Source organism: Caulobacter sp. GW821-FHT11E10, assembly GCF_058808375.1.
The window spans coordinates 1-55,879 of sequence record NZ_JBXARP010000009.1; the positions used below are offsets into that span (position 1 = coordinate 1).

At 67.8% G+C, this 55,879-nt stretch carries 54 protein-coding genes (1 of these 54 cut by a window edge); 30 read left to right on the plus strand and 24 right to left on the minus strand.

Features of this window, described 5'->3' with window-relative positions:
* Positions 1 to 7,179, minus strand: a 7,179-nt coding sequence (locus AC1RRV_RS18625) for an Ig-like domain-containing protein (RefSeq protein ID WP_492861141.1), incomplete at its 3' end; no start/stop codon positions are given.
* Between the two features lie 930 nt (positions 7,180 to 8,109).
* Between AC1RRV_RS18625 and AC1RRV_RS18630 the strand changes: the two genes are divergently transcribed.
* From AC1RRV_RS18630 to AC1RRV_RS18640, 3 genes are all read left to right on the plus strand, one after another.
* On the plus strand, positions 8,110 to 8,577 hold the full coding sequence (locus AC1RRV_RS18630) for a DUF2147 domain-containing protein (protein ID WP_492861142.1): 468 nt from the start codon (positions 8,110 to 8,112) through the stop codon (positions 8,575 to 8,577).
* Positions 8,578 to 8,584: 7 nt separating this feature from the next.
* Positions 8,585 to 9,421 carry a helix-turn-helix transcriptional regulator gene (locus AC1RRV_RS18635; RefSeq protein ID WP_492861143.1) on the plus strand — a complete coding sequence of 279 codons (837 nt, stop codon included), beginning with the start codon at positions 8,585 to 8,587 and terminating at the stop codon, positions 9,419 to 9,421.
* Between the two features lie 96 nt (positions 9,422 to 9,517).
* Entirely contained in the window at positions 9,518 to 10,300 is a 783-nt protein-coding gene (locus AC1RRV_RS18640; protein ID WP_492861144.1) for a DoxX family protein, read from the plus strand.
* Between the two features lie 5 nt (positions 10,301 to 10,305).
* Here the strand turns inward: AC1RRV_RS18640 and AC1RRV_RS18645 are convergent, their stop codons facing one another.
* From AC1RRV_RS18645 to AC1RRV_RS18660, 4 genes are all read right to left on the minus strand, one after another.
* Complete coding sequence (locus AC1RRV_RS18645) at positions 10,306 to 10,641, minus strand: hypothetical protein (protein ID WP_492861145.1); 336 nt, start codon at positions 10,639 to 10,641, stop codon at positions 10,306 to 10,308.
* Positions 10,641 to 12,182, minus strand: coding sequence for a GMC oxidoreductase (locus tag AC1RRV_RS18650; RefSeq protein WP_492861146.1), 1,542 nt, complete (start codon positions 12,180 to 12,182; stop codon positions 10,641 to 10,643). Before AC1RRV_RS18650 ends, AC1RRV_RS18645 begins: the two co-directional genes overlap by 1 nt.
* A 76-nt stretch (positions 12,183 to 12,258) precedes the next feature.
* Complete coding sequence (locus tag AC1RRV_RS18655) at positions 12,259 to 13,746, minus strand: M56 family metallopeptidase (protein ID WP_492861147.1); 1,488 nt, start codon at positions 13,744 to 13,746, stop codon at positions 12,259 to 12,261.
* Positions 13,736 to 14,119 (minus strand): BlaI/MecI/CopY family transcriptional regulator, encoded by a 384-nt coding sequence (locus tag AC1RRV_RS18660; protein WP_492861148.1) that lies wholly within the window; start codon positions 14,117 to 14,119, stop codon positions 13,736 to 13,738. The genes AC1RRV_RS18655 and AC1RRV_RS18660 overlap by 11 nt, the downstream gene beginning before the upstream one ends.
* Before the next feature lie 140 nt (positions 14,120 to 14,259).
* On the opposite strand from AC1RRV_RS18660, the gene AC1RRV_RS18665 reads away from it, so the two are divergent.
* Both AC1RRV_RS18665 and AC1RRV_RS18670 read left to right on the plus strand, forming a co-directional pair.
* A complete protein-coding gene (locus AC1RRV_RS18665; RefSeq protein ID WP_492861149.1) occupies positions 14,260 to 14,841 on the plus strand; it encodes a 2'-5' RNA ligase family protein in 582 nt (193 codons plus the stop codon).
* Positions 14,841 to 15,521 (plus strand): DNA alkylation repair protein, encoded by a 681-nt coding sequence (locus tag AC1RRV_RS18670; protein ID WP_492861150.1) that lies wholly within the window; start codon positions 14,841 to 14,843, stop codon positions 15,519 to 15,521. The genes AC1RRV_RS18665 and AC1RRV_RS18670 overlap by 1 nt, the downstream gene beginning before the upstream one ends.
* Here the strand turns inward: AC1RRV_RS18670 and AC1RRV_RS18675 are convergent.
* A complete protein-coding gene (locus AC1RRV_RS18675; protein WP_492861151.1) occupies positions 15,509 to 15,994 on the minus strand; it encodes an SRPBCC family protein in 486 nt (161 codons plus the stop codon). The two genes, AC1RRV_RS18670 and AC1RRV_RS18675, sit on opposite strands and share 13 nt — an antisense overlap.
* Positions 15,995 to 16,013: 19 nt before the next feature.
* A complete protein-coding gene (locus tag AC1RRV_RS18680; RefSeq protein ID WP_492861152.1) occupies positions 16,014 to 16,361 on the minus strand; it encodes an ArsR/SmtB family transcription factor in 348 nt (115 codons plus the stop codon).
* Between the two features lie 150 nt (positions 16,362 to 16,511).
* On the opposite strand from AC1RRV_RS18680, the gene AC1RRV_RS18685 reads away from it, so the two are divergent.
* From AC1RRV_RS18685 to AC1RRV_RS18750, 14 genes are all read left to right on the plus strand, one after another.
* A complete protein-coding gene (locus tag AC1RRV_RS18685) occupies positions 16,512 to 16,859 on the plus strand; it encodes an ArsC family reductase (protein WP_492861153.1) in 348 nt (115 codons plus the stop codon).
* 119 nt (positions 16,860 to 16,978) lie between these two features.
* Positions 16,979 to 17,650, plus strand: a complete 672-nt coding sequence (locus AC1RRV_RS18690) for an HAD family hydrolase (RefSeq protein ID WP_492861154.1) — start codon at positions 16,979 to 16,981, stop codon at positions 17,648 to 17,650.
* A 46-nt stretch (positions 17,651 to 17,696) separates the two neighbouring features.
* Positions 17,697 to 17,879, plus strand: a complete 183-nt coding sequence (locus tag AC1RRV_RS18695; RefSeq protein ID WP_492861155.1) for a hypothetical protein — start codon at positions 17,697 to 17,699, stop codon at positions 17,877 to 17,879.
* Between the two features lie 11 nt (positions 17,880 to 17,890).
* On the plus strand, positions 17,891 to 18,304 hold the full coding sequence (locus AC1RRV_RS18700; RefSeq protein WP_492861156.1) for a hypothetical protein: 414 nt from the start codon (positions 17,891 to 17,893) through the stop codon (positions 18,302 to 18,304).
* Complete coding sequence (locus tag AC1RRV_RS18705; RefSeq protein ID WP_492861157.1) at positions 18,304 to 18,819, plus strand: RNA polymerase sigma factor; 516 nt, start codon at positions 18,304 to 18,306, stop codon at positions 18,817 to 18,819. Before AC1RRV_RS18700 ends, AC1RRV_RS18705 begins: the two co-directional genes overlap by 1 nt.
* A complete protein-coding gene (locus AC1RRV_RS18710; RefSeq protein ID WP_492861158.1) occupies positions 18,816 to 19,124 on the plus strand; it encodes a hypothetical protein in 309 nt (102 codons plus the stop codon). The genes AC1RRV_RS18705 and AC1RRV_RS18710 overlap by 4 nt, the downstream gene beginning before the upstream one ends.
* A gap of 113 nt (positions 19,125 to 19,237) precedes the next feature.
* Complete coding sequence (locus tag AC1RRV_RS18715) at positions 19,238 to 19,624, plus strand: DUF6249 domain-containing protein (protein WP_492861159.1); 387 nt, start codon at positions 19,238 to 19,240, stop codon at positions 19,622 to 19,624.
* A gap of 31 nt (positions 19,625 to 19,655) precedes the next feature.
* On the plus strand, positions 19,656 to 20,231 hold the full coding sequence (locus AC1RRV_RS18720) for an RNA polymerase sigma factor (protein WP_492861160.1): 576 nt from the start codon (positions 19,656 to 19,658) through the stop codon (positions 20,229 to 20,231).
* Positions 20,224 to 20,604 carry a hypothetical protein gene (locus AC1RRV_RS18725; RefSeq protein ID WP_492861161.1) on the plus strand — a complete coding sequence of 127 codons (381 nt, stop codon included), beginning with the start codon at positions 20,224 to 20,226 and terminating at the stop codon, positions 20,602 to 20,604. Before AC1RRV_RS18720 ends, AC1RRV_RS18725 begins: the two co-directional genes overlap by 8 nt.
* A 122-nt stretch (positions 20,605 to 20,726) precedes the next feature.
* Positions 20,727 to 21,554, plus strand: a complete 828-nt coding sequence (panB, locus tag AC1RRV_RS18730) for a 3-methyl-2-oxobutanoate hydroxymethyltransferase (protein ID WP_492861423.1) — start codon at positions 20,727 to 20,729, stop codon at positions 21,552 to 21,554.
* Between the two features lie 152 nt (positions 21,555 to 21,706).
* Positions 21,707 to 22,471 carry a tetratricopeptide repeat protein gene (locus tag AC1RRV_RS18735; protein WP_492861162.1) on the plus strand — a complete coding sequence of 255 codons (765 nt, stop codon included), beginning with the start codon at positions 21,707 to 21,709 and terminating at the stop codon, positions 22,469 to 22,471.
* Entirely contained in the window at positions 22,468 to 23,901 is a 1,434-nt protein-coding gene (locus tag AC1RRV_RS18740) for a PQQ-binding-like beta-propeller repeat protein (protein ID WP_492861163.1), read from the plus strand. Before AC1RRV_RS18735 ends, AC1RRV_RS18740 begins: the two co-directional genes overlap by 4 nt.
* Positions 23,902 to 24,032: 131 nt before the next feature.
* A complete protein-coding gene (gene der, locus AC1RRV_RS18745) occupies positions 24,033 to 25,793 on the plus strand; it encodes a ribosome biogenesis GTPase Der (RefSeq protein ID WP_492861164.1) in 1,761 nt (586 codons plus the stop codon).
* A gap of 55 nt (positions 25,794 to 25,848) precedes the next feature.
* Positions 25,849 to 26,988 (plus strand): serine hydrolase domain-containing protein, encoded by a 1,140-nt coding sequence (locus AC1RRV_RS18750; protein ID WP_492861165.1) that lies wholly within the window; start codon positions 25,849 to 25,851, stop codon positions 26,986 to 26,988.
* Here the strand turns inward: AC1RRV_RS18750 and AC1RRV_RS18755 are convergent.
* The 6 genes from AC1RRV_RS18755 to radA form a co-directional block, all read right to left on the minus strand.
* Entirely contained in the window at positions 26,985 to 28,469 is a 1,485-nt protein-coding gene (locus tag AC1RRV_RS18755; protein ID WP_492861166.1) for a methyl-accepting chemotaxis protein, read from the minus strand. The two genes, AC1RRV_RS18750 and AC1RRV_RS18755, sit on opposite strands and share 4 nt — an antisense overlap.
* 188 nt (positions 28,470 to 28,657) lie before the next feature.
* Complete coding sequence (locus AC1RRV_RS18760; protein ID WP_492861167.1) at positions 28,658 to 29,413, minus strand: SDR family NAD(P)-dependent oxidoreductase; 756 nt, start codon at positions 29,411 to 29,413, stop codon at positions 28,658 to 28,660.
* Between the two features lie 49 nt (positions 29,414 to 29,462).
* Entirely contained in the window at positions 29,463 to 30,452 is a 990-nt protein-coding gene (locus AC1RRV_RS18765; RefSeq protein ID WP_492861168.1) for a bile acid:sodium symporter family protein, read from the minus strand.
* 60 nt (positions 30,453 to 30,512) lie between these two features.
* Complete coding sequence (gene purF, locus AC1RRV_RS18770) at positions 30,513 to 32,030, minus strand: amidophosphoribosyltransferase (RefSeq protein ID WP_492861169.1); 1,518 nt, start codon at positions 32,028 to 32,030, stop codon at positions 30,513 to 30,515.
* Complete coding sequence (locus AC1RRV_RS18775; protein ID WP_492861170.1) at positions 32,027 to 32,644, minus strand: CvpA family protein; 618 nt, start codon at positions 32,642 to 32,644, stop codon at positions 32,027 to 32,029. Before AC1RRV_RS18775 ends, purF begins: the two co-directional genes overlap by 4 nt.
* Entirely contained in the window at positions 32,641 to 34,023 is a 1,383-nt protein-coding gene (gene radA, locus AC1RRV_RS18780) for a DNA repair protein RadA (RefSeq protein ID WP_492861171.1), read from the minus strand. The genes AC1RRV_RS18775 and radA overlap by 4 nt, the downstream gene beginning before the upstream one ends.
* A 119-nt stretch (positions 34,024 to 34,142) precedes the next feature.
* Here radA and AC1RRV_RS18785 point away from each other — a divergent pair, with 119 nt between their 5' ends.
* Entirely contained in the window at positions 34,143 to 34,763 is a 621-nt protein-coding gene (locus AC1RRV_RS18785) for a hypothetical protein (RefSeq protein WP_492861172.1), read from the plus strand.
* Positions 34,764 to 34,767: 4 nt separating this feature from the next.
* Here AC1RRV_RS18785 and AC1RRV_RS18790 read toward each other — a convergent pair whose 3' ends face one another.
* The 8 genes from AC1RRV_RS18790 to rpsF form a co-directional block, all read right to left on the minus strand.
* On the minus strand, positions 34,768 to 36,942 hold the full coding sequence (locus tag AC1RRV_RS18790; protein ID WP_492861173.1) for a DUF6311 domain-containing protein: 2,175 nt from the start codon (positions 36,940 to 36,942) through the stop codon (positions 34,768 to 34,770).
* A 54-nt stretch (positions 36,943 to 36,996) separates the two neighbouring features.
* Positions 36,997 to 38,085 carry an alanine racemase gene (alr, locus tag AC1RRV_RS18795; RefSeq protein ID WP_492861174.1) on the minus strand — a complete coding sequence of 363 codons (1,089 nt, stop codon included), beginning with the start codon at positions 38,083 to 38,085 and terminating at the stop codon, positions 36,997 to 36,999.
* 124 nt (positions 38,086 to 38,209) lie between these two features.
* Positions 38,210 to 38,911, minus strand: coding sequence for a MarC family protein (locus AC1RRV_RS18800; RefSeq protein ID WP_492861175.1), 702 nt, complete (start codon positions 38,909 to 38,911; stop codon positions 38,210 to 38,212).
* A gap of 68 nt (positions 38,912 to 38,979) precedes the next feature.
* Positions 38,980 to 40,500: a replicative DNA helicase gene (locus AC1RRV_RS18805; protein ID WP_492861424.1), complete on the minus strand. Its 1,521-nt coding sequence runs from the start codon at positions 40,498 to 40,500 to the stop codon at positions 38,980 to 38,982.
* 198 nt (positions 40,501 to 40,698) lie between these two features.
* Entirely contained in the window at positions 40,699 to 43,128 is a 2,430-nt protein-coding gene (locus tag AC1RRV_RS18810) for a TonB-dependent receptor plug domain-containing protein (protein ID WP_492861176.1), read from the minus strand.
* Between the two features lie 200 nt (positions 43,129 to 43,328).
* Positions 43,329 to 43,913, minus strand: coding sequence for a 50S ribosomal protein L9 (gene rplI / locus AC1RRV_RS18815; protein ID WP_492861177.1), 585 nt, complete (start codon positions 43,911 to 43,913; stop codon positions 43,329 to 43,331).
* Positions 43,914 to 43,926: 13 nt separating this feature from the next.
* Entirely contained in the window at positions 43,927 to 44,205 is a 279-nt protein-coding gene (gene rpsR / locus AC1RRV_RS18820; RefSeq protein WP_004615089.1) for a 30S ribosomal protein S18, read from the minus strand.
* Between the two features lie 14 nt (positions 44,206 to 44,219).
* Positions 44,220 to 44,600, minus strand: coding sequence for a 30S ribosomal protein S6 (gene rpsF, locus AC1RRV_RS18825; protein WP_492861178.1), 381 nt, complete (start codon positions 44,598 to 44,600; stop codon positions 44,220 to 44,222).
* Between the two features lie 268 nt (positions 44,601 to 44,868).
* Between rpsF and AC1RRV_RS18830 the strand changes: the two genes are divergently transcribed.
* The gene (locus tag AC1RRV_RS18830) at positions 44,869 to 45,531 is read left to right on the plus strand and encodes a hypothetical protein (protein WP_492861179.1); all 663 of its coding nucleotides are present in this window, start codon (positions 44,869 to 44,871) and stop codon (positions 45,529 to 45,531) included.
* Here the strand turns inward: AC1RRV_RS18830 and AC1RRV_RS18835 are convergent.
* The 3 genes from AC1RRV_RS18835 to AC1RRV_RS18845 form a co-directional block, all read right to left on the minus strand.
* The gene (locus tag AC1RRV_RS18835) at positions 45,506 to 46,315 is read right to left on the minus strand and encodes a sterol desaturase family protein (protein ID WP_492861180.1); all 810 of its coding nucleotides are present in this window, start codon (positions 46,313 to 46,315) and stop codon (positions 45,506 to 45,508) included. The genes AC1RRV_RS18830 and AC1RRV_RS18835 overlap by 26 nt on opposite strands.
* A 73-nt stretch (positions 46,316 to 46,388) precedes the next feature.
* Positions 46,389 to 47,492, minus strand: a complete 1,104-nt coding sequence (locus tag AC1RRV_RS18840) for a helix-turn-helix domain-containing protein (protein WP_492861181.1) — start codon at positions 47,490 to 47,492, stop codon at positions 46,389 to 46,391.
* A gap of 68 nt (positions 47,493 to 47,560) precedes the next feature.
* Positions 47,561 to 48,124 (minus strand): peroxiredoxin, encoded by a 564-nt coding sequence (locus tag AC1RRV_RS18845; protein ID WP_492861182.1) that lies wholly within the window; start codon positions 48,122 to 48,124, stop codon positions 47,561 to 47,563.
* 116 nt (positions 48,125 to 48,240) lie between these two features.
* On the opposite strand from AC1RRV_RS18845, the gene AC1RRV_RS18850 reads away from it, so the two are divergent.
* The 9 genes from AC1RRV_RS18850 to gmk all read left to right on the plus strand — a co-directional run.
* Positions 48,241 to 48,720, plus strand: a complete 480-nt coding sequence (locus AC1RRV_RS18850) for a group II truncated hemoglobin (protein WP_492861183.1) — start codon at positions 48,241 to 48,243, stop codon at positions 48,718 to 48,720.
* A gap of 82 nt (positions 48,721 to 48,802) precedes the next feature.
* Positions 48,803 to 49,747 carry an ACP S-malonyltransferase gene (gene fabD / locus AC1RRV_RS18855; RefSeq protein WP_492861184.1) on the plus strand — a complete coding sequence of 315 codons (945 nt, stop codon included), beginning with the start codon at positions 48,803 to 48,805 and terminating at the stop codon, positions 49,745 to 49,747.
* A gap of 18 nt (positions 49,748 to 49,765) precedes the next feature.
* Entirely contained in the window at positions 49,766 to 50,506 is a 741-nt protein-coding gene (fabG, locus tag AC1RRV_RS18860) for a 3-oxoacyl-[acyl-carrier-protein] reductase (RefSeq protein WP_492861185.1), read from the plus strand.
* A 21-nt stretch (positions 50,507 to 50,527) separates the two neighbouring features.
* Positions 50,528 to 51,436: a class I SAM-dependent methyltransferase gene (locus tag AC1RRV_RS18865; protein ID WP_492861186.1), complete on the plus strand. Its 909-nt coding sequence runs from the start codon at positions 50,528 to 50,530 to the stop codon at positions 51,434 to 51,436.
* A 160-nt stretch (positions 51,437 to 51,596) separates the two neighbouring features.
* Entirely contained in the window at positions 51,597 to 51,833 is a 237-nt protein-coding gene (locus AC1RRV_RS18870) for an acyl carrier protein (protein WP_004615098.1), read from the plus strand.
* A 165-nt stretch (positions 51,834 to 51,998) separates the two neighbouring features.
* Complete coding sequence (gene fabF, locus AC1RRV_RS18875; protein WP_492861187.1) at positions 51,999 to 53,279, plus strand: beta-ketoacyl-ACP synthase II; 1,281 nt, start codon at positions 51,999 to 52,001, stop codon at positions 53,277 to 53,279.
* Entirely contained in the window at positions 53,276 to 54,370 is a 1,095-nt protein-coding gene (gene mltG / locus AC1RRV_RS18880) for an endolytic transglycosylase MltG (RefSeq protein ID WP_492861188.1), read from the plus strand. Before fabF ends, mltG begins: the two co-directional genes overlap by 4 nt.
* A 3-nt stretch (positions 54,371 to 54,373) precedes the next feature.
* A complete protein-coding gene (locus AC1RRV_RS18885) occupies positions 54,374 to 55,255 on the plus strand; it encodes a YicC/YloC family endoribonuclease (protein ID WP_492861189.1) in 882 nt (293 codons plus the stop codon).
* Positions 55,248 to 55,879 carry the 5' portion of a guanylate kinase gene (gene gmk, locus AC1RRV_RS18890; RefSeq protein WP_492861190.1) on the plus strand. Its footprint extends 10 nt past the window's final position, so the window shows 632 of its 642 coding nt (coding positions 1-632); its start codon is at positions 55,248 to 55,250; its stop codon lies beyond the right edge, outside the window. The genes AC1RRV_RS18885 and gmk overlap by 8 nt, the downstream gene beginning before the upstream one ends.

A 55,879-nucleotide genomic window follows, 5' to 3' on the forward strand; every position in this document is an offset into this window, starting at 1 on the left:
CGCGCCGTCATAGATGTCGACGGTCGAGTTGGCCTCGGCGGTCCCGCTCAGGGTCGGGGTGGTGTCGTTGGTCCAGCCGTTGTTGGCGACCGCGCCGGTCACCGGAGCGAAGTCGTCCTGGGCGCCCGTGATCACCGGCGCGTTCGGCGCAACGGTGTCGACCGTGATCGTCCCGTTGGCGGTCGTGCCGGCGTTGCTGGCCAGGTCGTCATAGCCCGTGCCCAGCGTCACCTTGCCGGTGGCCGTGGTGTTGTTCGCGGCCGTGAAGGTGACGGTGTAGGTGTTGGCGTCGACCTTGGTGAAGCCCGACAGCGTGCCGCCGTCGGCGTTCAGGTCGCCCAGGGTCAGGTTCTGGACGTCTTCCGAGGTCTGGATCGTGACCACGGAGGTCTTGTCCGTCGCGTTCACGACCGTCTTGTCGAAGGTGACCGTCGCCGTCGGCGCGGTCGTATCCACCTTTACGGAATAGGTCGACGAAGCCGTGCCGGTGTTGCCGGCGGCGTCCGTGGCCGTGGCCTTGTAGGTGTGCGTGCCCTCGCTCTGGGCGGCGGTCGTGAAGGACCAGTTGCCACCGTTGTTGGCCGTGGCGGTGCCGAGCAGGGTCGCGCCGTCGTAGATGGTGACGGTCGAGTTCTTCTCGGCCGTGCCGCTGAGGGTCGGCGTCGTGTCGTTGGTCGAACCGCCGCTGTTCACCGAACCCTTGTCCGGGTTGACGTTGTCGTCCACGTCGTTGATCGACGGCGCGTTCGGGGCCTTGGTGTCGATGCTGACGGTGTCGGACGCGCTGCCGCCGTCGTTGTCCTTCAGGTCCTGATAGCTGTTGTTGTTCAGCGTGACCTTGCCCGTGGTCTCGGTGTTGCTCGAGGCCGTGAAGGTGACAGTGTAGGTGTTGGCGTCGACCTTGACGAAGTTCGACAGCGTGCCGCCGTCCGCGTCCAGGTCGCCGATGGTCAGGTTCTTGACGTCTTCCGAGGTCTGGATGGTGACCGTGGAGGTGGTGTCGGCGTTGTTCAGGCTGTTGTCAGCGAACGTCACCGTCGCCGTCGGGGCCTTCATGTCGGCGGTCAGGGTCGGACCCGTCACCGCCAGGCCGAGGTTGCCCGCCGCGTCATCGTAGCCGCCGGCCTTCAGCGAGATGCTGGCCGTGCCTTCGAAGCCGGCCGTGGCCGTGAACTGGGCGGTGTACTTGTTGCTGCCTTGGTACGACAGGCCGCTGAGCGATCCACCAACCACGGTGAAGTCGCCGGTGGTCAGGCCCGAGATCGCTTCCGAGAAGGTGACCGTCAGCGTGGTGTCGGGATCGTCAAGGTTCAGCAGGCCGTCACCGTCGCCGACCGACAGGGTCGCCGTCGGGGCCGTGGTGTCGACCTTGATGTCATAAGAGGACGAGGTCCCGCTGACGTTGGTGGCGGCGTCGGTGGCCGTGACCTTGAAGCCGTGCGCGCCTTCGGTCAGGGCGCCGGTCGTGAAGGACCAGTTGCCCGAGCCATCGGCCACGGTCGTGCCCAGGTTGCTGGCGCCGTCATAGATGGTGACGGTCGAGCCGGCTTCGGCCTTGCCGCTCAGGGTCGGGGTCGTGTCGTTGGTCGGGTCGCCGTCGTCGATCGAGCCCGTGTCGGGGCTGACGTTATCCTGGACGTTGCTGATCGTCGGCGTGTTCGGCGCCGTGGTGTCGACGGTGACGACGTAGTTGGCCGAGTTGCCGCTGGCGTTGCCGGCCGCGTCGGTGGCGAGCGCCTTGAAGGTGTGGGTGGACTGGCTCAGGCCGCTGGTCTGATAGGTCCAGTTGCCCGAACCGTCGGCGACGACATCGGCCAGCTTGGTGGCGCCGTCATAGACGGACACCTTCGAACCGACCTCGGCCGTACCGCTCAGCAGCAGGCTGCTGTCGTTGCTCGAGCCGCCGCTGGCCACATTGCCTTGCGTCGGGTTCACATTGTCGCCGGCGCCGGTGATGGCCGGGGCGTTCGGGGCCGTGGTGTCGACCGTGACCGTGTGGCTCGCCGAGGCGACGCTGACATTGCCGGCCGCGTCGGTGGACTTGACCGTGAAGGCGTGCGCCGTCTGGGTCAGACCCGTGGCGTTGAACGTCCAACCCGTGCCGGTGACCGTGGCCGAGCCCAGCAGGGTGGCGCCGTCATAGACCTGAACGGTCGAGCCGGCCTCGGTCGTGCCGCTCAGGGCCAGCGAGGTGTCGTTGCTCGCGCCGTTGTTCGGAACCGGGCCGGTCAGCGGCGAGGCGTCGTCGACGACGCTGCTGATCGCCGGAGCGTTCGGGGCCGTGGTGTCGACGGTGACGTTGTACGCCGCCGAGGCCGCGCTGACATTGCCGGCGGCGTCGGTGGCCTTGACCGTGAAGCCATGGGCCGCCTGGGACAGACCCGCGGTGTCGAAGGTCCAGGTCGTGCCGGTGACCGTGGCCGAGCCGATCTTGGTGGGGCCGTCATAGACGTCGACCGTCGAGCCGGCTTCGGTCGTGCCGTTCAGCGTCAGGGTGGTGTCGTTGGTGTAGCCGCCGCTGGCGACGGGGCCGGTCTGCGGGGTTTGATCGTCCGTGGCGCCGGTGATGGCCGGAGCGTTCGGAGCCGTGGTGTCGACGGTGACCGTGTGGGTCGTCGAGGCGGCGCTGACATTGCCGGCGGCGTCGGTGGACTTGGCCGAGAAGCCGTGCACGGCTTGGCTCAGGCTGGCGGCGGTGTAGGTCCAGGTCGTGCCGGTGACGACGGCTGAGCCGAGCAGGGTGGCGCCATCATAGATGTCGACGGTCGAGCCGGCTTCGGTCGTGCCGCTGAGCACCAGGGCGGTGTCGTTGGTGTAGCCGTTGTTGGCGACCGAACCGGTGACCGGAGCGAAATCGTCGGCCACGTTGGTGATCGCCGGCGCGTCCGGCGCCGTGGTGTCGACGGTGACCGTGTGGGCGTTCGAAGCCACGCTGGTGTTGCCGGCGGCGTCGGTGGCCTTGACCGTGAAGGCGTGGGCCGTCTGGCTCAGGCCCGTGGCGGTGTAGGTCCAGGTCGTGCCCGTGACGACGGCCGTGCCCAGCAGGGTGAGGCCGTCATAGACCTTGACGGTCGAGCCGGCTTCGGTCGTGCCGCTGAGCACCAGGTCGGTGTCATTGGTCGAGCCGCCATCGGCGACGGGACCGGTGACCGGCGCGACGTCGTCGGTCACGGCGGCGATGGTCGGGGCGGCCGGAGGCGTGACGTCGACGGTCACCACATAGTCGGTGGAGTCGGGGCTGACGTTGCCCGCGGCGTCCTCGGCGTGGGCCTTGAAGCTGTGTTGGGCTTCGGTCAGGCCGGTGGCCGAGAAGCTCCAGTTGCCCGAGGCGTCGGCGAAGACGCTGCCCAGCGCCGTGGGGCCGTCATAGAGATAGACCTTCGAGCCGGCTTCCGCCGTGCCGCTGAGCGCCACGGTGGTGTTGTTGTAGGCGCCGTTGTTGCTCACCGGGCCGGTGACGACCGGGGCGGCCGGGGCCAGGGTGTCGACATTGACCGTGTGGGTCGCCGCGTTGCTGACATTGCCGGCGAGGTCGGTGGACGTGACGGTGAAGACGTGCGGGGCGTCGCTCAGGGCGCCGGCCGTGAACGACCAGGCGCCGCCGGTGGCCACGACCGTGCCGATCTGCGAGCCGTTGTCATAGACGGTGACGGTCGAGCCGATTTCGGCCAGGCCGTTGAGCACCAGGGCGGTGTCGTTGGTGTAGCCGTTGTTCGCGACCGGGCCGGTCACCGGGCCGACGTCGTCGTCGACGCTGGTGAAGGACGGCACGCTCGGCGCCGAGGTGTCGACCGTGATGGTGTAGGGGGGCGACGAGGTGTTGTTGCCGGCGGCGTCGATGGACTTGGCCGTGAAGTTGTGGACCGCTTCGGTCAGACCCGTGGTGTCGAACGTCCAGGTCGTGCCGGTGACGGTGGCCGCGCCGAGCAGGGTGGCGCCGTCATAGATCTCGACGGTCGCGCCGGCTTCGGTGGTGCCGCTCAGCGCAACGCTGGTGTCGTTGGTCGCGCCGCCGCTGGCGACGGGGCCGGTCTGCGGGTTTTGGTTGTCGACGGCGCCGGTGATCACCGGAGCGACCGGCGCCGTGGTGTCGACGGTGACCGTGTGGGTCGTCGAGGCGGCGCTGGTGTTGCCGGCGGCGTCGACGGCCTTGGCCGAGAAGCCATGGGCCGTCTGGCTCAGACCGCTGGTCGTGAACGTCCAGGTCGTGCCGGTGACGACGGCCGAGCCGATCTTGGTGGCGCCGTCATAGATGTCGACGGCCGTGTCCGCCGTGGTCGTGCCGCTGATCACCAGGTCGGTGTCGTTGGTCGAGCCGCCGTTGGCGACCGGGGCGGTGATCGGCGCGACATCGTCGGCGACGCTGGTGATCGCCGGGGCGCTGGGCGCCGCGGTGTCGACGGTGACGGTGTAGGTCGAGGAAGCGACGGTGGTGTTGCCGGCGGCGTCGGTCGCCTTGGCCGTGAAGCCGTGGACGGCGTCCGACAGGCCGGCGGTCTGGAAGGTCCAGGTCGTGCCGGTGACGGTGGCGAAGCCCAGCGAGGCGGCGCCTTCGAAGATCTCGACGGTCGAGCCGGCGTCGGTCGTGCCGCTGAGCAGCAGCGAGGCGTCGTTGCTCAGGCCGCCGCTGGCGACATTGCCCGTGTTCAGGTCGACATTGTCGTCGGCGCCGCTGATCGCCGGAACGGCCGGAGGCGTGGTGTCGACGGTGACGGTGTGGCCGCCGGATGCGCCGCTGGTGTTGCCGGCGGTGTCGATGGCCTTGGCGGTGAAGGTGTGCGGGGTCTCCGACAGGGCGCCGGTCGTGTAGGTCCAGGTCGTGCCGGTGACGGTGGCCGAGCCGATCTTGGTGGCGCCGTCATAGATGTCGACGGCCGTGCCCGAGGTGGTCGTGCCGTTCAAGGTCAGCGTGGCGTCGTTGGTCAGACCGCCGTCGGCGATCGCGCCCGTGGCCTGCAGCACGTTGTCGTTGACGCTGGTGATGGCCGGGGCGTTGGGCGCCGTGGTGTCGACGGTGACGGTGTAGGCGACCGAGGTCGTGTTGTTGCCGGCGAGGTCGGTGGCCTTGGCGGTGAAGGCGTGGGCGGTCTGCGAAAGGCCCGAGGTCTGGAACGACCACGTGGTGCCGGTGACGGTGGCGAAGCCCAGCGAGGTGGCGCCGTCGAAGATCTCGATGGTCGAGCCGGTCTCGACCGTGCCGCTCAGCAGCAGCGAGGCGTCGTTGCTCAGGCCGCCGCTGGCGATGTTGCCCTGGGTGCCGTCGACATTGTCGTCGGCGCCGCTGATGGTCGGCGTGGTCGGGGCCGTGGTGTCGACGGTGACGCTGTAGGTGGCCGAGTCGCCGCTGGTGTTGTTGGCGGCGTCGGTGGCCGTGGCCTTGAAGCTGTGGGTGGTCTGCGACAGGCTCGAGGTCAGGTAGGTCCAGTCGCCCGAGGCGTTGGCGTTGGCGGTGCCCAGCTTGGTGGCGCCGTCATAGACGCTGACGGTCGAGTTGGCCTCGGCCTTGCCGCTCAGCAGCAGCGAGGTGTCGTTGCTGTAGCCGCCGCTGGAGACATTGCCCGTGGTCGGGCTGGCGTTGTCGTCCGCGCCGGTGATCGTCGGGGCGTCCGGAGCCGTGCTGTCGCCGGCGATCGTGATGTTGCGGGTGGCGCTCGAATTGCCGACGTTGCCGGCGTCATCGATCACCTTGGCGGTGAAGGCGTAGGCGCCGTTGCCCAGCGCGGCCGGCGTGTAGGTCCAGTTGTCCGAAGTGGTCGTGAACGACGCGACGAGGTTCGAGCCGTTGAACAGCCCGATCGTGCGCTGGCCATTGCCGCTGATCGTGCCGACGAAGGTCGGCGTGGTGTCCGGCGTCGATCCGCTGGTCTTGCCGTCGACGGAGGTCAGGGTGATCGTGTTGCTTGGCGCGCTCGTGTCGAGATCGAAGTCGTAGCTGCCGCCCGACCAGGAACTGGTGTTGACGTTGCCGGCCGCATCGACCGAGTAGGCCCGGAAACCATATGTCCCGTCCCCGCTGGTCGGGGACGTGAACGACCAATTGCCACCGGCCGTCGTGGTCGTGAAGCCGCGGAAGGTGCCGCCGTCGGCGCTGTAGATCGCCACCAGTTGGCCGGCGACGCTGCCGCTCTTGCCGCTCAGCGTCGGGCTGGTGTCGTCCGACGCACCGCCGTTGGCGATGTTGCCCTGGAAGACGCCGACATTGTCTTCGATGCCGGTGATCGTGGTGGCCACGGCGGCGTCGTCCGACGTGTCGATCGTCACGGTGAGCGTGTTGGAGGCCGTAGCGCCGGCATTGCCGGCGAGGTCGGTCTGCTTGGCCGTGAAGTTGTAGGTGCTGCCGTTGGTCAGCGCGCTGCTGGTGTAGGACCAGTTGCCCGAACCGTCCGCGGTGACGTTGGTGACGAAGCTGCCGTTACGCGAGATCGCGACCGTGGCGTTGGCTTCGGCGGTGCCGTTGATCGTCGGCGTGGTGTCGTCGGTCGTCTTGCCGCTAGCGAAGTCGCCCTGGAAGATGCCAGCGTTGTCGGTGAAGTCGGTGATCGACGGCGCGCCGGGGGCGCTGGTGTCCAGGTTCACGGCGCGTCCCGCCGAAAGGCTGCTGACATTGCCGGCGGCGTCCGTGGCCGTGGCGGTCAGCGTATGAGTTCCGTCACCGGCGTTGAGCGTGACGCTCGTGGACCAGTTACCCCCGCCGTTGGCCGTGGTAGTGCCCACAAGCGTGGCGCCGTCGTAGATCTTCACGACGGTATTGGCGGTGGCGGTGCCGCCCACGGTCGGCGTGGTGTCGTTGGTCGCGCCGCCGTCGGAGACCGAACCGGTCTGCGGGTTGGCGTCATCGGTCACGGTGGTGATGGAAGGCGCGCCTGGCGCCGTCGTATCGACGGTAAGGCTATCGCTATCCGTCCGTGTAGCTGTGGTGCCGCCAGCGGCGTTGATCGTAACGGTGAAGTTCTCAGTGCCGGTCATCGACGCGGCCTGCGCCGCCGTCACGAAGTAGGACCAGGCGCCGCCTGCCGTGGTGGTGAAGTTGTAGTTATTGCCGTTGATCGACAGCGTCCCGCTGCTGCCCGAAGCCGCGGTGGAGGTGCCGGAGATGGTGAAGCCGCTAGCCTTCTCGGCAGTGTTCACATAGGCGCTGCCAGGAGCGTCGCCGGCAATGTTGGTGATCGTAACGGTCATCTCAAATCCCCCAGATCGGTTCGCCGCGGTGGGCGCTAGTCCCGCGCCCCACCGGCGCCGTTGAATTTCGTCGCCCCTCGGTTCCCGTCCCAGAAGGGAACAGTGAGGCTTGTGATTGGCGATCCGAAGCAACACACGTGCCCCACATCGCCTTCGCCGCGCGTCGCCCGGATAAGTTGAGGCTGGATTGGCGAAGTGTGATCACACTTCGCTTCGAGGCGACGCCACCAGGCGGGCGTGAAACACACGCTCCGCGTTTGGTTTGGCGATCGCCGTGACCCCGCACCCCAACGACCGTTAAACACGATCGACGAGCGGTGTTCTTTATGCGCGCGTTAGCAACTAGGCAAGGATAAATTTTTACTCAGCATTAACCATACTCGTAATTGTGCAAATATGCACATACCGACTGGACACTATCTCTAGGTACTTCATCCATCTGAACGGGCGTGGTCCTAGAGTATTTGGATTTCAGTACGGAAATATGTTTGCTGATGGACTGACTAAGTGCTCGTAGTCTTGATTGGCAAATCAGAACAAGTCGTACTGTGACAGTTTATTGATGCGGGTAAGCTCTGCTATACTCGTAGGATTTCGTGTGTCGCAGGGTTGGTGACGTAAGTCTTCAGGTGATGCACGTTTGGGTGGTGCGGGGGTGCCGCACCCAAGTGCAGTCAAAAACAACTATCAGGCGTATTTGGGTGGCTGTTTCGCGCGGTCGTCGAGCGTCGGGTGGCCGACTGTTCTGTGATCGGTAAGACCGCAGTTCAAAGGGAGGTTGCGAAAAGACCTGCTTGTGATCGCTTGCGCCGGAACGCGCCGCCTCAATTTCGACGGCTTCACCTTGTCTTCCCGAACGTCTAGCCTCGCGCTCCTGCGAGCGTGGGCCGCACCCGATCAGGGAGGGCCACGATGAGGGAAGGACTGCGGATGAGCCGATGGATGTCGAACGGACCGCGACTGGCGGTGGCGGCCCTGGCGCTCTGCGGCCTCGCGGGAGCAGCCCTGGCCGCGCCCGCGCCAGCCGCGCGCTCCGACATCTACGGCGTCTGGCGCAATCCCAAGGGCAGCGTCCATATCGAGATCAAGCCGTGCGAGACGCGCACCTGCGGCTATGTCGTGTGGGCCAATCCCGACGCCCGCGCCGACGTGAAGAAGAAGAGCAACCAGGACCTGGTCGGCATGCAGCTGCTGCGCGACTTCTCCGCCGACGGCGCCGACGAGTGGAAGGGCAAGGTCTTCGTGCCCGACCTGGACATGACCTTCTCGGGCCAGGTGCGGCTTCTGGATCGCACCTCGCTGCGGGCCAAGGGCTGCTTGCTGCCGAACTTCCTCTGCAAGTCACAGGTCTGGACGCGGATCGACACGGCTTCAGCGCCGGTCGGTCGAGCGCTCTGAGGCGCCGATGAGCCGGACGACGGACGAACGGGAGTTCCGGGTCGAGGTCGGCGGTCCTCTGCTGGCCAGCCGGGCCGGGCTCTACGGCGTGGGCGACGTCCGCTGCGCCGCGCCCGCCCAGACCCTGGCGCATCATCGCTACGCCCGCTCGGCGATTGGGGCCGTGGTGTCGGGCCAATTCGGCTACACGACCCCGACGGGCTCCTCGACCGTGTCGGAAGGCGCGATCGTGCTGGGCAACGCCGACGAGAGCTTCGGCTGTCTTCATCTGGACGCCATGGGCAACCGGCGGGCCGTGCTGGCGCTGGACGATGTCCTGTTGAACGAACTGGCCGAGGATCTGCGCTGCTCTGACGGCCGTTTCGCGATCGCCGCCGTCGCGGCGGGCCGCGCTTCGGCGCCGCTGTACGGCGCGATCCGCCGACTGGCCCGCGATCCCCGCGCGCAGGAAGAGGATGTCGTGGCCGTCACGGCCGCCGCCCTGGCCCTGGGACGGCGTGTGCGCCGACGTGACGCCAGCCGGACGGACCATCGACGGGTCCGCGAGGTGGCGAATGAGATCCATCGCCGCTATGCCGAACCCTTGCCCCTGGCCGAGCTGGCGGCTGGCGCGGGCCTGTCGCGCTTCCACTTCATCCGCGCCTTCCGCGAGGTGACCGGCGAGACGCCCCGCCAGTATCAGATCGGCGCTCGGCTGAAGGCCGCCGCCGACCAGCTTCTGGACACCAAGGCGCCGATCACGGTCATCGCCCTGAACGTCGGCTTCAACGACCTCTCGTACTTCAACCACACCTTCCGGGACGCCTTCGGCCAGTCGCCGCGCGCCTGGCGCAAGGCCGCCTGAGGCGCGCCTGAAAAGCCTACCGCAACAAAACCCAAGTTCGCCATCGCCGCGCCTGCCACCTTGGCCGCACCGAGGTTCCAGGGAGCTGGTGAGACGATGGTGGCGGGCAGGGCGGTTCCGTATGCGCTAGGCGCATTCGTGCTGGGCGTATTGGGGCTGATCTCCCGCGACTTCGCTTTCCAGTGGCAGCCCGTGCCGGAAACCGTTCCTCTTCGGTCCGGGCTGGCCTGCATCTGCGCCGCCGTGATGCTGCTGGCCGCCCTGGCGGCCGTGTGGCCCCGGCTGGCGCGGGAGGGGCGGCTAGTCCTGGCCGCGTCCTTCGGTCTCTGGGCCGTGCTGCTCCACGGCCTTCGCCTAGCCGCGCACCCCTCCGTCGTCGTCGAATGGTTGGGACTTGCCGAAAGCGCGACAATGGCGGCAGGCGGCGTCGCTCTCTACGCTCAAACCCTCGAGATTGGAGACCGGCGACGTCGCCTGACCTTTTCGACCCGGATCGTCTTTGGCGTCAGCCTGCTGATCTTCGGGCTGTCGCACTTCGTCTATCTGGCCTTCACGGCCAAGATGGTGCCGGCCTGGCTGCCTTGGCCCACGGGCTGGGCGGCCGCGACCGGGGCGGGGCACGTGCTGGCGGGCCTGGCCTTCCTGTCGAACCGAGGGCTGAAGGCGGCGGGCCCGGCGATCACCGGCATGATGGGCAGCTTCGTTCTGCTCCTGCACATCCCACGCGTGATCGCCACGCCAGCCAGCCGCATGGAGTGGACCATGACGGCGGTGGCCCTGACCCTGACCGGCGCGGCCTTCGCCCTCTGGCGGTTGAACGTCGAGGCGGACAAGTCCGCTCCGACGCCCGCCCTTCTTCCGGCCCAGGCCAACCCTTGACCGGGCTAAGGCTGGCCTTCCAACGACAGGAGCGCCAGCAGAGCGCCCTCGGTGTCCGACAGTCGCCAGCCGCGATAGGTGAACACCGCGCCCTTCCGGAAGTCGGCGGCGGTCTGGGTCCGCAGGCGGAGCAGGGCTTCCGGACCGCGTCCGCCCGGGAACAGGCGGGAGGTCAGCTCCTTGGCGCTGGCCTTCGGATGCTGCTCGAGCCACGCCTTGCCGATGCGCTGGACGGCGGCGCGATCGAGGCCGGCGAAGACATCGGGCGCGGCGGCGCGGGCGAGGGTGGGGGTGGCGGCCAGGGCGACGAGGGCGGCCAGGAGATCGCGACGGCTGGTCATCAGGCGGCTCCGCCAAGGGCTTTCAAGTCGGATTTCAGGTGATCGGCCAGGCGCATGACCAGGGCCAGGATCGTCAGGGTCGGATTGGCGATGCCGGAGGTCGGGAAGACCGAGCTGCCGGCGACGTAGAGATTTCGGGCCTCGTGCAGCCGTAAATCCGGATCGACCACGCCCTTCTTCGGATCGGCGTGCATCCGGGTCGTGCCCATGTGGTGGCGCGAGGCGCTGGAGAGGCCGAGCAATTTGCTCCGCTCGATGGACCAGCACATGCGGCCTTCGCCAGACGCCCCGAGGGCGTCGGCCAGGCCCGCGACCGAACGCTCCAGGTCGGCATAGTCCTTGTCGCCATAGACCCAGGTCAGGCGCACCCGTGGCACGCCCAACGGGTCCTTGTTGTCGGGATCCAGGGTCACCCGACTGTCGGGATTGGGGAAATGCTCGGTCATGGCGAAATAGCCGAGCAGCTGCGGCTCGTCCTGGCCCTTGCCGACCCGGGCGCTGGCCTTGCCGATCGTGAGGGTGTCCGCGCCCACCGCCGCGGCCGCTCCGGAGAAGTTGGCGCGGAACAGGGTGGCGGTGAAGTTGCCGGTCTTCATCCGCTTCTGGGCGGGAAGGCCCGAGCCGATCACGCAGTGGGCGGCCATGCGCTTGGTCGGGGCGTAGAGATCCATCGGCGCGGCGCGCGCGATCGCCATGGCCGTGCCCTCGGACTGGCTGTCGCCGTCGTTCGAATAGGTGACGTGGCCCTGGAAGAAGCGGCCGACCAGATCCTCGCGGTTGCCGAGGTTGTCGGAGGCCAATAGCAGCCGGACGTTCTCGATGCCGCCGACGGCGAGCACGTAGCGCTTGGCCTTGGCGGTGTGCCGCTTGCCGTCCAGGCAGGCCACGTCGAGGCCGGTGATCTGGTCGCCCTCGCGCCGGATCTTCACGACATTGGCGTACAGGTAGACGGTGATGTTGGCGGCTTGCGCGAACTTGGTGCGGAAGTCGTCGAACGCGGCCTTGTTCGAGCCGCCCGAGAACTTCGAGAACTCGCGCGGGGCCGGGAAGAAGCCGTCAGCCGGATCCAGCGCCAGGGGCTGGCGCTCCGGTTCGGTGGGGGCGGGGCGGTTCAGCGGAAAGCGCGGGATCTCCAGCACGTCGCAGGCCCGATCGTAATAGGGCTGCATCTGCTCGCGGGTGACCGGCCAGCCGCTGTGGGGGATCCAGGCGCGCTCGGCGAAGTCGGCGGGGTCGAGCGGCGCGCACTTGCCGCCCCAGACCATGCCCGAGCCGCCCAGCGCCCGGACCCGCGACTGGACCGGATAGTCGTTGAACGGACGATCCGGATTGCCCGGAGCCTTCTGGACGCCGGAGCCGGCGTAGAGCGCCTGGTTCTCCATGTCGATTTCCAGGCCGCCGCTCTCGAGGATCGCGACCTTCAGCGGACCGCCGGCCAGCTCCTTGGCCAGGGTGATGCCGGCCAAGCCGCCGCCGATGATCAGAAGATCAGCGTCTATCGGGCTGGCGTCAGGCAAGGTTCGGGCGTCGATGATCGCCATCGTTGAAAATCTCGCTGATTTTTAAAGGGAAAATGCGGGGTGGAGCGCGACGGTCTCGCCGCGCTCCCGGACGGCCTTAGCCGCGCGCGCCCCGGCTCTTCAGATAGTTCGCGACCGCGCCGTGGCCGTTCTTCTGGGCCATGCCCAGGGGCGAGCGCATCTCACCGGGATTGGCCAGGACGGCGCGGTTCACGTCGGCGCCGCGCTCGACCAGATAGGTGACGACCGCCAGGTTCCCGCCGCGCGCGGCGTTGATCAGCGGGGTCTCGTCGCCGGGCACGAAGGCCTCGACGTCGGCGCCACGTTCGACCAGGGCTCGGACGATGTCGAGACGACCGGCCAGGGCGGCCTGGATCAGCGGGTCGCCATCGCCGCGCACCGCCAGGCTGGGATTGGCGCCGGCGGCCAGCAGGGCCTGGACCATCTCGGCCTGGCCCGTGCGGGCGGCCTCGATCAGGGGCGCGCCATCGCCGGGGGCGACGTAGTTCACATTGGCCCCCAGGGTGATCAGTTCACGGACGGCGCCCAGGTCGTGCGAGCGGACCGCGTCGAACAGCGGGCGACCCAGATGGCGGGCGACGGCCCGCCGGCTGTCTTCCTGGGACTGCTGGACGACCTGGGCGGGCTGGGCGGCCCAGGCGGCGACGCCGGAGCCGAGGCCCAGGACCGCGACGGCGACGGCGCCGGCCAGATGACGTCGACGGTTGGCATGGTGATGACCGAGCATGCTGAAGCGCTCCTTCAGTTGTTTGTTGGCCGAGGCTGGCCAGTGGCAGCCCAGCGGCGGGGCGCAGGCGGCCAGCTGGGTCTTCAGCATGGCTTCGCCATAGGCGCGGCGGGTCTTGGGGTGGCGGGCCAGGACGGCGGCGTCACAGGCGATCTCCTGGTCGACGCGCAGGGCGGCCGCGCCCAGGTGGATCATCGGGTTGAACCAGAAGAGACACTGCAGGGCGGTGACGACCGCGTTGATCTGGGCGTCGCCGACGGCGAGGTGGTTCTTCTCATGGGCCAGGATCAGGGCCTGTTCCTGGGCCGTGAACTGTTGGGCGAAGTCGGCCGGCAACACCACGCGCGGAGCCAGGGCGCCGATCACGGCCGGGCCGACGCCCGGACGCTCGGACCAGAGCAACCCCTTCTCGGTCGAGGCGCTGAGCTTGCCCAGCGAGCGGACGAACCGGCGCTGGCGTTCGGCCTGGACGATCAGTCCCCCGAGGGCGACGACGACCCAGAGCGCCAGGGCGATCTCGGCGATAGGCAGGATCCGCAACTGGCGCGGAATGGGCTTGATCATCGACGGCGGCTGGACCGGCGCGGGCGCCTGGGTCGTCGCGATGACGGTCGATGGGTTGGCCGAAGCCGGAGCGGGCAGGGTAATGGTCCGCGCCGGGATCAGCAGGGCCAGGATCGCCAGCGGCACGACCAGCCACAGGGCGTAGGCGGTGCGAGCGCCGAACGCGAGGCGGACCGGCTTGCGCAGGACCAGCACCAGCAGGACGGCGACGGCCAGAGCCAAGTTGGCTTCCAGCAGGAAGAGGATCAGATTACTCGCCACGTTATTGGCCATCGTCGATCTTCTCCAACAGGCGGCGCAGTTCGGCGACATCCTCGGGGGCCAGCTTCTCGCGCTTGGAGAAGTGGCTGACCAAGGGGGCGAGGCGGCCGTCGAACAGTCGGTCCAGCAGGCCTTGGCTCTCGGAGTCGACATAGTCCTCGCGGCCGATCAGCGGCCGGTAGAGGAAGCGGCGACCGTCCTTGTCGGCGGCGATCGCGCCCTTGTTCAGGAGGCGGTTGAGCAGGGTCTTCACCGTGCCCTCGGCCCAGCCCTGTTCCTTGGCCAGGATGGCGAGCACGTCGTCGGCGGCCTTGGGGCTTTGCGCCCACAGGACCTTCATGACTTCGCTCTCGGCGGCGCTGATGCGTTGTGGGGTCGTTTCCATGCTTAGACGATTACGCACGTAAACGATCGCGTCAAGCCAACGATTACGCACGTAAACGAAATGTAATTCGGCAACAGGCGGAGCCGGTTGGAGGGAAGACCGAAGCGGCGTAATTCTGGCGACGAGGATGGAGGAGCCGGATGGCCGAAACACTGCAGATGGGCCTGCCGGGCTTCGATCCGCCCACGCCGACCGACCGGCTGATGTTCCTGCTGTATCCGGATCCTGAAACGGCCGAGCGCATCGCCCACGAGGCGCGCCGACTGAAGGACGCGCTGAACCTGCGCGGCGCGCCGCTGCTGACCGACCGCTTCCACATCACCCTGCATCATCTGGGCGACTATGTGGGTCTGCCGGCCGACATGGTCCGCAAGGGCCAGTTGGCGGGCGGGGCCTTGGAGATCGCGCCCTTCGAGGTGACGTTCGACCAGGCGGTCAGCTTCGCCAACCGACCAGGCAACAACCCCTTCACCCTGCAAGGCGGGGAGGGCGTGCAAGAGCTCATCGGCTTCCAGAAGGCTCTGGGCTTGAAGATGGCGGGCGCGGGTCTGAAGCCGGACAAGAGCTTCACCCCGCACATCACGCTGCTCTACGACGGCCAGGTGATCCCGGCCCAGGCGATCGCGCCGATCCGCTGGACCGTCGACCGTTTCGTGCTCGTGCGGAGCAAGCTGGGCCAGACCCAGCACATCGTGCTCGACAGCTGGGAGCTGCGAGGCTGATGGCGAGCGCGGCCGAGGTCCTGGCGGAACTGGAGGCGCTCGGCTCGGAGAGCCACCGCGAGGGCATGGCGCGCTACGCGATCACCTACGAGAAGGCGTTCGGCGTGCCTGTGGGCCAGTTGCGCGCCATGGCCAAGCGGCTTGGCCGCGACCACGCCCTGGCGCAGGAGCTCTGGGATACCGGCTGGTACGAGGCGCGGCTTCTGGCCGGCATGGTCGATGATCCGAAGCTGGTCACGCCCGAGCAGATGGACGCCTGGCGGGTCGATTTCGACAGTTGGGCGGTCACCGACACCCTCTGCTTCGACCTGTTCGACCGCACGCCGCACGCTTTGGCCAAGATCGACCAATGGGCGCGGCTGAACGACGAGTTCGGCAAGCGCGCGGCCTTCGCCCTGCTGGCCTGTGTGGCCTTGCATCGCAAGGAGCTGCCGGACGACGTGTTCCTGGCGCGCCTGCCGCTGATCGAGGGCGCGGCCACGGACTCCCGCAACTTCGTCAAGAAGGGCGTGAACTGGGCGCTGCGGGCGATCGGAACGCGCAAGAGTCCGGTCCTCAAGGCCGCGGTCCTGGACGTCGCCGCGCGACTGGCGGCGACGTCGGACCCCACGGCCCGCTGGAACGGCAAGGACGCCCTGCGTCAGCTGACCAAGGCCAAGAAGACCTCTCAGGCCGGCTGAGTCGTCTCCGCCAGCAGGGTTTCGAGACTGCTGTAGGCGGCTTCCATGCCGTCCAGCATCGGCGTGGCCAGGGCCTGGGCGCGGCCTTGCGGGGAAGCGTACTGGATCGTCATGGTCATGGTGGTGACGCCGGCGCTCTCGGTCAGCAAGGTCGTGACCCGGGTGCGGCCGTCGGTCCAGTCCTCGTCGAAGAGTTCCTCGTGGACAGTGCGCTCAGGGGCCTCGATCTCAAGATAAAGGCCGCTCATGCCCATCTCGACGCCGCTTTCGTTGCGCCAGACGTAGCGGAACTTGCCGCCGGGACGCAGGTCGATCTCGCAGACCGGCATGGTCCAGCCGGGCGGGCCCAGCAGCCAGCGTTGCACCAGGGCGGGCTCGCCGAAGGCCTGGAAGACCAGGTCGCGCGGTGCGTTGAAGGTGCGGGTGACGATCAGGTCCGTATCGCCGGACTGGGCGACGGTCAGTTTGGTCACGGGTGTCTCCTTGATCTCTTCAGGGGTTCTTGGGGCGTTGGGACTTCAGGTCCTCGAGAACCTGGTCGAGTTCGGTGAAACGGGTCTCCCAGAAGGCGCGATAGGCCTCCAGGAAGGCGGCGGCTTCCGCCATCGGTTGGGCCTCCAGCTTGCGGGGGCGCCGCTGAGCCTCCTTGCCGCCCGAAATCAGGCCGGCGCTCTCCAGCACCTTCAGGTGACGGGAGATGGCCGGCTGGCTCATGGCGAACGGCTGGGCCAGTTCGCTGACCGAAGCCGGCCCCTGGGCCAATCGGGCGATGATCGCGCGACGGGTCGGGTCGGCCAGGGCGGCGAAGGTGGTGTCGAGGCTGGCGGCGGCGAGGGTCATATATAATCTACTTGTTATGTAATGATATGGTTATGGATTGGATCGCGCCGGTCGTCAAGCGGTTGGCGCGGACCTGGGGCTCGGCTAGGGCAGGGGTGACGGTGCGCCGCGGATTCGCTCGCGCCCGACAAGTCTTTTGGGAGCCTGGCCATGACCGCCACGATGTACGGCATCAAGAACTGCGACACGGTCGCCAAGGCTCGGAAGTGGCTGGAAGAGCGCGGCCAGGCCTATGCCTTCCACGACTACAAGGCCGTCGGGATCGATCGCGCCCGCCTGGAGGGCTGGGTCAAGGAGCACGGCTGGGAAACGATCCTGAACCGCGCGGGCACGACCTTCCGCAAGCTGGATGAAGCCGACAGGCAGGACCTGAACGCGGAGAAGGCCATCGCCTTGATGCTGGCCCAGCCGTCGATGATCAAGCGCCCGGTCCTGGACCTCGGCGACCGCCGCCTAGTCGGCTTCAAGCCCGACGCCTACGACGCGGCCCTGAGCTAAGTGGCGAAATTATCCACGCTTTCGGGCCCGGCGTGAGCGAAGTTTAAGACGACAATACTCGGGGGATCGGTCTATCACTGGACCAATCGTCCGCTTCGGGCGGACAAAAAGGGGCATGGGTGCGCGTGGGGGACGCCGTCTCGCGGTACGAGTTGGTCATCTTCGACTTCGACGGCACGCTGGCTGACAGCGCGGCGTGGATGATGCGGGCCGTCAATCCGATGGCGCGCCGGTACGGCTTCAAGACCGTCACCGACGAGGAGATCGAGATGCTGCGCGGCCGCAGCACCCGCGAGGTCATCCGCTATCTCGGCGTCTCGCCCTGGAAGCTGCCGCTGATCGCACGGGCCGGCAAGAAGCTGATGGCCGCCGACGCCCACACCATCCCGCTGTTCCCCGAGACCGCCAGGATGCTGAGCGCCCTGCACCAGGCCGGCGTGAAGATCGCGGTGGTCAGCTCCAACAGCGAGCAGGTGATCCGCCGCGTGCTGGGCGAGGACCTGGCGAACCTGATCAGCCTCTACGCTTGCGGCGCGTCGCTGTTCGGCAAGGCCCGCAAGTTCAAGCAGGTCACGCGCCGGGGCGTCTCGCGCGACAAGATCATCTGCATCGGCGACGAGACCCGCGACATCGAGGCCGCGCGCGCCGTGGGCCTGGATTGCGGGGCTGTCGGCTGGGGCTACGCCAAGCCCTCGATCCTGGCCGAGCACCGTCCGACCGTGTCGTTCAGTTCGATGTCCGAAATTATTTCGTACGTCTCTGCATCCAGCGCGGTGGTCGGCGGCGACTAACCTTCGAAAGCGCGAATGATCGCGCCCTGATCGAAGGGACTAACCGATGACCGACCTGTTCCGTGACTTCTGGTGGCTGCTGTTCCCCATGGGCTTCATGCTGCTCGGCGCCTTCCGCGCGTGGCTGGACGACCGCGCCCGCCGCGAAGTGGTCGAAACCCTGCGCGACCTGGCCAGCGCCGGCCACGAGCCGCCCGCCGCGCTCGTCGCTCAACTCAACGCTCGATAAGGGAGGATACGATGTCCGAAGACCTGTTCCGTCATTTCTGGTGGCTTATCTTCCCGATGAGTTGGTTCGTGTTCGGCGCCTGGCAGAGCTGGCTGTCGTACCGCGCCAATCGCGAGACGCTGGACCTGATCAAGACCTACGCCGCCGCTGGCCGCGAGCCGCCGCCCGAGCTGCTGGGCAAGCTCAACAAGCGCTGGCACGGCGAGGCCGACGACGATGATCGTCCGCGCTACCGCCGCCGCCGCGAGCGCACCTGGTACCAGGTGGTGCTGTTCGGCCTGCTGGCCTGCGGCTTCACCGTCGCCGCGGCGACCGACATGTACGGCGCCGGCGAGGCCTTCGTGATCGCGGCCTTCGTACTGGGCTCGCTGTGCGCGGCGACCCTGGTGCAGGTGGTGCTCGACCAGAAAGGCCCGACCATCTGATGGAAGCCGCGCTCGTCAGACAGGCGCGCGCGGGCTCCCAGGCCGCCTTCGCGCGGCTGGTGGCGATCCACGAGAAGCCGCTGCGGGGTTTCCTGCGCAAGAGCGGCTGGATCGACGCCGACGACATCGCCCAGGAAGCCTTCGTGGCCGCCTGGGCGGGTCTTCCCAAGCTGCGCGAGGACGAGGGCTTCCGGGCCTGGCTCTATGGCGTGGCCTGGAAGAAGGCTCTCTCGCAACGGCGCGGCGCCCAGCGCGCGGCCGCTCGCGACGAAGCCTGGCGGGGGGAGCAGGAACTGGAAGCCGCCGCGGAGGTCGGGGCCGAGGATCGCATGGCGCTCGAAAAGGCCCTGGCGACCCTTCCGGAAGACCAGCGCGCCTGCGTTACGCTTAGTCTCGGCCAGGGCTGGTCCCACGCCGAAGTGGCCGACGCGCTCGGACTTCCTTTGGGCACCGTCAAATCGCATGTTACCCGTGGTCGCGAGCGACTGCTGGCCGTTCTAGGAGAAGCCCGATGAACCTGGACGATCAACTCTCGGCTTTCCTGGGCGAGACGCCCAAGCAAAGCCGCGCCGACATCTTCACCGCCGAGGTGATGAAGCGGATCGAGCGTCAGGCCTTCCTGGACGGCTTGACCACGGCCGCCGCCGGGGCGGTGGTCCTGGCCCTGGTCCTCTGGGTCTGCTCGCCGGTGCTGAACCTGGCCGTGTCGACGCTGGCGCCCGCCTTGGCGCCGATCGCCGCGATCTTGTTCCTGGCGATGACGGTCTTGGCGGCTGGCGGTCCTTCGGTCTGGCGCCGCCTGGGGCTGTCTGTCGGCTGATTTCCAGTCTTACGAAAGTTTCATCCCGGCGGGCGCCTCCAAACAGAGCCATGGACGCCTCTTACTAGTGAAGGCGGCGCGGGGGCGTCGTCCAACGAACTGGAGGAAGACTTATGGAAATGCTCGTTCCGCTGGGTGCGTTCGCGATGGTCGCGGCGATTGTCTGTCTGCCCATCCTGGGCCTCTTCAAGCATCTGGAGCGTCGGCGCATGCACGACGTGGTCCGCACCGCGATCGAAAAGGGCCAAGCCCTGCCGGCCGAGGTCGTGGAAACCCTGACCCGCGATGTCCGTCCGGCCTCGTCGGCGGTTCGCGACATCCGCACCGGTGTCATCATGATCGCCGTCGGCATCGGCTTCGCCATCTTCGGCGTCTGCGTGGGGCTCGACGAGCACGACGTGGTGTCGCCGGCGCTGGGTGTCGCCAGCATCCCGACCGTGATCGGCATCGCCTATATCATCCTGAGCTTCTTCAACCCCAACAAGGACCAGCGGGCTTAAGCCGCCGGGAGCCTGGGGAGGGCTTGACCCAATGGGCATGGAACGCCCGCCAACCGGTCACGACGTTGAACTCGCCGCCCTTGCGGCGGCGGGCGACCGAAGGGCCTACGGGGAGCTGGTGCGTCGGCACGGCTCGGCCGTCCGGGGTCTCTTGAGACGCATGGGCGCCGATCCGTCCACGGCCGACGACCTGGCCCAAGATGCGTTCATGGCTGGTTTCGAACAGGTGGCCGAGTATCGGGGGGATGGAACCTTCGGCGCCTGGATCAAGAAGATCGCCGCTCGGCTCTATCTGAAGAAGGTCAAGCGGGAAGCGCGACTGATCTTCTCGGACAACGTCGAGCCGGTCGAGGACGTTATGGTGCGCGACGCCTCGAGAGACGCCGCCAGCCGCATCGATCTCGACGAGGCGTTGAAGGTTCTGTCACGGGGCGAGCGCCTATGCGTTTCGCTCTGCTACGGAGCCGATTGGTCTCACGCGGAAGCGTCCGAGGCCTTGAACATCCCGATCGGCACGGTCAAATCCCATGTCAAACGTGGTTTGGACAAACTTCGGGCGAAACTCGCCCGACCCGAGGAAGGCGCGAGGAGGGAGGCTCATGGCTGAACCCGATTTCGAAGCGCAGTTGAGCCGCATGTTCGCCGAAGCGCCATCGTTTCCGGACTCGGCGCTGTTCAACGCGCAGATGGCGGCCAAGCTGGACCGTGGCTGGGCGATGCGACGGGTCTTTATCGCTGGGGCCGGCACCGCCGCCGGCCTGTTCGCGGCGTTCCAGATCCTGAGCAGCCGCTTCTCCAACGAGGTCTCTCAGTTGTCCCGCAACAGCGGCCACAACCTGCAGACCGAGATCGACGCGAGCATCGCCAAGTTCAATGCGGTGCTGACCACGCCGGCCAGCGCCGAGGCGCTGTGGCTGGCGGCGGGTCTGGCGGTGGTGGCCCTGGCCTTCGCCGTGACGCGAGCGGTCGAGGAACTTTAATCGGCGCCGCTCGCCGGGCTCGATCAGGGCGCGGCGGGCGGCGTTATCACTGTTCATGTTGCGGTGCGGCGCAATCCGGCCCACAAACGGCGCCCAAAGTATAGCCGTAGGGAGGGTTCGCCCTGTCCGCTCACCGTGAAGAGACGGTCCGCCGTCTGGCCGCCCCCGACATCACCGCGCGCAAGGGCGGCGAGCCGATCGTCTGCCTGACCGCCTATTCCGCCCCCGTCGCCGCCGCGTTGGACGACGCCTGCGACCTGTTGCTGGTGGGGGATTCGGTCGGCATGGTGGTTCATGGCCTGCCCAACACCGTCGGCGTGACCATGGAGATGATGATCCTGCACGGTCAGGCGGTCATGCGCGGTTCGAGGAAGGCCATGGTCGTGGTCGACATGCCGTTCGGCTCGTACGAGGCCTCGCACGAGGAAGCCTACGCCAACGCCGTACGGATCATGAAGGAGACCGGCGCCCAAGCGGTGAAGGTCGAGAGCGGTCCCACCGTACCCGCGACCATCGCCTATCTCACCCAGCGCGGCGTGCCGGTGATGGGCCATGTCGGCCTGCGCCCCCAGGCGGTGTTGCTGGAAGGCGGCTTCAAGGCCAAGGGCAAGGACGAGGCCGGCCGCGCCAAGGTGCTGGAGGAAGCCCGCCAGACCGCCGAGGCCGGGGCCTTCGCCATCGTCGTCGAGGGCGTGGCCGAGAGCCTGGCGCGCGAAGTCACCGAGGCCGTGTCGGTCCCGACCATCGGAATCGGCGCCTCGGCTGGGTGCGACGGCCAGGTCCTGGTGGTCGACGATATGCTGGGTCTGTTCGACTGGACGCCGAAATTCGTTCGTCGCTACGCCGATTTGAAGAACGAAATCGAGCGCGCGGCGGCGGAATACGCCCGCGACGTGAAGAACCGCAGCTTCCCCGGCGAGGCCGAGACCTACTACGCCAAGAAGACCTGAAACGGCGCGTTGCGGCACGGCGCGGCACGCTATAGGTTCCCCGCCTCGACGGGCGGCCCTTCGCCCGCCACAATCTGTCTTAAACCAGCGATGTCGGCCAAGTTCGGGCGCGACGTCCAAGGGCGGCACCGCCCGTTTCGGAGCCTCGTTTCGTGGTCGATGTTTTTGACGAAGTCGAAGAGCAGCTTCGGTCGGAGCGTTATCGCACCCTCGTGGTGAAGTCGCTGCCCTGGGTGGCGGCGGCGACGGCGGCCGTCGTTATCGGCGTCGGCGGCTACTGGGGCTGGAATTCGTACCAGGCCAACCAGGCCAACAAGGCCTCGGAAAGCTACCAGGCGGCCCTCGAGACCGCGCAGAAGCAAGGTCCGACCAAGGCCTTCGGCCAGTTCAAGGCCGTCGCCGACGGGGGCGCCAAGGGCTATAAGGCCCTGGCCCTGCTGCAGATGGGCGACATCCGCATCGAAGAGAACAAGACCAAGGAAGCCGTCACCTATTTCGACGAGGCCGCGAAGGCCGCGCCGAGCCCGCTGCTGGGCGACCTGGCGCGCCTCAAATCCGCCTTCGCGCTGATGGACACCGCCTCGTACAAAGACATCGAGACGAGGTTGACGCCTTTGGCGGGGGAAAAGAGTCCGTACCGCGTGTACGCCAAGGAGGCCCTGGCCTTCGCCAAGCTGCAGGCCGGTGATACGGCCGGCGCCCGCGCGGGTTTCGTGATCCTGGCCAATTCGCTCGACGCCAGCACGTCCGAAGAGGTGCGCCAGCGCGCTCAGGCGGCCATGCAACTGATCGACTCGGGCTCGGCCAAGGACTTGGCCGCCGCCGTGAAGGCCGCCGCCAGCCTGCCGCCCATGCCGCCTATGAGCCAACTGCCTCCCGTCGCCGGCCCGCAAGCCGCCCCCAACGCCGCCCAATGAGCCGTCTGATGATCTCCAAGCGTTCCGTCGCCCTGGTCGCGCTGATGTCGGCGACCGTGGCCGTCTCCGGCTGCTCGACGGTTTCGAAGCTCAACCCGTTTGGCGGGAAGGGCGACAAGAACAAATCCACGGCCAGCCAAGGCCAGCGCATCTCGATCATCGCCTTCGACCAGAAGGTCGAGGCCAGCGAGTCGCTGAAGGGCGCCGACTTCTTCCTGCCCGAAGCGGTCGCCCAGACCGAGTGGCGCCTGCCGGGCGGTAACCCCGAGCAGTCGATCGAGCATGTCGACGCGGGCAAGGCCTTCGAGATCGCCTGGAAGAAGGGCTTCGGCAAGAAGGGCGGCCGCCAGTTCCACGTCACCGCCCCGCCGGTTTCGGCCGACGGTCGCGTCTACGTGATGGACGGCGTCGCCGACGTCGTGGCCCTGGACGCCAGGACCGGCTCGACGATCTGGCGCAAGGATCTCCGTCCCGCGGCCGGCCCGAGCATCAAGGGCGGCTTCCTGGGCCTGATCCCCAAGAAGAATGACCGCCTGGGCTTCGGCGGCGGCGTCGCCGTCGGCGCGGGCAACAAGCTTTATGTCTCTTCCGGCTTCCGTTTCGTGGCCCAGCTGGACGCCACGACGGGCGATCTGGGTTGGACGCAACCGACCTCGACCCCGATCCATGGCGCGCCGACCGTCGTCGACGGCCGCGTCTTCGTCGTGTCGACCGATAACGAGCTGCTGACCTACAACGCCGAAACCGGCGCGCCCGGCTGGACCTATCAGGCGCTGAGCGAGCCGGCCCGTATCCTGGGCTCCTCGACCCCGGCCGTCAGTGGCGACACGGTCGTCTCGGGCTTCGCTTCGGGTGAACTGGTGGCCCTGCGCGCCGCCAACGGCAACGACCTGTGGAGCGAGGCCCTGTCGCGCGCCAGCCGCACCAACGCGCTGTCGGAAATCCGCGACATCCCGGGCCGCCCGGTGATCTACAAGGGCGACGTCTTCGCCGTCAGCCATTCAGGCGTCTTCGCCGCCACCGACCTGCGCACCGGCCAGGCCCGCTGGAGCCTGCCCGTCACGGCCATCACCACCCCCTGGGCCGCCGGCGATGTCGTCTATGTCGTCGACAAGGCCGGCCAGGTTATCTGCGTCTCGCGCGAAAACGGCTCGGTCTACTGGCTGCAGGACCTCAACAACACCGAGGCCCTCTCCAAGAAGCAGAAGAAGAAGCGCGCCAAGCACCCGATCCTGTGGTCGACCCCGATCCTGGCCAATGGTCGCCTGATCACGGTGTCCAGCGCCGGCGAGGCCGTGGCCCTGAACGCCAAGACCGGCGCCAAGGAAAAGACTCTGAAGATCGGCGCGGCGGTTCTGCTGAACCCGATCGCGGTCGGCGACATGATCTACCTGGTCACGGACGAGGCCGAACTGGTCGCCATCCGCTAGCCGAAAGGGCTCTTTCGAGCCCGGACGACAACTGAATGCTCTTGAAGCCCGGGTCGGCGAAAGCTGGCCCGGGCCTTCGCTTTTTCCGAGCCGCTTTTGCGACTTGGCCGAAAATCGACTACTGGACGCCTATGCCTTTGAAACTCGCCATCGTCGGCCGCCCGAATGTGGGCAAGTCCACGCTGTTCAACCGTCTGGCCGGCAAGAAGCTGGCCATCGTCGACGATCAGCCGGGGGTCACCCGTGACCGCCGCTATGCCTCGGGACGCCTCGGCGACCTGGACCTGGAACTGATCGACACCGCCGGCTTCGAGGACGTCTCCGACGAGAGCCTCGAGGCGCGCATGCGCCACCAGACCGAACTGGCCGTCGAGGAGGCCGACCTCTCGCTGTTCATCTATGACGCCCGCGAGGGCGTCACCCCGCTGGACGAGGTGTTCGCCACCTTGCTGCGCCGTCGCGGCAAGCCGGTGATCATCGCCGCCAACAAGGCCGAGGGCAAAGCCGGCCAGTCGGGTATCGGCGAAGCGTACAAGCTGGGTCTTGGCGAGCCGATCCCGATCTCGGGCGAGCACGGGGAGGGCATGGCCGAGCTCTATGCCGCCATGCTGGAAGCTGTTCCCGAGGACCAATATTCCGGCGACGAGGACGACGAGGACAAGCCGATCCGCCTGGCCATCGTCGGCCGCCCGAACGCCGGCAAGTCCACCCTGATCAACCGCCTGATCGGCGAGCAGCGCCTGCTGACGGGTCCCGAGGCCGGCATCACCCGCGACTCCATCTCGGTCGACTGGGTCTGGGGCGACAAGAAGGTCCGCCTGGTCGACACCGCCGGTCTGCGCAAGAAGGCCAAGGTGCAGGAGAAGCTGGAGAAGCTCTCCACCCAGGACACCATCCGCGCCATCACCTTCGCCGAGGTCGTGGTGCTGGTGATGGACGCTACCCATCCGTTCGAGATCCAGGACCTGCAGATCGCCGACCTGACCGAGCGCGAAGGCCGCGCCCTGGTCTTCGTGCTGGCCAAGTGGGACCTGATCGAGGACCAGGCCGCGACCCTGGCCGCCTTCCGCGAACACGCCGAGCGCATGCTGCCCCAGGTGCGCGGCGCGCCGGTGGTGGCGCTGTCGGGCGAGACCGGCAGCGGCGTCAACAAGCTGATGCCGGCCGTGCTGAAGATCCACAAGGACTGGTCGACCAAGGTCAAGACGCGCGACCTGAACGACTGGCTGCAGATGGCCATGCAGCGCCACCCGCCGCCCGCCGTCAGCGGTCGCCGCGTGAAGCCCAAGTACATGGCCCAGACCAAGGCCCGTCCGCCGACCTTCGTGCTGTTCTCCAGCCGCGCCGACCAGATGCCCGATCACTATCGGCGCTATCTGATCAACAGCCTGCGCGAGAGCTTCGACCTGCCGGGGGTGCCGCTGCGCATCACCATCAAGTCGGGCGCCAACCCCTATGCCGACGGCGAGGCCAAGGGCCACAGCGGCCGGGGCAAGCGCGAGTTCGAACGCCGGGAACGCGAGGAAGAACGCATCCGGGCCTCGCGCAACACGGTCAAGAAGTCCAAGCGCCTGGCCGACGAAGCCGCCGCCAAGGCCGCGATCGAGGCGGGCTTGCCCGATCCGCGCGAGGCTAAGCCGGTCAAGAAGAAGGCCCCCGCCGCCAAGGCTGCTCCGGCGGTCGAGAGCGCTGTCGCCGCCGAGCCCGGCAAGGCCGCGGTCAAGTCGGTCAAGAAGCTGGGCCCCAAGGTCCAGAAGAAGGTCTCGACCGCGCCCAGCTACAAGGTCGGCGCCAAGTCGGCCGGCGGCAAGGCGGCCGGGCCCAAGCGTCCGGTCTCCGGGGCGCGCACGGTGCGGGGCAATACCGGTCCGGGTCGTCCGAAGGGGCGGTGAGCCTAAACTTCGCCATACGCGTTTAGCCTCCTGAGGCCAGACGCGGAGAATGGCGATGCGAGCGATCGGGCTGAGCTTGGTCTTGGCGGTTCTGCCGGCGATCGCGGCGGCCGCCGATTACAAGCCCGTGGTCTGCAAGAGCGCGCTGACCTATGCCGGCCCGCCGCCGCATGCGCCGGTCGCGCCGCCGCTCGTGCCCGAAATCCCCAAGGCCGCGCTCGACCCCGTGACGGTCGCGCGGCTGGAGGCGGCTTTCGACCAGGCCAAGGCGGCGACCAAGGCTCCGGCCGCGACCGCCGCCGTACTCGTTCCCGGCAAGGGCGCTTGGGAGCGCACGGACAGCGGTGAGCAGCCGCCGATGCTGTTCTGGGCGAGCGCCGGCAAGACCTTGATCGCGGTCGTCGTCCTGCAGCTGGTCGAGGCCGGCAAATTGAAGCTGGAAGACCCCATCGGCAAGTATGTGGCCGGGGTTCCGAATGGCGACGTGGTCACGATCCGGGACCTCCTGGCCCATACAGGCGGCCTGTTCAGCGCCAACGAGGACCTGAAGGCGAGGGCGGAGCATCGCGCCCACACCCTGGACGAGGACCTGAAGATCATCGCCCGCCACGGCGCCATGTCATGCCCTGGCGAGCGCTGGCGCTACTCGAACACCGGCTACGCCTTGCTGGGCAAGGTCATCGAGACGGTCGACGGCCAGTCCTGGCAGACGTCGGTGGAGGCCCGGATCGTCAAGCCCCTGGGGCTCAAGGCCCTGAGGATGCTGTCGATCGTCGACAAGGCCGAGGACGTCGCCAAGCTGGTCTCGGCCAAGGAGGCGCCGATCGAGCCGGCCTGGGCTGGGCCAGCGGGGCCCGCCGTCGGCTCGGCCGGCGACATGGCGCGGGTCTGGGGCGCGCTGCTGGGCGGCCAGCTGCTGAAGCAGGAGACCGTCCAGGCGATGTTCGGCAAGCTCTATCCGATGTTCGATGCCGGGAGCTTCTACGGGTTGGGCGTGATGGTGACCGAGGTTCCAGAGGCCGACGGCTCGAAAAGCCTGTGGCTCGGCCATCTCGGCGGAACCCCGGGCGGCAATGCGGTCGTGGCCTATTCGGTCAAGGATGGTGTGATCGTGGCCGCCGCCTTGACCGGTGACGGCTCGGCGGCGGCCACGGCGAACCTGCTGCTTCGGCAGGTTCGCTCTCCCACACCCTAGAATTCTTCCCAGTTGGCCGCCGCCGCCGCCGCGCCTGGGCGCGCCAGGCCCTGGGCCCGGACGCGTTGTTCGTGAACGGCCTTGCGAGCGGGCGCAGGCGCGGCGCGGCGTTCGGGCGGCCTGCCGGTCTGGAAGCGCGACACCTGGTGGGCCAGGTCATGGGCCTCGCCGCGCAGCGACGCGGCGGCGCTATTGGCCTGCTCGACCATGGCGGCGTTCTGCTGGGTGACCTGGTCCATCTGGTTCACCGCGGCGTTGACCTCGTTGAGACCCGTGGCTTGCTCCTGCGAGGAGTCGGCGATCTCGCGGATCAGGCTGTTGATCTCGCCGACCTTGGCGACGATGCCGGACAGGGCCTGACCGGTGTCGCCCACCAAGCGTACGCCGCGCTCGACCTGCGAGGTGCTGCTGGCGATCAGGGTCTTGATCTCCTTGGCCGCGTCGGCCGAGCGTTGAGCCAGGGCGCGAACTTCCTGAGCCACGACGGCGAAGCCTCGGCCGGCGTCACCCGCGCGCGCGGCCTCGACCCCAGCGTTCAAGGCCAGCAGGTTGGTCTGGAAGGCGATTTCGTCGATCACGCCGATGATCTGAGTGATCTGGCCCGAGGACTTTTCAATCTCACCCATGGCGGCGACGGCCTCGCGGACGACCTCGCCCGAGCGATCGGCGTCGGTGCTGGCGGCCGAAGCGGCGGCCGAGGCCTGTTTGGCGCCATCGGCGCTGCGGCGGACCGTGGCGGTGATCTCGTCGAGGGCCGCGGCGGTCTCTTCCAGGCTGGCGGCCTGTTGCTCGGTGCGCTTGGAAAGGTCGCTGGAGGCGCCCGCGATTTCGTTTGCGCCGGCTTCCATGCCGCTGGCCGCCTCGGCGATCGAGCCCATGGCGTCCTTCAGGCTGTCGATGGCGGCGTTGAAGTCTTCCTTCAGTTGGGCGTAGCGGCCGTCGAAGCGCGCCTCGATACGGGCGGTCAGGTCGCCCCGCGCCATTCGGCCCAGGCTCTCGGCCAAGGCGGACACCACGTGGTCCTGCTCCCGCGCGGTTTGCTCGCGCTCGGCTTCGATGCGGCGACGCTCGACCTCGCCGCCCGTGACATCGGCGGCGAACTTGATGACCTTGAACGGACGACCCTGCTTGTCCATCACCGGGTTGTACGAGGCCCGGATCCAGATCTCCTTGCCGCCTTTGCCGATGCGCTTGAACTTGTCGACGACGTACTCGCCGGCGCTCAGCTTGCGCCAGAACTCGCGATAGGCGGCGCTGTCGGCTTCGTCGGCCCCCACGAACAGGCTGTGATTGCGGCCCTGGATCTCGGAAAGGGCGTAGCCCATCGTCCGCAGGAAGTTGTCGTTGGCCGTGATGATCGTGCCGTCGAGATTGAACTCGATCACCGCCTGGGAGCGTTGGATGGCGGCGACGACAGCCTCCAAGTCAGTGATGCGGGCGGCTTGATCACCGGTGTCGCGGCCGCGAGAAAACAACGCCATTGCAGAGCCTCAAAACGCGACGCCGTTGTCGCGAAAGAAGCTCTTGGGGTGGTGTGGTTAATGACTCGCTAATCTGCGAAGAAGTCGCAAAACAGCGTTCGTCAATCATGCGTCAGGGTGGCATTCAGCGACCGCGAACAACCCAGGCGTCTATCGAAAGGTCCGCGACCGCCGTGAGCGATTCGCGGTCAGGCGTCGACGGAGGGGGACTCCTGGCCGCGATCCTTGAAGCGCAAGACGCCCTTGGGCGGCTCGCGGTCGGGGCGGACCAGGTCGATGACGAACGGGACGATCGTCTCGGGCGCCGGCACGGTCTTGGGATCTTCGCCGGGGAAGGCGCCGGACCGCATGCGCGTGCGCATGGCCCCGGGATCGACGCAGAGAGCGCGGATCGGGGTGTTCTCGGTCTCGTCGGCATAGACGTCGACCAAGGCCTCCAGCGCCGCCTTGGTCGCCGCATAGGCGCCCCAGAAGGCCGGGCGGGTCTTGGCGACGCTGCTGGTGAAGAACAGGGCCCGGCCGGCGTCCGAGGCGCGCAGCAGCGGGTCCATGGCCCGGATCAGGCGCCAGTTGGCCGTCAGGTTGGTGGACAGGATCATGTCCCAGCCCTTGGGCTCCAGATGGCTGACCGGGGTGAGGGGGCCCAGCAGGCCGGCCGCGCCGACCAGAATGTCGAGCTTGCCCCAGCGCTGGTGGATGGCCGCGCCCAGGTGGTCCAGGCCGTCGGGTTCACGCAGGTCCAGCGGGACCAGGGTGGCGCGCTCGCCAGTGGCCTGCAGGATCGCATCGTCGAGAGCCTCGAGCGCGCCCTGGGTGCGGCCCGTGGCGATGACATGGGCGCCGGCCTTGGCCAGGCCCAGAGCCACAGCTTCGCCGATGCCGCGCGTGGCGCCGGTGACGAGAGCGATGCGGCCGGCCAGCGGCGTTTGGGAGTCGGAAGTCATGGCGCGGGTTCTAGAGCATGGGGAGGACAACGGAAACGGCCAGGAGCCCTTAAGCTTGCTCGACCGTCTCTTGGGGTCGTTTGGCGTAGTGCTGGGCGATCACCGAGCAGGCCATCAACTGGATCTGGTGGAAGATCATCAGCGGCAGCACGATGATCCCCGCCGTCGGACCCGGGAACAGGATGCCGGCCATCGGCACGCCCGTGGCCATGCTCTTCTTCGAGCCGCAGAACATGATGGTGATCTCGTCTTCCTTCGAGAAGCCGAGGGCCCGCGCGCCGTAGGTGGTGACGGCCAGGACGATGGCCAGGAGGATGCCGCAGGCGACCAGCAGGATCCCGAGCTCCAGCGCCGAAACCTTCTGCCAGATGCCGCCGACGACGGCCTCGCTGAAGGCGGCGTAGACCACGAGCAGGATCGAGCCCCGATCGACATAGCCGACCAGCGCCTTGTGCTTCTCGACATACCGGCTGACCCACGGGCGGGCCAGTTGGCCGACGATGAAGGGCAGGAGCAGCTGGACGACGATGTCCTGGATGGACTTCCAGCCGCTCGCCGCGCCGCCCTGGGTGTGCATCAGAAGGCCGACCAGCACGGGCGTGATGAAGATGCCGAACAGGTTCGAGGCCGAGGCCGCGCAGACGGCGGCGGCGATATTGCCTCGGGCGATCGAGGTGAAGGCGATCGAGGACTGCACGGTCGAGGGCAGGCAGCATAGGAACAGCATGCCGGCCGCCAGGGTCGAGGACAGCAGGCCCAGCTTGACGGTGAGCAGGCCCAGGACCGGGAACATCACGAAGGTGAAGGCCAGGATCAGCAGGTGCAGTCGCCAGTGGGTGACCCCCGCGACCACGGCCTCGCGCGACAGCTTGGCGCCGTGCAGGAAGAACAGCAGGGCGATGGCCAGCTTGACGATCAGCGACAGCCCGTGCGCCGCCTCGCCGCGCACCGGCAGGATCGAGGCCAGCACGACCATGCCGAACAGGGCGATGACGTAGGGCTCGATCTTCAGTTTATCGAGCAGGCTCTTGAAACCCATGGACAAATCCTCGTCCCGCCAAGTCCTAGATCGTCAAGCTTCGGCGGGACGAGGGATATGTCATGCGCTGACCAGCAGCGAAAGCTGCTTGTCGTTGGTTTCGTTGCGGCCCTCGGCGATCTCGCGGTCCGTGAGGCGGGTCGGATAGTCGCCGGTGAAGTAGTGGTCGGTGAACTGCGGGGCGGCCGGGTCGCGGGGACCGGCCTCCAGGGCGTCGTACAGGCCCTCGACCGACAGGAAGCCGAGCGAGTCGACCTCCAGGAACTTGGCCATCTCTTCCAGCGACTTGTTGGCGGCCAGCAGTTGCTCGCGCTCGGGCATGTCGATGCCGTAGAAGTCGGGCCACTTGATCGGCGGGCTGGCCGAGCGGAGGTGGACCTCCTTGGCGCCGGCCTCGCGAACCATGCGAACGATCTTCAGCGAGGTGGTGCCGCGCACGATCGAGTCGTCGATCAGCACGACGCGTTTGCCGGCCAGGACGGCGCGGTTGGGGCTGTGCTTCATGCGCACGCCCAGCTCGCGAACGCCTTGGGTCGGCTGGATGAAGGTGCGGCCCACATAGTGGTTGCGGATGATGCCCATCTCGAACGGGATGCCGCTCTCCTGGGCGAAGCCCAGCGCGGCCGGCACGCCCGAGTCAGGCACCGGCACCACGACATCGGCCTCGACGCCGGTTTCCTTGGCCAGGTTGCGGCCCATGCGCTTGCGGACGCCATAGACCGAGCGGCCGTTCACGACGCTGTCGGGACGGGCGAAGTAGACATATTCGAACACGCAGGGGCGGGCCGGGGCGATCTGGAAAGGCTTGGTCGAGGTGACGCCGGTCTCCTCGATCACCACCATCTCGCCGTGCTCGACGTCGCGCACGAAGCGGGCGCCGATCATGTCCAGCGCGCAGGTCTCGGAGGCCAGGACCGGCTTGCCGTCCAGGTCGCCCAGCACCAGCGGGCGGATGCCCAGCGGGTCGCGCATGCCGATCATCTTCTTGTTGGTGATGGCCACCAGGGCGTAGCCGCCCTCGATCTGGCTGATCGCATCGATGAATCGGTCGACGATCTTGGCCTTCCGCGACCGAGCGATCAGGTGAAGGATCACCTCGCTGTCCGAGGTCGACTGGAAGATCGCGCCTTCCTGCACCAGGCGCTCGCGCAGGGTCAGGAAGTTGGTCAGGTTGCCGTTGTGGGCGATGGCGACGCCACCGGTTTCGAGATCGGCGAACATCGGCTGGACGTTGCGGATGCCGCTGCCGCCGGCCGTGGAATAGCGCGTGTGGCCGATGGCCATGTTCCCGGGCAGGCGCTGGACGAGGTCGGCGCCCGTGAAGGCGTCGCCGACGTGGCCCATGTGGCGCTCGGTGTGGAAGCGGTTGCCGTCGAAGGCGGCGATGCCGCAGGCTTCCTGGCCGCGATGCTGCAGGGCGTGCAGGCCCAGGGCCGCGATGGCCGCCGCGTCACGCGTGCCGAAGACGCCGAAAACGCCGCATTCCAGGCGGAGCGTGTCGTCCTCCGGATCACGCCCAAATGGTAGGGATGGGGGCGTGGACGAATAGCGGTCGGTCGACTGGCCCAGGAAGGTCATCGCGATTTCTCCACCAGGTCGTCGAGTTTGCGACGCTGGTCCTCATCATAGCCTTTTCCGGTCGATTTCTCGCCGGACGTATTGTCGCCGCCCTCATGAACGGCGTCCTTGATCGCGGGCGCCAGCTTGCCAGCCAGAGCCTTGCCCTTGGGCGCGAAGACCTTGAGCACCGCGCCGCTGACTTCCGACAGGGGGTACAGCATCGAATCCTCCACCCAGCGCGGCATGCGGTCGGGCGGGGTCGCCAGGTGCAGCAACAGGTTGAAGACGCCGAGGATCACGCAGGCGCGGATCACCCCGAAGGTCGCGCCGACGCCGCGGTCCAGGGTCCCCGCCGAGGTCTCGTGCAGGCTGGCCGTCAAGCGGCCGCCGATCAGGCGGAAGATCAGGAAGAAGATCACGAACACGACCAGCACCGCGGCGGCCGTGGCGGCCCAGTCGGGGTCCATCAGCTTGCGGAAAACCGGTCCGCTTAGCCGCAGCCCGAACAGGGCGATCGCGGCGGCGAAGATGAAGGACAGGGCGGAGGTCAATTCGCGCGAGGCGCCGCGCACCCAGCCGGTGACGCCGGACACCAGCAGGAGCAGTCCGGCGATGATGTCGAAGGGCGTCACGTAAGGCTGGTCCAGATTTCGTCGCCGATCCGGCGGACGGCGTCGGCAAGACGAGCGACCCCGGCCACGGGCAGGGCTCCGCCGCCTTCCGGAAGACCGGAGAGCGGTCCGAGCGCCCGGCCAAATCCCAGTTTCGCGGCTTCCTTCAAACGCGTCTCCATCCGGCTGACGGGCCGTACTTCACCCGACAGGCTGACCTCGCCGAACACGACGCAGTCCTGGGGCAGGGCGACGTCCAGGGCGGAGGAGGCCAAGGCCGCCGCCGCCGCGAGATCCGCCGCCGGCTCCGTGATGCGAAGGCCGCCAGCGACGTTCAGATAGACGTCCTTGTCGCCAAAACCAAGGCCGCATCGGGATTCCAATACCGCCAGCACCATGGCCAGGCGTCCGGAATCCCAGCCGACCACGGCCCGACGGGGCGTTCCGTACGCGGAGGGCGCGACCAAGGCCTGGAACTCCACCAGGACGGGCCGCGAACCCTCGATGCCGGCGAACACCGCCGCGCCCGCCGCCCGCTCGCCGCCTTCGTTGAGAAACAGGGCCGAGGGGTTCTTGACCTCGCGCAGGCCAACGTCGCCCATCTCGAAGACACCGATCTCGTCGGTGGCCCCGAAGCGGTTCTTGGCCCCGCGCAGGATGCGGAACGGATAGCCGCGCTCGCCCTCGAAGCTGAGCACGGCGTCCACCAGGTGTTCGACCACGCGGGGGCCGGCGATCTGACCGTCCTTGGTGACGTGGCCGACCAGGAGGATCGCCACGCCCTTCTTCTTGGCCAGACGGACCAGCTCGGTGGCGCAGGCGCGGACCTGGGTGACCGTGCCGGGACCCGCTTCGTGGGCGTCGCTCCACATCGTCTGGATCGAGTCGATGACCACGAGGTCGAAGTTGTCACGCTTCAGGCCATCAAGAATGTCGCGCAGGGCGGTCTCGGCCGCGAGGCTGACATTGGCCTTGGCCAGGCCCATGCGCTCCGCGCGGCCCCGGATCTGCTCGACGGCCTCTTCGCCGGAGATGTAGGCGCAGGAAACGCCACGCAGAGCGGCGCTGGCGCAGACCTGCAGCAGCAAGGTGGACTTGCCCACGCCCGGGTCGCCGCCGATCAGGATGGCCGAGCCCGGGACCACGCCGCCGCCGCAGACGCGATCGAACTCGTCGACTCCGGTCTGGATGCGGGGCGGGGGAGCGGTGTCACTCTCCAGGCCCGTGAACTGCAGGCCGCGCACGCGGGTCGCCTTGGTGGTCGTCAAAGCGCCCGGGGGTCTGGCGCCGACCTCCTCGGCCAGCGTATTCCAGCTTTGACAGGCGGGGCATTGTCCGGACCACTTGGTCTGGACCGCGCCGCAGGACTGGCAGGCGTATACGGCGCCGTCGCGGGCCATGAGGTCTCCTGATTCTGGATGTCGGGAGAGTACAGCCTGGGGCGGCGATGCGCCAAAGCCGGACGCAGCCAAGGTTGCGGCCCGGCGTTCTTGTGGATGGGATCAAGGAGCAAATGGCCATGGCCGGGACGCGAAACGGGATGGGATGCGGCGCCGCGTTGATCGCTCTGGCTCTGTTGGCCGCCGCGTGCGGTCCCAAAGGGGAGCGCGCCGCCTCAGGTTCGATCGAGGTGGACGGCCGGACGGTCGGTCTCAGCCAGCTCGAGAAGGAGTCGGCTCAGGCGGAGAAGGCGGCCCAGAAGGGGACGCGGGTCTTGGTCCCGGCCGGGCTGCCTGGCCTGTTGCCGGCCAGCGTCGGCGGCTATGCGCGAACCGAGGTGAAGACCGAGACGGGCCCGGAGCCCGGCATGGCCAAGGCCAGCGCCCGCTATGGCAAGGGGAACTCGGCTTTCATGCTGGCCGTCACCGATTTCGGCGCGATCGGGAGCATTGGCGCGTCCGCCGACGCCAAGGGCGTCGCCACCGAGCAGCGCACGGCGACGGGCTACGAGAAGATCACCACCGCGGGTGGCCGCGTGGTCACCGAGCAGTGGGACACCGCCTCGAGCTCGGGACGCTACAGCATCGTGGCCGCTGACCGCTTCGCGATCTCGGCCGAGGGCTCGGCCGAGACGGTCGAGGTGCTGAAGGCGGCGGTCGAGACCGTCAACGCTGCGCGGCTGCGGGCGCTGGCGGGCTGAGCCTCTACTGGCTGATAATCACCTTCTGCACGCCCAGCCCCAGGCCCCGCCGATCCTCGGCCGTCGAGGGCTTGGGATTGGAGATGGCGTAGTCCAACGTCAGAGGCTCGCCGGGTGACACCAGCTCCGCCGGCACACTGACGCGGTAGGGGCGCCAGTTGCCTTTCTCGACCTGCCACACGACCAGCTTGCGGCCCTTCACCGACACCGTGACCGACTGCATGACCGCGGGCGGCAGGGTGAAGGCCATGGCGTGCAGCTCGACGGTCAGCGGCTTGTTGGGCGCGGCGGCGGGAATCGGCACGGTCATCACCGAGAGCGGCCCGTCGGACCAGACGCCCTTGGGGTCCGCGCCCGACCAGCCTGAGACCAGTTCCGGCGGATTGACGCCCTGATCGAACATCGCCGTGCCGACGACCCGTTCCCCCGTGGCGACATAGGGGGAGATTTCGACCAGGCCGGTGACCTTGTCGAGGTCGCGACCGCAGATCAGGCCGCGCAGGAAGCGGCGGCAGTCGGCGCGCTGGGCGAAACGCGCGAAGTCGGCGCCGGCGCTGCCCTCCATCACCACAGTGATCCGCTTGTCGCCGGGGGCGGCGACCGTGAAGAGGTCCTCAGGCGTGTTGCAGGCCGAACCTTGTCCTCGCGCGGTCGCGGCGCCGTTTGACGAACCGCCCGTGCGGACGGCGACCAGGGTCAACTGGGCGATCTCCATGCGGTCGATGGCGTCGCTGGCGCAGAAGAAGATCGGCGTGAACACCCACGGACGGTTGTGCAGCGCCGGCGTGGTCTCCAGCGCGGCCGGATGGAACGACGGGGCGGGCGCGCTGAAGGTATGGCGGACGCCGGCACGCATCTCATGGGTATCCACCCACTGCAGGCCGATCGCGGCGACAGCGAGGATGAGCAGCGTAGCCGGACGCGCATGGCGGCCGATCTGGACGATGGACAGGGCGATCAGCAGATAGGCTACACTCCAGAAGAAGCGGCCGTGGGCGCGGAACAGGCTCAGCCACTCGAGGACGCCGGCCAGCTTCGGCCCGGTGAACAGCAGGCGCTGGGCCAGGTACGGGTTGGGACCGATCGCCCAGAGCGTCAGGACGGCCATGGTCAGGGTCAGCGGCAGCCAGCGGCGCGCCCACTCCCGCGCCGGGGTCGGCAACCAGCCATGGCGCACCGACAGCAGGATGCCGGCAACGAGGGTCAGCAGCACGCCCGCGCCCAGATAGTTGTAGCCCTCGAACCATTGGCCGCCGTTCGGGTCCAGGGTCTGGTCGAACCAGCCGCCGTTGAACGTCTGGCCGAACAGCGCCGAGCCTTGCGGCAGCAGGGGGCCGAGGATGTTCATCGAGTAGAAGCCGATGGGGCTCTTGCCGCCGTCCGCGCCCTGGCCGACGCCATAGCCCAGCAGGAACGCGGTCACGACGAGGCCGCCCAGGACCAGCGCCGAGGCCTTGGCCGCGTTCAGCCAGGCCTTGGGGCGGCGTTGGGCGATCTCGGACGCCAGGGCGGCGGCGAAGGCCAAGCCGATCGGCGGCAGGTGATAGGCGTGGATCCCCGCGGCCAGGACGGAGAGGCCGGCGAAGGCGCTCGCGTGCCGCCAGGTCAGGCCCTTGCGGGCGCTGTCGATCGAGGTCGCCAGGGCCAGGATCAACAGCCAGTGGCCGGTGAGCGCCACATGGCCGTGCCGCATCAGGAAGGCGGGTAAGAGCAGGGCGAGGAGGGCGCCCATGAACTGGAGCACGACCTGGCGCACGCCGCAGGCGCGCAGCAGGGCGATCATGGCCAAGGGTTGCAGGGCGTAGGACAACAGGAAGAACAGGCCCAGGCCGTTGGCCGCTTTCCACAGACCGGTCAGCTTCAAGCCGATCGTCATCCAGGGGATGCTGTCGGTATAGACGGTCGACAGCGCCGTGGGCGACAACAGCCGGTCGGTCACCACCAGCGGGAATCGCCAGGGCTGGCGGAACACCGCCTCCTGGCCAGCGAGCATCGCCGCCATGTCGTTGTGGGGGGCGCGCCAGAAGTCGGCATGGGCGCCGATCAGCTTGAACCCGATCAAGTGGCCGAACAGCGCCAGGGCGATGAAGACGGCGGCGAGCGAGACCCAACGGGCGCCGCGCTCCTCCCGCGCGAAGGCCACGACGGCTCGCCTGGCTTGCTCAAGGCTGTTCGACATCGAGACGCTCCCCCGGGCGAACGCTCTATCGAAGATTGCGGATCGGGCTCGCCTCTACGAAGGGAGATAACGGCGCGTCGCGCGCAGCGTCAATCGGGTCAGCCGCTCGTAGGCCGAGGTGCCGGCGGCCTCGGCGGCGGCGTCGACCGGCAGGTTGGCGCCGAACAGTTCGACCATCGCGCCGGGCCGGGCGGCGTCGCAGTCGGTGATGTCGACAGCGATCAGGTCCATGGAGACGCGACCCAGCATTGGCCGCAGAGCACCATCGAACCAGACCGCGCCACGGGGGAAGGCGGCGCGCGGCACGCCATCGGCATAGCCCGCCGCGACGATGGCGACACGGGTCGTCTCCGTCGCCGTCCAGCCCGCGCCATAGCCGACGCTCTCGCCGCGCGGCACGACACGGACCTGCAGGATCGGCGCCTCGACCGTGGCGACGGCGCGGATCTCGGGATGCGGCCGCCCTTCGGGCCCGCCGCCGTAGAGGCTGATGCCGGGCCGGGCCTGGTCGAAGCGATAGGCCTCGCCGAGGAACAGGCCGCCGGAATTGGCCAGGCTGCGCCGCGCATGCGGGAGCAGGGCGGCGGCTTCCTGGAAGCGCTCCAGCTGGCGGGCGTTCAGGGGATGCGCCGGCTCGTCCGCGCAGGCCAGGTGGCTGACGACGAGACCCAGGTCTAGCCGGCTCAGGCGATCGAAGGCGCCGACCAGGACCTTCAGCTCTTCCAGCCGCAGGCCCAGACGGTTCATGCCGGTGTCGACATGCAGCGCGGCCTTCAGGCGGCCGGAGCGCCCCCGACTGTTCCAGGCCTCGATCTGCGGCAGGCTGTTGAGCACCGGGACCAGGTTCGCGCCTTCGAGGGCGTCGCCCGAACCCGGCGTGGCGCCGTCCAGGACGTGGATGGCGGCCTCGCGATCGCCCAGCGCCTGACGCAGGGCGACGCCTTCGGCCAGGCGAGCGACGTAGAAGGTTCGCGCCCCTTCGGCCCACAGGCGATCGGCGACCTTGGCCGCGCCCAGGCCGTAGCCGTCGGCTTTCACGGCCGGGGCCACCTCGGCGTCGCCGGCCCGCGCGCGCAAGGCGGCGTAGTTCGCGGCCAGGGCGTCGAGGTCGATGGTTACGCGGGCGTCGTGGAGATCGGTCACGGTTTGGGCGTAGCCGAGGCGGCCTTGGGGTTCAACGGCAGAGAGCGTGGCAGCCGAAAGTGTTGGCGGTTTCGGCGCCCGCCACGCTCAAGGTGTGAGAGATAGAGCCTGCCGCCAGCAGGCTCTACACGTGGTGCGTGGCCAGGAACTTGGCGACGAGGTTCTCGGCCCCCGAGGCGATGATCTGGACCCCGATGCAGAGCAGCAGGAAGGCCACCAGCCGCGACAGCACCCGCGCGCCCGACGAGCCCAGAAGGCGCATGACCTGGCCCGAGGCGCTGTAGAGCAGCCAGACCATGATCGCGACCAGGGCCGCCGCCAGACCCGCGCCGATGAAGAACGGCGCCACGGCCGCGCCTTCGGTCGGGCGCTGGGACGAAAGCGCGATGGCCACCGAGATCGAGCCCGGGCCCGTCGTGAACGGCATGGTCAGGGGGAAGAAGGCGACATCCTCGTGACCCTTGGCGTCGTGGGCCTGGGCCGGTTCGGTCTGGCCGGTCTTGCGGTCTTCGTTCTCCTGCGGGTCCATCAGCAGGCTCCAGGCGCGGATGGTCACGACCAGGCCCCCGGCCACCCGCAGGGCGCCCAGGCTGACGCCGAAGAAGTTCAGGATGTAGCCGCCCAGCAGCAGCGAGCCCAATAGCACCAGGAAGGCGTAGAAGCCGATGGCCCGCGCCAGCTTCAGGCGTTCGGATCGCGACCGTCCGCCCATGGCCTGGTCGAAGATCAGCGAGGCTCCGACCGGATTGACGATCGAGAACAGCGCCGGGAACGCCAGCAGGAAGGCGCCGATCAGGCTGGAGGTGGGCAGGGGGCTGAAGTCCATGCGACTCGTCGGCTCCGGCGGCGGAAAACCGACCGTGGCCCGACGAGGCGCGCTTCGTCAAACCGGCTCTATTCGTCCGAGGGAATGTTCCGGGCCTGGGCGAAATAGTGGTCGCGGGCCAGATTGCCGAAGCGGGTGGTGTCGCTGTTGAACGACAGGCGCACGGTGCCGATCGGACCGTGACGCTGCTTGGCGATGATGACCTCGGCCAGGCCTTGCAGGCGGTCCATTTCTTCCTGCCAGGTCAGGTGCTCTGGTGTGCCCTCGCGCGGCTCGGCGCGGCCGACATAGTAGGCCTCGCGATAGACGAACCAGACCATGTCGGCGTCCTGCTCGATCGAGCCGGATTCGCGAAGGTCGGAGAGTTGAGGCCGCTTGTCCTCGCGCTGCTCGACCTGACGCGACAGCTGCGAGAGGGCGATGACCGGGCAGCCCAGTTCCTTGGCCAGGGCCTTGAGGCCCATGGTGATCTGGCTGACTTCCTGCACGCGGTTGGCGTTCGAGCCGAGGTCCGAACCCGTGACCAGCTGGAGGTAGTCGACCACCACCAGGTCCAGGCCGACCTGACGCTTCAGGCGACGGGCCCGGGCGGTGAGCTTGGCAATCGAGATACCACCGGTGGCGTCGATATAGAGCGGCGCTTCCTGCAGCTCCATCGCCGCGTCGCGGACGCGGCCGAACTCGGAGGCGTCGATCTCGCCCTTGCGGAGGCGGTCGCCCGACACGCCCGAGGCGTCGGCCAGCATACGCAGCGCCAGCTGCTCGGCGCTCATTTCCAGCGAGTAGAAGGCCACCACGCCGCCCTGGACGGTCTTCTTGGTGCCGTCGGGCTGGATCTCGTAGGCGTACTTCTTGGCGATGTTGAAAGCGATGTTGGTCGCCAGGGCCGTCTTGCCCATCGAGGGACGGCCGGCCAGGACGATCAAGTCGGACGGGTGCAGGCCGCCGATCTTCTGGTCGAGATCCATCAGGTCGGTCGAGACGCCGGACATGCCGCCGTCGCGGCTGTAGGCCTCGGCGGTCATCTCGACCGCGCCGCGCAGGGCGTCGCCGAAGCTCACGAAGCCGGAGGACGCCGCGCCGCTTTCGGCCAAGCTGTAGAGGCTTTGTTCGGCCGCCTCGATCTGGTCGCGAGCGGTGCGCTTCTCCTCGACCGTGCCCTGGGCCGCCACGGCGATGTCGCCGCCGATGCGGATCAGCTCGCGGCGCAGCGAGAGGTCGAAGATCACCCGGGCGTAGTCGCCGGCATTGGCCGCCGGCGGGGCGCGGTCGACGAGGTCGGCCAGATAGCGCAGGCCGCCCAGTTCCTCGAACGCGGGGTCCTTCTTGAACTCGTCGGCCAGCAGGATCGGCTCGGCCAGTTGGCCCTTGCGGACGTGCGTCTCGATCGACTGGAACAGGCGCTGGTGAAACGGCTCGTAGAAGCACCGCGCCTGCAGGCTGTCGGTCAGGCGCTCATAGGCGGCGTTATCATAGAGCAGCACGCCGAGCAGCGCTTGCTCGGCTTCCATGTTGTGCGGCGCCACGTTGATCGTGGGCTCTTCATGGGGGGGGCGCAGGTCGAGCGCGGGTACGAAGGACATCTTCAGAAGTTAACGCGACGAGGCCCTCGACGCGCGGGCGACTTGGCCCGGCGACTCAGATGAACGGGGATATTCTGTGTATGTTCTCAACCCCCGAAAGTGCAAGCGCACGGGCCTTCCGGGGCGTCCGCTTCTGACGTGCGGTGGGAAGGAAAGGGGCGCGAAGATCGCTCTCCGCGCCCCAAACTTTAGTGGCTTTAAGCCCTACCAGCCGATGCTGACGCGGGCGTACAGGAAGCGCCCGTTGAAGCCGAACGGCGAGTAGCTTGGGAAGCCGATCGACCCGCTGGGCGAGTTGATCAGGGCCGGGGTCTTGTTCGGATACTGGTCGAACAGGTTGTTGACGCCCAGCGCCAGGCCCGCCGGGCCGAGCTTGTAGCGGCCTTCCAGGTCGACGATCCAGGTGTTGCCGGTGTTGTAGTCCAGGGTCGGGTTGTTGTTGGGCACCAGGACGCTGTCATAGAAGGTGCCCTTCAGCGTCGCGCCCCAGTCGCCGAGCGACCAGTCGGTGTTCAGCACGAACTTCTGGTTGGGCGTGCCCAACTCGTAGGTCTTCACATTGCCGCGGTCGAACAGGAACGGCGGTTGCGAGACCGAGGTGATGGTCGGCAGGCCGGGCGTCTTCTTGACCTCGGTGGCGTTGAAGTTGGCGGCCGCGGTGAAGTCGAAGCGCCCGCTCTCGGCGGTGTCGAGGCGATAGCGACCGACGATGTCGACGCCGCGCGTCTGGGTCTCCACGCCGTTCAGGAAGAAGCGCGCCGCGCTGACGCCATAGGGGGCGAGCAGGGCGTTGATCACCGCCGCCGTCGCCGCCGGGGTCGACGGGTTGGGCAGGTTCTCCGACAGCACGATGCGGTCGTCGATGTCGATCTGGTAGGCGTCGACGGTCAGTTCGAACGGCCCGGTGCGGAAGACGATGCCGGCCGAGTAGTTCATCGACTGCTCGGGCTTCAGCGGCTTGGCGCCCAGGGCCACGGCGATGGGGCTGTTGACGGTGAAGGTGCCGGACTCGACCAGGATCGAGCCGGTCGGCGTGGCGACGTTGTTGGTGGCCGTGTAGCTGAAGTACTGCTGCTGCAGAGCCGGCGACTTCACGCCGCTGGAGACGGCCGCGCGGATGGCCAGCGCCTCGTCGATGTCATAGCGCGCCGAGAGCTTGCCGGTGACCTTCGAACCGAAGTCCGAATAGTCCTCGTAACGGCCGGCGACGTCGAACGACAGCTTCTCGGTCAGCTTCCCTTCCAGGTCGAGATAGGCCGAGATGTTGTGACGGCTGACGTCGACCTCGTTGGTGGGGCGGAAGCCGCCGAAGCCTTGCGACACCGGAGCGCCGGCCAGCGGGCCCTTGGTGTAGGAGGCCGGCTCGCCCTGGTGCACCTGGAACGTCTCCTGGCGGTATTCCAGGCCGAACGCGACATTGACCGGCTCGATCAGGCCGAACTCGAACGGCTTGGTCATGTTCAGATTGACCAGCAACTGGTCGTAGTCGAGCCCGCCGGCGTCGAAGGTGGTCGGCGAGGCCGCGCCATAGGTCGAGTTGATCGAGTTCTTGATCGTGTAGTCGAGCGAGTTCTTGCCGTAGGTGACGCCCAGGTCGGTCTTGAAGCCGCCCAAATCGCCCTTGAACCCGCCGGCGACATTGTAGTCGTCGATCTTGGTGGCGATGATCGGCAGGAAGCCGCCCGGATAGACGGCCGGGACGTTGTTGGCGTTGTTGTAGGTCCGCGCGGTGGCGGCGGCCTCGGTGTCGCGATGCTGATAGCCACCATAGCCGTACATCGACCAGTTTTCACCGACCGGCAGGCCGGCGTTCAGGTAGATCGCCTTGCTTTCCAGCTTCGGATCGCCGTAGCGACCCAGCACGATCGGCCGGCCGTAGGCGGGCGCGGCGGCGGGGTCGACATAGTCCGAGCGGTTGGTCGGGTGGCGGATCACATATTCGCCGGTGACGGTCAGGAAGCCGTCGGCGCCCAGCGGCAGGCCCTGCCAGCCGGAGACCGACAGCGTCATCCCGTCGTGAGCCTTGCGCTCGCCGCGCGCCGTCTCGACCGTGGTGTTGTAGTTGCCCCAGTTGAGGGTGGCGCCGCCGCCGCTACGGGCCTCGCGCAGGCGCAGGTTGATGACGCCGGCGATGGCGTCGGCGCCGTACTGGGCCGAGGCGCCGTCACGCAGGACTTCCACCCGCTCGACGGCCACGGTGGGGATCGAGTTCAGGTCGAAGGCGGTCGAACCCCGGCCGATCGAGCCGTTGATGTTGACCAGAGCGCCGACGTGACCGCGCATGCCGTTGATCAGCACCAGGGTCTGGTCGGGGGCTAGACCGCGCAGGGTGGCCGGACGGACGTGGTCGGTGCCGTCGGTGATGGCCGGGCGCGGGAAGTCGATGGCCGGGGTCAGGTTCGCCAGGGCCTGGGCCAGTTCGGCGCCGCTGCCTTGGCGGGCCAGGGCCTGGTTGCTGATGACGTCGACGGGGGCGATGGTGTCCAGCCGGGTTCGGCCGGGCGTGCGGGTGCCGGTGACGATGACCTGCTCGACCGAGGTCTGATCATCGGCGGGGGCGGCGGTCTGGGCGTGGGCGGTTCCGGCGCATGCGGCGGCCGAGACGGCCGTCAGCAGCAGATGACGCAAGTTCATGCGGTATTCCCCTCTTTTATGGCGAGGGGCCGCTCCTGCCGACCGGTCCCCCCGAACGCGAGGCGTTTTCGCCTCTTGGGGGATAACATGGGCGCGCCCGGGGGCGCCGACAAGGCGATCGTTTCTGAAACGAAACAAAGAAAAACGGCGCGGATCGCTCCGCGCCGTTCTCTTGGCAAAAGCTCCGATCCCGAAAGGGATTAGGCTTCGTAGTGGTCGCCTTCGAACGAGCCGGCGCCGCCTTCCGCCATGTCTTGGGCGGCTTCGGCTTCGGCCGCGCGATCTTCCTCGAATTGCGAGTTGATCACGTTTTCGCCGCGCGCCTGGCGCTCGGCTTCGTCGGCGCTGCGCGCGATGTTGAGCGTGACCGTGATGGTCACTTCAGCGTGCAGCTTCACCTTCACTTCGTGGACGCCCAGCGTCTTGATCGGCTTGTCCAGCACGATCATCGAGCGGTCGACCTTGCCGCCTTCAGCCTTGATGGCGTCGGCGACGTCGCGGCCCGCGACCGAACCGTACAGTTGGCCGCTTTCGCCAGCCTGACGGATCATCACGTACTGGGTGCCGTCCAGCGATTCACCGTTCTTGCCGGCGGCTTCGCGGTTGCGGACGTTGCGAGCTTCGATCTCGGCGCGTTGCGCTTCGAAGGTAGCTTCGTTGGCCTTGGTGGCGCGGAGAGCCTTGTGGCGCGGCAGCAGGAAGTTACGGGCGAAGCCGTCCTTCACGGTGACCACGTCGCCGAGGACGCCGGTGCCTTCAACGCGTTCGAGCAGAATGACTTTCATCGTGGTGTCTCCCTTACTTCACGACGTAGGGGAGCAGAGCCAGGAAGCGGGCGCGCTTGATGGCCTTGGCCAGTTCGCGTTGCTTCTTGGCCGACACCGCGGTGATGCGCGACGGGACGATCTTGCCGCGCTCGGAAACGTAACGCTGCAGCAGCTTCACGTCCTTGTAGTCGATCTTCGGCGCGTTGGCGCCCGAGAACGGGCAAACCTTGCGGCGACGGAAGAACGGGCGGCGAGCGCCGCCAGCGGCGGCGGCCGGAGCGCCGGCTTCGGGAGCAGTCGTATCGGTCATGATCTATCTCTCCCTTACGCTTGAGCCTGGGGCGCGAAGTCTTCGCGCGGACGTTCCGGGCGATCGCCACGGTCACGACGGGCGAGAACCGGCGACAGTTCCAGGTCCAGCTCTTCCACGCGGATGGTCATGAAGCGCAGCACATCTTCGTTGATGAGCAGCTGGCGCTCCATTTCCTTCACGGCCGGCGCCGGGGCGTCGATCGCGAGCAGGGAGTAGTGACCCTTGCGGTTCTTCTTGATGCGGTAGGTGAGGTTGCGAAGGCCCCAGTACTCGATCTTGGCGATGTGACCGCCATTCTCTTCGATGAGGGCTTTCAGTTGCTCGTTCAGAGCTTCGGCCTGTTGCGGCGAGATATCCTGCCGCGCGATGACCACGTGTTCGTAGAACGCCATGTTTTCCTTCTTCCGTTGTGGAAAGCGGCGGGGACGGCGACGGAAGTTCGCCGACCACGATGGATCCTGCATGCCGAGCGGGGAAAACCCCGTTCCCGGATGGGTGCGTGCAAGACCGCCTTCCGTGAGAACGCGCGCTACTACAGGAGAAGGGGTCGCAAGGCAAGTCGCGCGGGGCTTTGCCGCCGAAATGGGCGCCGCGATCTGGTCCGACAAATGGCGAGCGCGGGGCTTTTGCCGCCACGGTCAAGTATGCTAGCAGGCGAGCATGGGGATCCGCGCTCGTCTTGTGATCGTGATCGCGACGGCCGCCGCCGTCGGCGGCGTCGCGCATGCCGAGATCATCCAGAAGCCCGCCATGTCGGTCGCGGCCAAGGACGGCCGTTTCGCCGGCTATTCGGCGGCCCTGCCGCTGGACCTGTCCACCGACAGCGAAAAGGTCGCCCTGACGGTCAAGACCGCCGGGACGTTGGAAAACCCGACCTACGATCTCGACCTCAACCTGACCCAGAAGCCCGACGACAGCCGGATCGGCGAACGCGCCCTTGCCGTCGGCGCCTCGTGGAACGAGAACGAGGCCAGGCTGCGTTCGTCGATGTCGAAGATGTTCGGCTTTGGCCTCGTGCCGCGCGCCAACTATGTCCGCGTCTCGATGGACATGGACGCCAGCCAGGCGATCGCCGTGCCGGGAAAGATCCCGGTGGCGCGCGCCAACCTCCGCTCGTCGTTGATCCTGGAAGGCAAGCCGATCGGTTCGATCGCCCTGGGCGGCGGCTCGACGGGAGAAGAGGGGATCGACCTCTCCTTCACGCGACCGTTCGACATCCCCGCCGAGTTCACTGTCAGCCTGCGGGGCGTCAACAACGACCGCGAGCAATGGCGGCTGCAGGACGCCCGCGCCATGGTCAAGCTGGTGAAGGCGAGCTGGTAGCCTCCAGTGATTTGCCCTTTCGCGCCGTGACGGCGGCGAAGCGCTTCAGATAGTCCGGGTGCTCGGTGCCCATCAGCTTGTCCCACCAGGTGAAATACAGGCCGTAGTTCCAGCCCGCCTGGGCGTGGTGCAGGTCGTGGTGGGTCACGGTCGTGATCCAGGGCAGCAGGGGGCGGCCGTCCTTGCGAGCGGGAAACAGCTCGTAGCCGGAATGGCCGATCGTGTTGCGGACGATCTGATGCAGCATGAACAGGCCCGCGACCGGCCACTGGGTCGGAACCAGCAGCATCCAAAGCGGCACGAACGCCGCGTTGATCGCCGCCTCGCCCAGATCGAAGCTGTAGGCGGTGAACGGCGAGGGATTGTTCGACCGGTGATGCCGCCGGTGGAAGGTCCGGAACAGCCGCCGGTCGTGGATCAACCGATGGGTCCAGTAGAACCAGGCGTCGTGCGCCACGATCATCAGGACGAGGCTCGTCCAGAACCAGATCGGACCCCAGCCCCTCGCGATGTACGGTCCCGGCAGCCAGCCGGCGCGGAACAAGGCGAAGGTCAGCAGGCCCACGGTCGAGAAGATCATGATCGAGCGGATCGAGGTGGCGAACTCGATCAGCAGCTGGCGGGCGACCGGGCGAGTGTCGCGGATTCTGCGACCGGCCAGCGGCGCGGCCAGCACGACCCAAAGCGTCAGCCAGACGCCGACCGAGAAGATCACATAGCGGGTGACATCGACCTGGGTGGCTTTCAGCCAGTTCTGGGCGAAGGGGAGGACGGCGTCGAGCATGCAAGGCTCCTGGACGTTGAGAGACCTCGCCAAGGAAGCGGCGCGACCGACGTCTGTCGCGCCGATCTCGAAATCAGGCGCTTTTGCCGGCTTTCGGCGCGCCTTCGCCGGTTTCGACCAGCCGCAGATGCGGGAGGACCGGCGTGACCTCCTGGCGCCAGGCGGTCGGGGTGACGCCGGTGGCGGCGCGGAAGGCGCGGTTGAACGGGCCCAGGGATGCGAAGCCCAGATCGTAGGCGATGGTCGAGACCGACTTCAGCGCCTGTTCGGGATCGGAAAGCGCGACCTTGGCGGCTTCGATGCGGCGACCGTTGACGTAGTCGGCGAAGTTGCGGTGGCCCAGCGTGCCGTTGATCAGCTTGCGCAGCCGATGCTCGGGCGCGCCGACCAGGGCGGCCAGGGTCCCGATGGAGAGGTCCTCGCCGCGCCAGACTTCGTTCTCATTCATGGCCTTGTCCAGCCGGGCGAGAACCAGGCGGTCGGCGGGGGTGAGGTCGAGGGGGAGTGTCGACGGGCGGACTGGCTGCTCGCCGGCGACCGGCGCGGCCTCGACCAGCAGGGGCTCGACGCGCAGCAGGGCCAGAGCGCCGCCTAGGGCCAGCGCCGCCATGACCACGGCCTGGACCAGCGAGGGCAGGGGCGGGCGATCGCCAATGCCGATGTTGCAGAGCGTCTGAATGAAGGTGTAGCCGGCCGCCGCCGCCGCCAGGGGCGCGCGAAGACGACGGCGTTGATCGACGAGGTCGCTGCGCCAGCCGCGCCAGGCGATCAGCAGGATGTGCGCGACAAGGGCGAGGGAGAAGACGGCGTAGGCCTGCCAGACCAGGATCCGCAGCGGCGAATAGGGCAGGGCCGCGCCGAGCGCCCAGAAGGCCAGGCCGGCGGCCGGGATGGCGTAGCGCCAAGGCGGAATGACCGGCTCGTCCTCGAATAACACCGAGCAGAACAACCAAAGGGCGCCGGTCGCGGTGACCGAGAGGGCCCAGAGCACGTTGCTGGGATGCGCGCCACCGGAGGCGCTGTCGATCGCGTGGGCGATCGCGCAGACGAAGAGGGCTACGCCTGTCCAGCGGGTGGGCGTCAGGCGGCGGCTGGCCGCCAGGGCCATGCTGGTGGCGGCGAAGGCGCCGATGGCGACGCCGCGCGCCGCGATCTCGATAGAGGCTGGATCGGTCATGACCGATCATCTCCCCCAGCGCGCGCGACCCTCAAGCCACGCGGCTGGCTGAAATCCGAAAAGGCTGGCTACTTCTTCGCGGAGCCGGTCTTGCCGGTCTTGGCCGAGTACATCTTCACCGTGTCCATCGTCTGAGTGACGTGGCCGGCGAAGTTGCCGTCGGTGTAGGCCAGCAGGATCTTGCCGTCCGGAGCGATCACGTACGAGGTGCGGTTCGACCACTCGGGCTTCTGCGACAGCACCACGTCATAGGTCTTGATCAGGGCGGCGTCGGCGGCGGCCACCGCGAACTTGTCGCGGCAGTGTTCCTTGGAGAAGTCCTTGATGCGGTCGACATTGCCGGCCGTGACGCCGATCACCGTGGCGCCCAGCTTTTCAAACTCGGGGGTGGCCTCGGCGAACTCGTGGGCCTCGGCCGTGCAGCCGGCCGTATAGGCGGCGGGGAAGAAGTACAGGACCACCGGGCCCTTCTTCAGCGCCTTGGCGAGCTTGAAGTCGAAGTCCTTGCCGGCCAGGGCGGCCTTGGCGCTGAAGTCCGGGGCCTTGTCGCCGACCTTCAGGGCGGCGAGGGCGGGGGAGGTGGCGGCCAGCGCGAGGGCGGCGGCGGCGATACCGGCGAGCAGACGAGACATCGGAAGGCTCCTGGGGGGAGGATGTTTACGGTCACGTCTTGGATAACCTCATTCTCCCATCTTCCAAACCGCTACCTGCATCGCTACCTGCCTTTGCGGTTCGGAGGGAGAACGACATGGCGCTGGGCGAGACCGAGGTTCCGACGCTGGCCGAATGGGCCGGAGGTCCGGCGAAGTTCAAGACCTTGTTCGAGACCTTCTACGCCAAGGTTCCGACCGACCCGACCCTGGCTCCGGTCTTCGCCCACATGGACCCTAAGCACGCCGCCCATGTCGCGGCCTTCGTGGGTGAGGTGTTCGGCGGCCCCAAGGCCTATACCGAGGCCGGCGGCGGCCATGCCGCGATGATCCGCAAGCACATGGGCCGGCATCTGACCCAGGAACAGCGCCGGGCCTGGGTGGCCTTGATGCTGGAAACCGCCGACGAGGTGGGCCTGCCCGACGATCCCGAGTTTCGCGCCGCCTTCGTGGGGTATCTCGAATGGGGGACGCGGCTGGCGGTGATCAATTCCGCCGCCGGCGTCGCCGAGCCGGAGGGCGAACCGCCCATGCCGGTCTGGGGTTGGGGCCCGCCCGGCGGCCCCTGGCTGGGGTAACCAGACACCGCCGACTTGCCGCCCGGCGGCCTTTGGCCTAACCCTCCGCCCCTTGAATCTTTAAAGGACGGAGCGGGCTTCCATGAGCATCGCCTTCATTTTCCCCGGCCAGGGCAGCCAGTCGGTCGGCATGGGCGTCGATCTCGCCGAGGCCTTCGCGGCCGCCCGCGAGGTCTTCCAGGAAGTCGACGACGCCCTGGGCCAGAAGCTGTTCGCGCTGATGAAGGAAGGTCCCGAAGGCGACCTGACCCTGACCGAGAACGCCCAGCCGGCTCTGATGGCCGTCAGCCTGGCCGTGACCCGGGTTCTCGAGAAGGAATTCGGGATCGGGATCGATCGCGCCGCCTTCGTGGCCGGCCACTCGCTCGGTGAGTACTCGGCCCTGGCCGCCGCCGGCGCCATCACCCTGGCCGACACCGCCCGTCTCTTGAAGCTGCGTGGCCAGGCCATGCAGCGCGCCGTGCCGGTGGGCGAGGGCGCGATGGCCTCGCTGATCGGCCCCAAGACCGACCTGGCCCTGGCTGAAGCCGCCGCCGCCGCCGGCTCGGAAGTGGGCGTCTGCGTGGTGGCCAACGACAACAACAACGGCAATGTCGTGATCTCCGGATCCAAGGCCGCCGTCGACAAGGCCATCGAGAAGGCCAAGGAACTGGGCGCGCGGGCCATTCCGCTGAACGTCTCGGCCCCGTTCCACTGCCCGCTGATGCAGCCGGCCGCCGACGAGATGGCCGAGGCCCTCTCAAAGACCACCATCATCGCCCCCCGCGCGCCGCTGGTCGCCAATGTCACCGCCGCGCCGGTCCACGATCCGGACGTCATCCGCAAGCTACTGGTCGAGCAGGTCACCGGCCGCGTCCGCTGGCGCGAGAGCATGACCTGGCTGGCGGCGGACGGTGGCGTCACGCGTTTCGCCGAGGCCGGCGCCGGCAAGGTGCTGTCGGGCATGGCCAAGCGCATCGCTCCGGACGCCGAGGCGACCCCGCTCAACACCCCGGCGGACCTCGAAGCGTTCGCCCAATCGCTCTAATTCCAAGGAAAGCCGACCATGTTTGATCTGACCGGCAAGACCGCTCTCGTCACCGGCGCCACCGGCGGCATCGGCGGCGCCATCGCCCGCGCGTTTCACGCCCAAGGCGCCCACGTCGTTCTCTCGGGCACCCGCGAAGCCGCCCTGGCCGAGCTGAAGGCCGAGCTGGGCGAGCGCGTCTCGACCGTCGTGGCCAACCTGTCGGACGCCGAGGCCGTCGACGGCCTGGTCGCCAAGGCCGAGGAAGCCGCCGGCGCGCCGCTGGACATCGTGGTCGCCAACGCCGGCATCACCCGTGACGGCCTGATCGTCCGCATGAAGGACGAGGACTGGGACACCGTCATCAAGGTGAACCTGGAAGGCTATTTCCGCCTGTCGCGCGCCGCCGCGAAGGGCATGATGAAGCGCCGCGCCGGTCGCATCATCGGCATCACGTCGATCGTCGGCGTCACCGGCAACCCTGGCCAGACCAACTACGCCGCCTCCAAGGCCGGCATGATCGGCTTCTCCAAGGCCCTGGCCCAGGAGCTGGCCAGCCGTGGCGTGACGGTGAACTGCGTGGCCCCCGGCTTTATCGCCAGCCCGATGACCGACGCCCTGAACGAGCAGCAGAAGGCCGGCATCCTGTCGACCATCCCCGCCGGCAAGCTGGGTGAGGGCTCCGACATCGCCGCAGCCTGCGTCTACCTGGCCAGCGACCAGGGCGGTTACGTCACGGGTCAGACCTTGCACGTCAATGGCGGCATGGCCATGATCTGAAGTTGAGGCCGTCCTGATAGCGTGGCGCGTCTCACCGGGAGGCGCGCCATGCCGTCTGGAGTATCCTGGTTCGGGCGATCGACCTCGCCCCGCGAACCGCGATCTTTCACGGACGATCCGGCCAAGCTTGAAGCCGAGGCCTTGAAGGCGCGGCTGCAGAAGCTTGAGGCGCAGGTCGAGATGACCGAGCGCTATTTTACCGAAGCCTTCTGGAACGCCCTGGACGTCGCCTATGCGTCGATCCTGCCGCATCGCCCCCTGACCTGCGTGGTGTGTGGCCACACGGCCGGCCGCGACGGGTTCGAGATTCGCGAGGACCGCTGCTATTTCGGCGGCGGGCGGCTGGAGCGCTACGCGTGTCCGGACTGCGACTGCGTGTTCGGACCGCAGAAATACCTGGACCTCGACGAAGCCTTCGTCGGGCGCGACTACCAGGTGCTCTATTCCCGCTATTCCGAAGGCGACTCGACCGAGAACGAACTACGCGCCTTCCGCTCCCTGGAAGCGCGGCCGGGTGGTCGATATCTGGACTGGGGCGCGGGCGGTGGTTGGAATCGCACCCTGGCCACCTTGAAAGCCGAAGGCTGGGACGTTGTCGCCCACGAGCCCAACGCCGCCGGCTCAGCTGATTTCGGCGTGCCGACCTGGGACGGCGTCACCGGCGGGTTCGACGGCCTGTTCTCGAACAACGTCATCGAGCATTTCCGAGACCCCATTGCACAGTTCCGCGTCTTCCATGAACTGCTGCGCCCCGACGGCAAGATGGCGCACGCTTCGCCTTGCTACGATTACTGTTTCGCCTTTACGCGTTTTCATTCCGTCTTTCTGTTGGGCAGGTCGCCCTTCGTGCTGGCGGAACGAACCGGATTTAAGGTTGTTGATAGCGAACGGGATGGCCAATACATCAACTACGTGTTTCAGCGTGTTTGAAATCGCCGCCCGCTGAATGCGCCGGGATACGAGCGTCCGCCGGAGATCGGCGCCGCTGGTCACCCGAAAAAGAACGTGATAGGCGGTGGCCGACTAGCCGTGGTGATCTTCCTGAGAAGGGGCCGCGGCTGCAGAATTTGATCAAGAGGGACTGAACAGAATGTCCGACATTCTCGAGCGCGTGCGTAAGATCGTCATCGAACACCTGGATGCCGATCCCGAGAAGGTCACCGAGAAGGCTTCCTTCATCGATGACCTGGGCGCCGACAGCCTCGACAACGTTGAGCTGGTGATGGCGTTCGAAGAAGAGTTCGACATCGAAATCCCGGACGACGCCGCCGAGCACATCCAGACGGTTGGCGACGCCGTGAAGTTCATCACGGAAAAGACCGCCTAAAAGGCGTCGAGTTCGCACACGCGAACCTGACCATTTCCGCCGCGTCGCACGGGCTCTTGCCATCGTGCGCGCGGCGGTTTTCGTTTGAGGCCAAGATTCGCGAGTGGCGCGGCCTTGGGGGACTCCCCAGATCCGCGTTTCGCATCGAAGGTTTGGGAGTGATCCATGCGTAGAGTCGTTGTCACCGGGCTGGGCCTGCTGACCCCTCTGGGCCAGGGCGTTGACGTCACCTGGAAGAACATTCTGGCCGGCAAGTCCGGCGCGAACCGGATCACGGGCTTCGATCCCACGGACTACGCCTGCCAGGTGGCCTGCGAAGTGCCGCGCGTCGACGGACGCGGCGGTGGCGGTCCGGACGTGGAAGGCTCGTTCGATCCCGACCAGACCATGAGCCCGCGCGACCAGAAGCGCGTGGACGACTTCATCCTGTACGGCATCGCCGCGGCCGACGAGGCCATCAAGGACTCGGGCTGGGTTCCCGAAACCGACGAGGACAAGTGGCGCACCGGCGTCATCCTGGGTTCGGGCATCGGCGGCCTGTCGACGATCGCCGACACCGCGCTCGAGCTTGAGGCCAAGGGCCCGCGCCGGGTCAGCCCGTTCTTCATCTCCTCGGCCCTGATCAACCTGATCTCGGGCCAGGTCTCGATCAAATACGGCTTCAAGGGTCCGAACCACGCGGTGGTGACGGCCTGCGCCACCGGCGCTCACGCCATCGGCGACGCCGCACGCCTGATCAAGTACGGCGACGCCGACGTGATGGTCGCCGGCGGGGCCGAGGCGGCGATCTGCAAGGTCGGCATCGCCGGCTTCATCGCCTGCCGCGCCGTGTCCACCGACTGGAATGACACGCCCGAGAAGGCTTCGCGCCCCTACGACAAGGACCGCGACGGCTTCGTCATGGGCGAGGGCGCCGGCGCCCTCGTGCTGGAAGAGTACGAGCACGCCAAGGCGCGCGGGGCCAAGATCTACGCCGAAGTGGTCGGCTATGGCCTTTCGGGCGACGCCCACCACATCACCGCCCCGTCGGAAGACGGCGAAGGCGGCTTCCGGGCCCTGTCGGCGGCGGTAAAGGACGCGGGCCTGAAGCCCTCGGACATCGACTACGTCAACGCCCACGGCACCTCGACCATGGCCGACGGCCTGGAAGCGGGCGCGGTCGAGCGCTTCCTGGGCGACCACGCCAAGAACGTCGTCATGTCCTCGACCAAGTCGATGACCGGCCACCTGCTGGGCGCCGCCGGCGCGATCGAGGGGATCTTCTCGATCCTGGCGATCCGCGACCAGATCGCCCCGCCGACCATCAATCTCGACAATCCCGACGTCCACGTCGCCATGAACCTGGCGCCGAACAAGGCCGTGCCGATGAAGATCGACGTGGCCGTGTCCAACAGCTTCGGCTTCGGCGGCACCAACGCCACGGTCGTGTTCAAGAAGGTCACGTGAGCAACAAGCCGTCGCCTCCGCGCCGCGCGCCGCGCGCCAAGCCTTCCCGCCGGGAAACCGCTTCGGCGGGGCGTCGCCTGGGCCGCGGCCTGTTCGGCGCCTTCGTCACCCTCGTCCTCGTCGGCGTGGTGGCGCTGATCGGGGCGGCCTGGGTCTATAACGGCCCGGGTCCCGCGGCGAACGGCGGCGACAAGACCACCGTCGTGCTGCGGAAAGGCGCCAGCCTGCCCGAGATCGCCTCGACCCTCGAACGCGGCGGCGTGATCCGCTCGTCGTCGATCTTCATGACCGCCGCCAAGGTCACCGGCGCGGCCCGGACGCTGAAGGCCGGCGAGTACGAGTTCGCCCGCCGCGCCTCGATGGCCCAGGTGCTGGACGCCATCCGCCACGGCCGCATCGTCCGCCACTGGATCACCATCCCCGAGGGGCGGACCTCGGACATGGTCATGGACATCCTCAACGCCTCCGACGTGCTGGTCGGCAGCGCCGCGACGCCGCCGGAAGGCGCGATCCTGCCCGAGACCTACGAGGTCCAGCGCGGCGAGGACCGCGCGGCTGTCCTGCAGCGCATGATGAACGATCGCGACGAGTTGCTGGAGCAGCTGTGGGCCAACCGCCAAGAGGGCCTGCCGTTCCAGACCAAGGAAGAGGCCGTCACCCTGGCCTCGATCGTCGAGAAGGAAACGGGTCTGGCGTCCGAGCGTCCGCGTGTGGCGTCGGTGTTCGTCAATCGTCTGCGCACGGGCATGCGCCTGGGCTCGGATCCGACGATCATCTACGGCATCTCGCGCGGCCGGCCGCTGGGACGGGGCATCCGCCTGTCCGAGCTGCAGCGCCCGACGCCGTACAACACCTATCTGATCGAGGGCCTGCCGCCGACGCCGATCGCCAATCCGGGCCGCGCGGCCCTGGCGGCGGTGCTGAACCCGCCCAAGACCGAGGACCTCTACTTCGTCGCCGACGGCACGGGCGGTCACGTCTTCGCCTCGACCCTGGAAGCCCACAACGCCAACGTCCTCAAGTGGCGGCAGATCGAGCGCGAGCGGGCGGCCGAGGCTCCGGTCGCGCCGGCCAAGCCGGCGGGGAACTAGACGATGGCGCTCTCGGGGATGACGGGTTTCGCTCGGGCTGAAGGCGCGCACGGCGCCTGGACCTGGGCGGTCGAGGCGCGCAGCGTCAACGGCCGCAACCTCGAGACGCGTTTCCGTGGCCCGCCCGGCTTCGAGAGCCTTGAGCGCGCCGCGCGCGACGGCTCACAAGCCCGCTTCCAGCGCGGCCAGCTGACGGTCGGCGTCCAGGCCAAGCGCGCCGAGACCACGGGCGAGACCCAGGTCAATATCGCGACGTTGGAGCGCTATCTGACCGCCGGCGGGCCTTATGTCGCCACCGGCATGGTCGCCAAGCCCACCCTGGACGGTCTGCTGGCGCTCAAGGGCGTCATCGAGGCCCGTGAGGACGAGGACGACGCCGAAACGCGCGCCGCCGTCGAGGCGGCCATGGCGGCGTCGATCACCCAGGCCCTGGACGGTCTGAAGTCGGCGCGGCTGGAGGAGGGCGCGGCGCTGGATCCGGTGCTGAACGGCCTGATCGACCGCATCGAGGCGCTCACCGCCCAGGCCGAGCGCGAGGCCGCCGGTCAGCCGGCCGTGCTGAAGGAACGCTTCGCCCGCCGGATGGCCGAACTGGTCGGCGAGGCCGCCAGCGAGGAACGCATCGTCCAGGAAGCCGCCGCCCAGGCCGTCAAGGCCGACGTGCGCGAGGAACTGGACCGCCTGGCCAGCCATATCGTGGCCGCGCGAGGCTTGCTGTCGGGCGAAGGGGCGTCGGGCCGCAGACTCGACTTCCTCTCCCAGGAATTCATGCGAGAATCCAATACCCTCTGTTCGAAGTCGGCCCTGACCGCCCTGACCGCGATCGGTCTGGAGCTCAAGGCCGTGATCGAGCAGTTCCGCGAGCAGGTCCAGAACGTTGAATAAGCCCCATCATCCCACGCGCGGCCTGCTGTTGATGGTCGTCGCGCCCTCGGGCGTCGGCAAGACGTCGCTGACCCGTCGTCTGGTGGCGGACCACAACGACCTGCACCTGTCGATCAGCGCCACGACCCGGGACCCGCGCCCGGGCGAGCACGACGGTCGCGACTACCACTTCGTCACCCGCGACAAGTTCCAGGCGATGATCGAGGAAGACGCTTTCCTGGAGTGGGCCGAGGTCTACGGAAACTTCTACGGCAGCCCCAAGCCGCCCATCATGGCGGCCTTGGAACGGGGCGAGAGCGCTCTGTTCGACATCGATTTCCAGGGCGCGATGAAGGTCCATGCCCAGGCCCAGCAGGACAGCGTTCTGGTCTACATCCTGCCGCCGTCGCTGGCCGAGATGAGCCGTCGTCTGCACGCCCGCAGCCAGGACAGCGAGGAAGTCATCCACCGCCGTCTCTCGCGCGCCAAGGACGAGGTCGCCGACTGGGAGCGCTTCGACTACGTCATTCTGAATGAGGATTTCGACAAGGCCTATTCGGACCTGGCCCACATCTATCACGCCGAGCGTCTGAAGCGGGCGCGTAACCCGTGGATCGGCGGGCTGGTGGGCGATCTCCTGAAGGA

Bases quoted from the DNA above. Each gene is read 5' to 3' on its own strand.
- AC1RRV_RS18630 (WP_492861142.1), top strand. From the start codon at position 8,110: ATGAGCCGATGGATGTCGAACGGACCGCGACTGGCGGTGGCGGCCCTG.
- AC1RRV_RS18635 (WP_492861143.1), top strand. From the start codon at position 8,585: ATGAGCCGGACGACGGACGAACGGGAGTTCCGGGTCGAGGTCGGCGGT.
- AC1RRV_RS18640 (WP_492861144.1), top strand. From the start codon at position 9,518: ATGGTGGCGGGCAGGGCGGTTCCGTATGCGCTAGGCGCATTCGTGCTG.
- AC1RRV_RS18645 (WP_492861145.1), bottom strand. From the start codon at position 10,641: ATGACCAGCCGTCGCGATCTCCTGGCCGCCCTCGTCGCCCTGGCCGCC.
- AC1RRV_RS18650 (WP_492861146.1), bottom strand. From the start codon at position 12,182: ATGGCGATCATCGACGCCCGAACCTTGCCTGACGCCAGCCCGATAGAC.
- AC1RRV_RS18655 (WP_492861147.1), bottom strand. From the start codon at position 13,746: ATGGCCAATAACGTGGCGAGTAATCTGATCCTCTTCCTGCTGGAAGCC.
- AC1RRV_RS18660 (WP_492861148.1), bottom strand. From the start codon at position 14,119: ATGGAAACGACCCCACAACGCATCAGCGCCGCCGAGAGCGAAGTCATG.
- AC1RRV_RS18665 (WP_492861149.1), top strand. From the start codon at position 14,260: ATGGCCGAAACACTGCAGATGGGCCTGCCGGGCTTCGATCCGCCCACG.
- AC1RRV_RS18670 (WP_492861150.1), top strand. From the start codon at position 14,841: ATGGCGAGCGCGGCCGAGGTCCTGGCGGAACTGGAGGCGCTCGGCTCG.
- AC1RRV_RS18680 (WP_492861152.1), bottom strand. From the start codon at position 16,361: ATGACCCTCGCCGCCGCCAGCCTCGACACCACCTTCGCCGCCCTGGCC.
- AC1RRV_RS18685 (WP_492861153.1), top strand. From the start codon at position 16,512: ATGACCGCCACGATGTACGGCATCAAGAACTGCGACACGGTCGCCAAG.
- AC1RRV_RS18695 (WP_492861155.1), top strand. From the start codon at position 17,697: ATGACCGACCTGTTCCGTGACTTCTGGTGGCTGCTGTTCCCCATGGGC.
- AC1RRV_RS18700 (WP_492861156.1), top strand. From the start codon at position 17,891: ATGTCCGAAGACCTGTTCCGTCATTTCTGGTGGCTTATCTTCCCGATG.
- AC1RRV_RS18705 (WP_492861157.1), top strand. From the start codon at position 18,304: ATGGAAGCCGCGCTCGTCAGACAGGCGCGCGCGGGCTCCCAGGCCGCC.
- AC1RRV_RS18710 (WP_492861158.1), top strand. From the start codon at position 18,816: ATGAACCTGGACGATCAACTCTCGGCTTTCCTGGGCGAGACGCCCAAG.
- AC1RRV_RS18715 (WP_492861159.1), top strand. From the start codon at position 19,238: ATGGAAATGCTCGTTCCGCTGGGTGCGTTCGCGATGGTCGCGGCGATT.
- AC1RRV_RS18720 (WP_492861160.1), top strand. From the start codon at position 19,656: ATGGGCATGGAACGCCCGCCAACCGGTCACGACGTTGAACTCGCCGCC.
- AC1RRV_RS18725 (WP_492861161.1), top strand. From the start codon at position 20,224: ATGGCTGAACCCGATTTCGAAGCGCAGTTGAGCCGCATGTTCGCCGAA.
- AC1RRV_RS18740 (WP_492861163.1), top strand. From the start codon at position 22,468: ATGAGCCGTCTGATGATCTCCAAGCGTTCCGTCGCCCTGGTCGCGCTG.
- der (WP_492861164.1), top strand. From the start codon at position 24,033: ATGCCTTTGAAACTCGCCATCGTCGGCCGCCCGAATGTGGGCAAGTCC.
- AC1RRV_RS18750 (WP_492861165.1), top strand. From the start codon at position 25,849: ATGCGAGCGATCGGGCTGAGCTTGGTCTTGGCGGTTCTGCCGGCGATC.
- AC1RRV_RS18755 (WP_492861166.1), bottom strand. From the start codon at position 28,469: ATGGCGTTGTTTTCTCGCGGCCGCGACACCGGTGATCAAGCCGCCCGC.
- AC1RRV_RS18760 (WP_492861167.1), bottom strand. From the start codon at position 29,413: ATGACTTCCGACTCCCAAACGCCGCTGGCCGGCCGCATCGCTCTCGTC.
- AC1RRV_RS18765 (WP_492861168.1), bottom strand. From the start codon at position 30,452: ATGGGTTTCAAGAGCCTGCTCGATAAACTGAAGATCGAGCCCTACGTC.
- purF (WP_492861169.1), bottom strand. From the start codon at position 32,030: ATGACCTTCCTGGGCCAGTCGACCGACCGCTATTCGTCCACGCCCCCA.
- radA (WP_492861171.1), bottom strand. From the start codon at position 34,023: ATGGCCCGCGACGGCGCCGTATACGCCTGCCAGTCCTGCGGCGCGGTC.
- AC1RRV_RS18785 (WP_492861172.1), top strand. From the start codon at position 34,143: ATGGCCGGGACGCGAAACGGGATGGGATGCGGCGCCGCGTTGATCGCT.
- AC1RRV_RS18790 (WP_492861173.1), bottom strand. From the start codon at position 36,942: ATGTCGAACAGCCTTGAGCAAGCCAGGCGAGCCGTCGTGGCCTTCGCG.
- AC1RRV_RS18800 (WP_492861175.1), bottom strand. From the start codon at position 38,911: ATGGACTTCAGCCCCCTGCCCACCTCCAGCCTGATCGGCGCCTTCCTG.
- AC1RRV_RS18810 (WP_492861176.1), bottom strand. From the start codon at position 43,128: ATGAACTTGCGTCATCTGCTGCTGACGGCCGTCTCGGCCGCCGCATGC.
- rplI (WP_492861177.1), bottom strand. From the start codon at position 43,913: ATGAAAGTCATTCTGCTCGAACGCGTTGAAGGCACCGGCGTCCTCGGC.
- rpsR (WP_004615089.1), bottom strand. From the start codon at position 44,205: ATGACCGATACGACTGCTCCCGAAGCCGGCGCTCCGGCCGCCGCCGCT.
- rpsF (WP_492861178.1), bottom strand. From the start codon at position 44,600: ATGGCGTTCTACGAACACGTGGTCATCGCGCGGCAGGATATCTCGCCG.
- AC1RRV_RS18830 (WP_492861179.1), top strand. From the start codon at position 44,869: ATGGGGATCCGCGCTCGTCTTGTGATCGTGATCGCGACGGCCGCCGCC.
- AC1RRV_RS18835 (WP_492861180.1), bottom strand. From the start codon at position 46,315: ATGCTCGACGCCGTCCTCCCCTTCGCCCAGAACTGGCTGAAAGCCACC.
- AC1RRV_RS18840 (WP_492861181.1), bottom strand. From the start codon at position 47,492: ATGACCGATCCAGCCTCTATCGAGATCGCGGCGCGCGGCGTCGCCATC.
- AC1RRV_RS18845 (WP_492861182.1), bottom strand. From the start codon at position 48,124: ATGTCTCGTCTGCTCGCCGGTATCGCCGCCGCCGCCCTCGCGCTGGCC.
- AC1RRV_RS18850 (WP_492861183.1), top strand. From the start codon at position 48,241: ATGGCGCTGGGCGAGACCGAGGTTCCGACGCTGGCCGAATGGGCCGGA.
- fabD (WP_492861184.1), top strand. From the start codon at position 48,803: ATGAGCATCGCCTTCATTTTCCCCGGCCAGGGCAGCCAGTCGGTCGGC.
- fabG (WP_492861185.1), top strand. From the start codon at position 49,766: ATGTTTGATCTGACCGGCAAGACCGCTCTCGTCACCGGCGCCACCGGC.
- AC1RRV_RS18870 (WP_004615098.1), top strand. From the start codon at position 51,597: ATGTCCGACATTCTCGAGCGCGTGCGTAAGATCGTCATCGAACACCTG.
- fabF (WP_492861187.1), top strand. From the start codon at position 51,999: ATGCGTAGAGTCGTTGTCACCGGGCTGGGCCTGCTGACCCCTCTGGGC.
- AC1RRV_RS18885 (WP_492861189.1), top strand. From the start codon at position 54,374: ATGGCGCTCTCGGGGATGACGGGTTTCGCTCGGGCTGAAGGCGCGCAC.